This window comes from Proteus hauseri, assembly GCF_004116975.1.
In the GTDB taxonomy this organism is placed as follows: domain Bacteria; phylum Pseudomonadota; class Gammaproteobacteria; order Enterobacterales; family Enterobacteriaceae; genus Proteus; species Proteus hauseri.
Genome location: NZ_CP026364.1, coordinates 1,787,815 through 1,845,485, shown reverse-complemented (window position 1 = coordinate 1,845,485; position 57,671 = coordinate 1,787,815). Strand labels below are relative to the sequence as shown.

General features: G+C 38.8%; 51 protein-coding genes, 3 tRNA genes and 1 pseudogene (2 of these 55 only partly in view). 19 read left to right on the top strand and 36 right to left on the bottom strand.

From position 1 onward, the window contains the following. Nucleotides 1–67: the beginning of a DNA-binding protein gene (locus tag PH4a_RS08455; RefSeq protein WP_064718620.1), read on the bottom strand. Its footprint begins 350 nt before the window's first position; the window shows 67 of its 417 coding nt (coding positions 1–67); the start codon lies at nucleotides 65–67; the stop codon falls past the left edge of the window. Nucleotides 68–144: 77 nt separating this feature from the next. Continuing rightward, the gene (locus PH4a_RS08450; protein WP_129039134.1) at nucleotides 145–495 is read right to left on the bottom strand and encodes a DNA-binding protein; all 351 of its coding nucleotides are present in this window, start codon (nucleotides 493–495) and stop codon (nucleotides 145–147) included. A 186-nt stretch (nucleotides 496–681) separates the two neighbouring features. Here PH4a_RS08450 and PH4a_RS08445 point away from each other — a divergent pair, with 186 nt between their 5' ends. Next, on the top strand, nucleotides 682–948 hold the full coding sequence (locus PH4a_RS08445; protein WP_064718618.1) for a helix-turn-helix domain-containing protein: 267 nt from the start codon (nucleotides 682–684) through the stop codon (nucleotides 946–948). A gap of 101 nt (nucleotides 949–1,049) precedes the next feature. On the opposite strand, the gene mdh is transcribed toward PH4a_RS08445, so the two are convergent. Beyond that, on the bottom strand, nucleotides 1,050–1,988 hold the full coding sequence (gene mdh / locus PH4a_RS08440) for a malate dehydrogenase (RefSeq protein ID WP_129039132.1): 939 nt from the start codon (nucleotides 1,986–1,988) through the stop codon (nucleotides 1,050–1,052). Between the two features lie 447 nt (nucleotides 1,989–2,435). On the opposite strand from mdh, the gene argR reads away from it, so the two are divergent. Continuing rightward, nucleotides 2,436–2,906: a transcriptional regulator ArgR gene (gene argR, locus PH4a_RS08435; protein ID WP_064718616.1), complete on the top strand. Its 471-nt coding sequence runs from the start codon at nucleotides 2,436–2,438 to the stop codon at nucleotides 2,904–2,906. Between the two features lie 70 nt (nucleotides 2,907–2,976). On the opposite strand, the gene mpl is transcribed toward argR, so the two are convergent. Further along, entirely contained in the window at nucleotides 2,977–4,356 is a 1,380-nt protein-coding gene (gene mpl, locus PH4a_RS08430; protein WP_129039130.1) for a UDP-N-acetylmuramate:L-alanyl-gamma-D-glutamyl-meso-diaminopimelate ligase, read from the bottom strand. 164 nt (nucleotides 4,357–4,520) lie between these two features. Between mpl and fbp the strand changes: the two genes are divergently transcribed. Both fbp and ppa read left to right on the top strand, forming a co-directional pair. Beyond that, entirely contained in the window at nucleotides 4,521–5,528 is a 1,008-nt protein-coding gene (gene fbp / locus PH4a_RS08425) for a class 1 fructose-bisphosphatase (protein ID WP_129039128.1), read from the top strand. A gap of 199 nt (nucleotides 5,529–5,727) precedes the next feature. Continuing rightward, entirely contained in the window at nucleotides 5,728–6,255 is a 528-nt protein-coding gene (ppa, locus tag PH4a_RS08420; protein WP_064718613.1) for an inorganic diphosphatase, read from the top strand. Nucleotides 6,256–6,611: 356 nt separating this feature from the next. Here ppa and PH4a_RS08415 read toward each other — a convergent pair whose 3' ends face one another. The 3 genes from PH4a_RS08415 to tamA are packed head-to-tail and all read right to left on the bottom strand — an operon-like array spanning nucleotide 6,612 to nucleotide 12,527. Further along, on the bottom strand, nucleotides 6,612–6,959 hold the full coding sequence (locus PH4a_RS08415) for a gamma-glutamylcyclotransferase family protein (RefSeq protein WP_064718612.1): 348 nt from the start codon (nucleotides 6,957–6,959) through the stop codon (nucleotides 6,612–6,614). 4 nt (nucleotides 6,960–6,963) lie between these two features. Further along, the gene (gene tamB / locus PH4a_RS08410) at nucleotides 6,964–10,788 is read right to left on the bottom strand and encodes an autotransporter assembly complex protein TamB (RefSeq protein ID WP_129039125.1); all 3,825 of its coding nucleotides are present in this window, start codon (nucleotides 10,786–10,788) and stop codon (nucleotides 6,964–6,966) included. Then, complete coding sequence (tamA, locus tag PH4a_RS08405) at nucleotides 10,785–12,527, bottom strand: autotransporter assembly complex protein TamA (RefSeq protein ID WP_129039123.1); 1,743 nt, start codon at nucleotides 12,525–12,527, stop codon at nucleotides 10,785–10,787. The genes tamB and tamA overlap by 4 nt, the downstream gene beginning before the upstream one ends. Nucleotides 12,528–12,653: 126 nt before the next feature. Between tamA and msrA the strand changes: the two genes are divergently transcribed. Further along, nucleotides 12,654–13,292: a peptide-methionine (S)-S-oxide reductase MsrA gene (gene msrA, locus PH4a_RS08400; RefSeq protein WP_064718609.1), complete on the top strand. Its 639-nt coding sequence runs from the start codon at nucleotides 12,654–12,656 to the stop codon at nucleotides 13,290–13,292. A gap of 168 nt (nucleotides 13,293–13,460) precedes the next feature. Then, nucleotides 13,461–14,831 (top strand): annotated as a pseudogene (gene paeA / locus PH4a_RS08395) (polyamine export protein PaeA); the annotation flags it as partial. Nucleotides 14,832–15,012: 181 nt separating this feature from the next. On the opposite strand, the gene PH4a_RS08390 reads toward paeA, so the two are convergent. Continuing rightward, a complete protein-coding gene (locus PH4a_RS08390) occupies nucleotides 15,013–15,219 on the bottom strand; it encodes a DUF1107 domain-containing protein (RefSeq protein WP_036939412.1) in 207 nt (68 codons plus the stop codon). A 283-nt stretch (nucleotides 15,220–15,502) separates the two neighbouring features. Here PH4a_RS08390 and PH4a_RS08385 point away from each other — a divergent pair, with 283 nt between their 5' ends. Then, nucleotides 15,503–16,063 carry a YtfJ family protein gene (locus PH4a_RS08385; RefSeq protein ID WP_129039121.1) on the top strand — a complete coding sequence of 187 codons (561 nt, stop codon included), beginning with the start codon at nucleotides 15,503–15,505 and terminating at the stop codon, nucleotides 16,061–16,063. A 58-nt stretch (nucleotides 16,064–16,121) separates the two neighbouring features. On the opposite strand, the gene cysQ is transcribed toward PH4a_RS08385, so the two are convergent. Then, nucleotides 16,122–16,862 carry a 3'(2'),5'-bisphosphate nucleotidase CysQ gene (cysQ, locus tag PH4a_RS08380; RefSeq protein ID WP_129039119.1) on the bottom strand — a complete coding sequence of 247 codons (741 nt, stop codon included), beginning with the start codon at nucleotides 16,860–16,862 and terminating at the stop codon, nucleotides 16,122–16,124. Nucleotides 16,863–17,012: 150 nt separating this feature from the next. Beyond that, entirely contained in the window at nucleotides 17,013–17,633 is a 621-nt protein-coding gene (bamJ, locus tag PH4a_RS08375) for a BamJ family beta-barrel-assembly machinery protein (RefSeq protein WP_064718606.1), read from the bottom strand. Nucleotides 17,634–17,906: 273 nt separating this feature from the next. Here bamJ and PH4a_RS08370 point away from each other — a divergent pair, with 273 nt between their 5' ends. Further along, nucleotides 17,907–19,355, top strand: a complete 1,449-nt coding sequence (locus PH4a_RS08370) for an NAD-dependent succinate-semialdehyde dehydrogenase (RefSeq protein ID WP_129039117.1) — start codon at nucleotides 17,907–17,909, stop codon at nucleotides 19,353–19,355. Between the two features lie 100 nt (nucleotides 19,356–19,455). Here PH4a_RS08370 and zinT read toward each other — a convergent pair whose 3' ends face one another. The 3 genes from zinT to PH4a_RS08355 are packed head-to-tail and all read right to left on the bottom strand — an operon-like array spanning nucleotide 19,456 to nucleotide 20,499. Beyond that, nucleotides 19,456–20,103, bottom strand: coding sequence for a metal-binding protein ZinT (gene zinT / locus PH4a_RS08365; protein ID WP_129041854.1), 648 nt, complete (start codon nucleotides 20,101–20,103; stop codon nucleotides 19,456–19,458). A gap of 4 nt (nucleotides 20,104–20,107) precedes the next feature. Continuing rightward, nucleotides 20,108–20,233: a type B 50S ribosomal protein L36 gene (gene ykgO / locus PH4a_RS08360; RefSeq protein WP_064718603.1), complete on the bottom strand. Its 126-nt coding sequence runs from the start codon at nucleotides 20,231–20,233 to the stop codon at nucleotides 20,108–20,110. 17 nt (nucleotides 20,234–20,250) lie between these two features. Continuing rightward, nucleotides 20,251–20,499 carry a type B 50S ribosomal protein L31 gene (locus PH4a_RS08355; protein ID WP_129039115.1) on the bottom strand — a complete coding sequence of 83 codons (249 nt, stop codon included), beginning with the start codon at nucleotides 20,497–20,499 and terminating at the stop codon, nucleotides 20,251–20,253. A 239-nt stretch (nucleotides 20,500–20,738) separates the two neighbouring features. Between PH4a_RS08355 and PH4a_RS08350 the strand changes: the two genes are divergently transcribed. Further along, a complete protein-coding gene (locus PH4a_RS08350; RefSeq protein ID WP_129039113.1) occupies nucleotides 20,739–22,427 on the top strand; it encodes a hypothetical protein in 1,689 nt (562 codons plus the stop codon). Nucleotides 22,428–22,487: 60 nt separating this feature from the next. Further along, complete coding sequence (locus PH4a_RS08345; RefSeq protein ID WP_129039111.1) at nucleotides 22,488–23,150, top strand: LysM-like peptidoglycan-binding domain-containing protein; 663 nt, start codon at nucleotides 22,488–22,490, stop codon at nucleotides 23,148–23,150. An 87-nt stretch (nucleotides 23,151–23,237) separates the two neighbouring features. Here PH4a_RS08345 and rplI read toward each other — a convergent pair whose 3' ends face one another. The 16 genes from rplI to tsaE form a co-directional block, all read right to left on the bottom strand. Next, nucleotides 23,238–23,687 carry a 50S ribosomal protein L9 gene (rplI, locus tag PH4a_RS08340; protein ID WP_023583606.1) on the bottom strand — a complete coding sequence of 150 codons (450 nt, stop codon included), beginning with the start codon at nucleotides 23,685–23,687 and terminating at the stop codon, nucleotides 23,238–23,240. A 40-nt stretch (nucleotides 23,688–23,727) separates the two neighbouring features. Beyond that, nucleotides 23,728–23,955, bottom strand: a complete 228-nt coding sequence (gene rpsR, locus PH4a_RS08335; RefSeq protein ID WP_000135199.1) for a 30S ribosomal protein S18 — start codon at nucleotides 23,953–23,955, stop codon at nucleotides 23,728–23,730. Nucleotides 23,956–23,959: 4 nt separating this feature from the next. Beyond that, the gene (priB, locus tag PH4a_RS08330) at nucleotides 23,960–24,277 is read right to left on the bottom strand and encodes a primosomal replication protein N (protein ID WP_064718599.1); all 318 of its coding nucleotides are present in this window, start codon (nucleotides 24,275–24,277) and stop codon (nucleotides 23,960–23,962) included. 8 nt (nucleotides 24,278–24,285) lie between these two features. Further along, a complete protein-coding gene (gene rpsF, locus PH4a_RS08325) occupies nucleotides 24,286–24,681 on the bottom strand; it encodes a 30S ribosomal protein S6 (protein ID WP_064718598.1) in 396 nt (131 codons plus the stop codon). 163 nt (nucleotides 24,682–24,844) lie between these two features. Beyond that, nucleotides 24,845–25,588 (bottom strand): 23S rRNA (guanosine(2251)-2'-O)-methyltransferase RlmB, encoded by a 744-nt coding sequence (gene rlmB, locus PH4a_RS08320; RefSeq protein WP_064718597.1) that lies wholly within the window; start codon nucleotides 25,586–25,588, stop codon nucleotides 24,845–24,847. Between the two features lie 101 nt (nucleotides 25,589–25,689). Next, a complete protein-coding gene (gene rnr, locus PH4a_RS08315) occupies nucleotides 25,690–28,221 on the bottom strand; it encodes a ribonuclease R (protein WP_129041852.1) in 2,532 nt (843 codons plus the stop codon). Between the two features lie 39 nt (nucleotides 28,222–28,260). Beyond that, nucleotides 28,261–28,689: a nitric oxide-sensing transcriptional repressor NsrR gene (nsrR, locus tag PH4a_RS08310; protein WP_064718595.1), complete on the bottom strand. Its 429-nt coding sequence runs from the start codon at nucleotides 28,687–28,689 to the stop codon at nucleotides 28,261–28,263. Between the two features lie 418 nt (nucleotides 28,690–29,107). Then, nucleotides 29,108–30,406 (bottom strand): adenylosuccinate synthase, encoded by a 1,299-nt coding sequence (locus PH4a_RS08305; protein ID WP_064718750.1) that lies wholly within the window; start codon nucleotides 30,404–30,406, stop codon nucleotides 29,108–29,110. 456 nt (nucleotides 30,407–30,862) lie between these two features. Further along, nucleotides 30,863–31,870 (bottom strand): protease modulator HflC, encoded by a 1,008-nt coding sequence (gene hflC / locus PH4a_RS08300; RefSeq protein ID WP_129039109.1) that lies wholly within the window; start codon nucleotides 31,868–31,870, stop codon nucleotides 30,863–30,865. Nucleotides 31,871–31,872: 2 nt separating this feature from the next. Beyond that, complete coding sequence (gene hflK / locus PH4a_RS08295; RefSeq protein WP_064718593.1) at nucleotides 31,873–33,159, bottom strand: FtsH protease activity modulator HflK; 1,287 nt, start codon at nucleotides 33,157–33,159, stop codon at nucleotides 31,873–31,875. A 91-nt stretch (nucleotides 33,160–33,250) separates the two neighbouring features. Continuing rightward, on the bottom strand, nucleotides 33,251–34,540 hold the full coding sequence (gene hflX, locus PH4a_RS08290) for a ribosome rescue GTPase HflX (RefSeq protein WP_064718592.1): 1,290 nt from the start codon (nucleotides 34,538–34,540) through the stop codon (nucleotides 33,251–33,253). A 94-nt stretch (nucleotides 34,541–34,634) separates the two neighbouring features. Continuing rightward, the gene (gene hfq / locus PH4a_RS08285) at nucleotides 34,635–34,925 is read right to left on the bottom strand and encodes an RNA chaperone Hfq (protein WP_064718591.1); all 291 of its coding nucleotides are present in this window, start codon (nucleotides 34,923–34,925) and stop codon (nucleotides 34,635–34,637) included. Between the two features lie 109 nt (nucleotides 34,926–35,034). Further along, nucleotides 35,035–35,976 carry a tRNA (adenosine(37)-N6)-dimethylallyltransferase MiaA gene (gene miaA, locus PH4a_RS08280; protein WP_129039107.1) on the bottom strand — a complete coding sequence of 314 codons (942 nt, stop codon included), beginning with the start codon at nucleotides 35,974–35,976 and terminating at the stop codon, nucleotides 35,035–35,037. Then, nucleotides 35,945–37,969, bottom strand: a complete 2,025-nt coding sequence (gene mutL, locus PH4a_RS08275) for a DNA mismatch repair endonuclease MutL (RefSeq protein ID WP_129039105.1) — start codon at nucleotides 37,967–37,969, stop codon at nucleotides 35,945–35,947. The genes miaA and mutL overlap by 32 nt, the downstream gene beginning before the upstream one ends. A 15-nt stretch (nucleotides 37,970–37,984) precedes the next feature. Then, nucleotides 37,985–39,298, bottom strand: a complete 1,314-nt coding sequence (locus PH4a_RS08270) for an N-acetylmuramoyl-L-alanine amidase (protein WP_129039103.1) — start codon at nucleotides 39,296–39,298, stop codon at nucleotides 37,985–37,987. Nucleotides 39,299–39,311: 13 nt separating this feature from the next. After that, the gene (gene tsaE / locus PH4a_RS08265) at nucleotides 39,312–39,779 is read right to left on the bottom strand and encodes a tRNA (adenosine(37)-N6)-threonylcarbamoyltransferase complex ATPase subunit type 1 TsaE (protein WP_064718749.1); all 468 of its coding nucleotides are present in this window, start codon (nucleotides 39,777–39,779) and stop codon (nucleotides 39,312–39,314) included. 224 nt (nucleotides 39,780–40,003) lie between these two features. Here tsaE and queG point away from each other — a divergent pair, with 224 nt between their 5' ends. Next, the gene (gene queG / locus PH4a_RS08260) at nucleotides 40,004–41,158 is read left to right on the top strand and encodes a tRNA epoxyqueuosine(34) reductase QueG (RefSeq protein ID WP_064718587.1); all 1,155 of its coding nucleotides are present in this window, start codon (nucleotides 40,004–40,006) and stop codon (nucleotides 41,156–41,158) included. A 718-nt stretch (nucleotides 41,159–41,876) separates the two neighbouring features. Here the strand turns inward: queG and PH4a_RS08255 are convergent. The 4 genes from PH4a_RS08255 to orn form a co-directional block, all read right to left on the bottom strand. Then, nucleotides 41,877–41,952: transfer RNA gene (locus tag PH4a_RS08255), tRNA-Gly, on the bottom strand. A 38-nt stretch (nucleotides 41,953–41,990) separates the two neighbouring features. Then, nucleotides 41,991–42,066, bottom strand: a tRNA-Gly gene (locus tag PH4a_RS08250). Nucleotides 42,067–42,099: 33 nt separating this feature from the next. Continuing rightward, nucleotides 42,100–42,175: transfer RNA gene (locus tag PH4a_RS08245), tRNA-Gly, on the bottom strand. A gap of 166 nt (nucleotides 42,176–42,341) precedes the next feature. Beyond that, nucleotides 42,342–42,887, bottom strand: coding sequence for an oligoribonuclease (gene orn / locus PH4a_RS08240; protein ID WP_064718586.1), 546 nt, complete (start codon nucleotides 42,885–42,887; stop codon nucleotides 42,342–42,344). 114 nt (nucleotides 42,888–43,001) lie between these two features. Here orn and rsgA point away from each other — a divergent pair, with 114 nt between their 5' ends. The 8 genes from rsgA (at nucleotide 43,002) to PH4a_RS08200 (ending at nucleotide 55,589) form a co-directional block, all read left to right on the top strand. After that, nucleotides 43,002–44,060 (top strand): small ribosomal subunit biogenesis GTPase RsgA, encoded by a 1,059-nt coding sequence (gene rsgA / locus PH4a_RS08235; protein ID WP_064718585.1) that lies wholly within the window; start codon nucleotides 43,002–43,004, stop codon nucleotides 44,058–44,060. A gap of 85 nt (nucleotides 44,061–44,145) precedes the next feature. Continuing rightward, on the top strand, nucleotides 44,146–45,045 hold the full coding sequence (gene asd, locus PH4a_RS08230) for an archaetidylserine decarboxylase (protein WP_208730480.1): 900 nt from the start codon (nucleotides 44,146–44,148) through the stop codon (nucleotides 45,043–45,045). A 23-nt stretch (nucleotides 45,046–45,068) separates the two neighbouring features. After that, on the top strand, nucleotides 45,069–48,407 hold the full coding sequence (gene mscM / locus PH4a_RS08225; RefSeq protein WP_129039101.1) for a miniconductance mechanosensitive channel MscM: 3,339 nt from the start codon (nucleotides 45,069–45,071) through the stop codon (nucleotides 48,405–48,407). A 1,303-nt stretch (nucleotides 48,408–49,710) separates the two neighbouring features. Then, a complete protein-coding gene (locus PH4a_RS08220) occupies nucleotides 49,711–50,571 on the top strand; it encodes a LysR family transcriptional regulator (protein ID WP_129039099.1) in 861 nt (286 codons plus the stop codon). A gap of 217 nt (nucleotides 50,572–50,788) precedes the next feature. Further along, entirely contained in the window at nucleotides 50,789–51,310 is a 522-nt protein-coding gene (locus tag PH4a_RS08215; RefSeq protein ID WP_064718581.1) for a fimbrial protein, read from the top strand. A 61-nt stretch (nucleotides 51,311–51,371) separates the two neighbouring features. Beyond that, nucleotides 51,372–52,031: a fimbrial biogenesis chaperone gene (locus PH4a_RS08210; protein WP_129039097.1), complete on the top strand. Its 660-nt coding sequence runs from the start codon at nucleotides 51,372–51,374 to the stop codon at nucleotides 52,029–52,031. Between the two features lie 27 nt (nucleotides 52,032–52,058). Next, on the top strand, nucleotides 52,059–54,560 hold the full coding sequence (locus tag PH4a_RS08205; RefSeq protein ID WP_425273736.1) for a fimbria/pilus outer membrane usher protein: 2,502 nt from the start codon (nucleotides 52,059–52,061) through the stop codon (nucleotides 54,558–54,560). Between the two features lie 9 nt (nucleotides 54,561–54,569). Continuing rightward, nucleotides 54,570–55,589, top strand: coding sequence for a fimbrial protein (locus tag PH4a_RS08200; protein ID WP_129039093.1), 1,020 nt, complete (start codon nucleotides 54,570–54,572; stop codon nucleotides 55,587–55,589). Nucleotides 55,590–55,676: 87 nt separating this feature from the next. On the opposite strand, the gene yigL is transcribed toward PH4a_RS08200, so the two are convergent. The 3 genes in view from yigL to recQ are tightly spaced (at most 17 nt apart) and all read right to left on the bottom strand, a layout consistent with a single transcriptional unit that may run on beyond the window. Beyond that, nucleotides 55,677–56,477 (bottom strand): sugar/pyridoxal phosphate phosphatase YigL, encoded by an 801-nt coding sequence (gene yigL, locus PH4a_RS08195; RefSeq protein ID WP_129039091.1) that lies wholly within the window; start codon nucleotides 56,475–56,477, stop codon nucleotides 55,677–55,679. 12 nt (nucleotides 56,478–56,489) lie between these two features. Further along, nucleotides 56,490–57,494: a lysophospholipase L2 gene (gene pldB / locus PH4a_RS08190; protein WP_129039089.1), complete on the bottom strand. Its 1,005-nt coding sequence runs from the start codon at nucleotides 57,492–57,494 to the stop codon at nucleotides 56,490–56,492. A 17-nt stretch (nucleotides 57,495–57,511) separates the two neighbouring features. Continuing rightward, on the bottom strand, nucleotides 57,512–57,671 hold the end of the coding sequence (gene recQ / locus PH4a_RS08185) for an ATP-dependent DNA helicase RecQ (protein WP_064718575.1). Its footprint extends 1,670 nt past the window's final position; the window shows 160 of its 1,830 coding nt (coding positions 1,671–1,830); the start codon falls outside the window, past its right edge; it ends in the stop codon at nucleotides 57,512–57,514.

The window sequence follows — 57,671 nt, the reverse complement described above, 5'->3', positions numbered from 1 at the left end:
CTTGCGGTGAATTGGGTAATCCCGCAAGCCCCACTAATTCTTTTGCTGTATACCATTCTTTTTTCATGATCTCATCTCACATTCAACTAAGAGGTTAGTCAGATATCTGTTGCGGATAACGCAATAATCATTCTTTAAAATCGCTCAATCATTGGCAATTTTTTCTAAAAAACTCCTAATACCATCTCGCAATATCAGCTCTGTTAATGTTTTTTGTTCACCATCATTTAGTTGTTGGAATGCTTTCACCCAGATAACGAGTGGCTCCTCTTTATTTAGTTTGTAATGTGCTAATGGTTCATAAAGTTCCAAAGCAATTAAAGTTTTTTCTGGGAAACAAGAATAATGATATTCAACTCCACTACCTTGTTTATTATTCACTTTCTTTTGTTTCAACCAAGACTCACGTTTTGCTTTCGCATTAACACCCTGTGGCGATTTAGGTAATCCACCTATACCCGTCAATTCCATTGCCGTATACCACTCTTTTTTCATTACGTTTCTCTAAAATTGTTATCAACTTCAAAAAAGAAATTATTAAGAAAAAAATCAGAAATCTTTTTAGAAAAATAATGTTATTTTATTTTCTAAATAATCAGTTTAAATGCTTTTAGGCATTTCTAATAAACTGTTATTTATACCACTAACACAGCATTCAATTTTATAGAAAAAGGATTAAAAATGATTTCAAGGAAATCTGATTGGCATCCTGCCGATATTATTGCCGCACTCAGAAAAAGAGGAACAACACTTGCAGCCATCTCTCGCCAAGCTGGGCTAAGCTCATCAACACTGGCTAATGCTCTGTCACGACCTTGGCCAAAAGGTGAAAAAATTATTGCTGATTATTTAGGTATAGAACCTTCCGAAATTTGGCCAAGCCGTTATTTCCATCCTGAAACGGGAGAATTACTTGAACGAAAGATTCGTGATAAAACTAATAATTAACTAATAATTACATACATTATAATTAATAAAAAAAACCGCTGATATAGTACCAGCGGTTTTTATTTAATTTTGCATTATTTTTATAGCAAAAAAAGTATTTCTTATTTATTAATAAATTCTTCGCCAAGGATTATATCTTTTTTCAATACATCCAACATGCCATTAAGAGCTTGTTTTTCAAAATCGCTTAATTTACCAATAGATAAATATTCTTCTACACCATTTTTACCTAAAAGAATAGGTTGGGCAAAGAAACGGGCATATTCCCCATCACCTTCAGTGTAAGTACATTCAATAACATTTTTTTCGCCATTTAATGCACGAATTAATGAAAGACCAAAGCGTGCTGCAGCTTGTCCCATTGATAATGTCGCGGATCCGCCACCAGCTTTAGCCTCTACAACTTCAGTTCCTGCATTTTGGATACGATGTGTTAATGCTGCAATTTCATCATTGGTCAATGAGACATCAGCAATTTGTGACAACAGAGGAAGAATAGTAACACCAGAGTGTCCGCCAATAACAGGAACATTGGTTTTTTGAGGATCTTTACCTTTTAGCTCTGCAACAAAGGTATTTGCACGAATAATATCAAGAGTGGTGATACCAAATAGGCGTCGTTTATCGTAAACACCTGCTTTTTTGAGAACTTCAGCAGCAATAGCGACAGTAGTATTGACAGGATTAGTAATGATACCGATTAATGCCTTAGGACAATTTTGTGCAACTTTCTCAATCAGATTACGCACAATTCCCGCATTCACATTGAATAGATCTGAACGATCCATACCGGGTTTACGAGCAACACCTGCAGAAATCAGCACAACATCTGCGCCCTTTAGAGCCGGTGAAGGATCTTCGCCCGCAAAACCTTTTACAGTGACTTGAGTCGGGATATGACTTAAGTCTGCTGCAACACCCGGTGTGACCGGAGCGATATCATATAAAGAGAGTTCACTACCAGCTGGAAGCTGATTTTTAAGAAGAAGTGCCAGTGCCTGACCAATACCACCTGCTGCACCGAGAACTGCTACTTTCATTCTGATACTCCTTAGTTACGAGATAGTGGAACGCCTTTGATATATTCACTATTACGCAATCCGCCTTGAAAAAAACAATTATTTAACAGCAATATTGCATAATAAGGCATTTACATTAAAAAATAATACTTCGGTTATTTTAAACAAATTGCTTATCTGTTAATGAGATAGCGGACACTCTTTTGATAAATAATTCCAATAAATATAGTAAAGTGTTAAGTGTACCACTCTACTTATTCAAATCATTTAAGATTATCATTTTGTTAACAAATGTTTTACCTCATCTGAATTATCGCATTCAGCCAAAATAAATAAAACTCTTTTGTAAGGCATCACATTGTGAAAATATTTAGAGGTAAATCATCTTTCTAACACGATGTTATGTTGCATAAAAATTCACTCCTCTGCATAATGCAGGAGTTATTGATAACTCACTAAAGGTGAACTATGCGCGTTCCTTCTAAGCAAGAAGACTTGGTTAAAGCGTTTAAAGCCCTACTGAAAGAAGAAAAATTCAGTTCACAAGGCGAGATCGTGACAGCATTACAAGAAGCTGGTTTTGATAATATCAACCAATCTAAAATTTCTCGTATGCTAACAAAATTTGGGGCAGTAAGAACTCGCAATGCCAAAATGGAGATGGTTTATTGTCTTCCTACAGAAATGGGCGTTCCCACCGCAAGTAGCCCACTCAAAAACTTGGTGCTAGATATTGACCATAACCATTCTGTTGTAGTGATAAGAACCAGCCCTGGCGCCGCACAGCTTATTGCTCGCCTATTAGATTCATTAGGAAAAGCCGAAGGAATACTTGGTAGTATTGCGGGTGATGATACTATTTTTTCAACCCCTGCACCGGGTTTCTCTACGGAAGAACTTCGTGATGCAATTTTAAACCTGTTTGATCAGGAATTATAATCCTACACTAACGAAGTTGAAAATGATAAGCCACTGAAATTATATTATTTTTTTCAGTGGCTTTTTTATTTTAGTACTGATTTTCAGTCTGCTTAGGTTTAGCGAGCTCTGTTAATAATTTTTCGTGTATTCCGCCAAAACCACCATTACTCATCACCAAGATATGATCTCCAGGTTGCGCTTCTTTCACTATCATATCAACTAACGTATCTAAATCTGTACTCCAGCGAGCGGGCTGTACACAACGTTCTGCAATTTCACTCACTAACCATTGGATATTCGGTGGCTGAAATAAAAACACTTCATCCGCGCGACCTAATGCCGGTGCAATATCGTCTTTACTAATCCCCATCTTCATCGTATTTGAGCGTGGTTCTAATACCGCAATAATCCTAGCGGTTCCGCCAACTTTGCTTCGCAACGCTTCAAGTGTTGCTAAAATTGCAGTTGGATGATGCGCAAAATCGTCATATACACTGATATTGTTGACTTCACCGCGTAACTCTAAGCGACGTCGCGCATTAATAAATTTATTAAGCGCTTCACAAGCGTCTGCAGGTAATACACCTACATGATGAGCAGCCACAATGGCCATCAAGCCATTTTGCATATTATGTTCGCCAGAAAGCTCCCAACAAACTTCACCAACACACTCACCTTTGTGATAAACCTCAAAATGACTACTGTCATTGTTGCGTTTTTTGGTCTGCCAATTACCCGTTTCGCCTGTATATTCTTGCTCACTCCAACATCCCATGCCGATAGTATGTTTTAGATTCATATCATTATCAGGCATGATAATTTTGCCACTTGCTGGCACGATGCGAACTAAGTGATGGAACTGTTTTTGGATAGCAGCAAGATCTTCAAAAATATCCGCGTGATCAAACTCTAAATTATTAAGGATTAATGTGCGTGGCGAGTAGTGAACGAATTTAGAACGCTTATCAAAAAACGCACTATCGTATTCATCTGCTTCAATAACGAAGAAAGGACTTTCTCCTAATTGCGCGGATACCTGAAAGTTTCCGGGCACACCACCAATTAAAAAGCCTGGCTTATAACCACAATCTTCTAAAACCCAAGCCAACATACCTGCTGTTGTTGTTTTACCATGAGTACCTGCAACCGCTAAAACCCAGCGTTCTGGTAAAATATAATCGTGTAACCACTGAGGGCCTGAAGTGTAAGGTAATCCTTTTTCAAGCACAGCTTCAACACAAGGGTTGCCTCGTGTCATTGCATTGCCAATAATCACCATATCAGGAGCGGGTTCTAATTGTTTTGGATCATACCCCTCAATAAGTTCTATGCCTTGGTTTTCCAGCAATGTGCTCATTGGTGGATAAACGTTAGCATCCGAGCCTGTAACTTTATATCCCTGAGCTCTAGCAAGGATAGCAAGGCTTCCCATAAAGGTGCCGCAAATACCAAGAATATGAATGTGCATGAATTTCTGTCCAATAGCATGAAGTTGGTCACTATTCTAACCATCAAAAAGCAGATTAGGAACGGATTAACCTTTGAATCATCCGATTCTTTGGCTAAACTTGCCACCACTAAGGGGATTTTTCTCCTTTTTTACTTTACCCACTCACATTCAGGACCTGCGTCATGAAAACATTAGGCGAATTTATCGTCGAGAAACAACAAGATTTTCCCCATGCTACTGGCGAATTAACAGCACTGCTTTCGGCAATTAAGTTAGGGGCAAAAATTATTCATCGTGATATAAACAAAGCAGGGTTAGTCGATATCCTTGGTACCAATGGTATTTCTAATGTTCAGGGCGAAGCCCAGATGAAACTGGATCTTTACGCCAATGAGAAACTAAAAGCGGCGCTTAAGGCTCGAGGAGAAGTTGCTGGTATCGGTTCAGAAGAAGAAGATGATATTGTTATCTTTGAAGGTGACCGTGCAAATAACGCTAAGTATGTTGTGCTAATGGATCCTTTAGACGGTTCTTCGAATATTGATGTAAACGTTTCCGTCGGTACAATTTTCTCTATTTATCACAGAATTACCCCTGTTGGGCAATCTGTTACTCTTGATGACTTTTTACAACCAGGTAATCGTCAAGTTGCTGCAGGTTATGTCGTTTATGGTTCATCAACCATGTTAGTTTATACAACAGGTTGTGGTGTTCACGCCTTTACTTACGATCCCTCTTTGGGTGTTTTCTGTTTATCTCATGAAAGCGTACATTTTCCACCAACAGGAAACATGTACTCAATCAATGAAGGCAACTATATTAAATTCCCATTAGGGGTTAAAAAATATATTAAGTATTGCCAAGAACAAGATACTGCAACTAACCGTCCTTACACGACTCGTTATATTGGTTCTTTAGTTGCCGATTTCCACCGTAATTTATTAAAAGGTGGTATTTATATTTATCCAAGTACAGCAAGCCATCCAACAGGTAAATTACGTTTACTGTATGAGTGCAATCCAATGGCATTTTTAGCGGAACAAGCTGGCGGTAAAGCAAGTAACGGTAAAGATCGTATTCTTGATATTGAGCCTAAAGAACTTCATCAGCGTATGCCTTTCTTTGTTGGTACCAAATCGATGGTCGAACAAGCAGAAAGCTTTATGGCGCAATATCCAGACGAAGAATAATTCATTGATCTAGCATCAATATAGATAAACCGGGCTTGCGATTCGTCCGGTTTTTTCATCTTTTAAAATCGTCCTTCTATTTATGTGCTGCTTATTTTTACATCAGAACACAACAGCTTCGGCAAAAAACGGGTATTGTTAAAAACTTTTCGCTATACTACAGGCCACGTAAAATTAATTTTTTCATAGGAAATTTTTTATGAGCCTGAATCATGTTCCTGCTGGTAAAGAACTGCCAGAAGATATCTATGTTGTTATTGAAATCCCAGCAAATGCTGATCCAATTAAATACGAAGTTGACAAAGAAAGTGGCGCTCTGTTCGTTGACCGTTTTATGTCAACTGCAATGTTCTATCCATGTAACTACGGTTACATCAATAACACCTTATCTTTAGATGGTGACCCAGTAGACGTTCTGGTTCCAACTCCATACCCATTACAACCAGGTTCAGTTATTCGTTGCCGTCCCGTTGGCGTACTGAAAATGACTGACGAATCAGGTGAAGATGCGAAACTGGTTGCTGTTCCTCATACTAAACTGAGCAAAGAATATGATCACATTAAAGATGTGACAGACTTGCCAGAACTGTTAAAAGCACAGATCAAACACTTCTTTGAACACTACAAAGATTTAGAATCTGGTAAATGGGTGAAAGTTGACGGTTGGGAAGGCGTAGAAGCAGCTAAAGCTGAAATTCTGTCTTCTTTCGAACGCGCTAAAAAATAATTCTGAGTTAATCAGAGTTCATAAGGTAAGTTGTTTATAAACAAATAATTCACCTTAAAAATATAAGCCCTTTATCTTTATTGAAGGGCTTATATTAATAATCCAGCCTATTAACTTTAACCTACTGTTTTATCTTCTTTTTCTTTCTATCTCTCATGAATAAAATAATAAAAATAAGCAAAGCAGTAATAATACTTATCTCTATAAATAGGTAAAACAGGCTTATTATTAATAATAATAAAAATAAATCTAGAGAATAAATAAGTAAATGTTTTTATATAGCTTTATGCGTAAAAACGGCCCGATATCACTATCGAGCCGTTTTATATAACTTGCAGTAAGGAGTAACTAACCCTTTACTCTTCTTCGTGACGTTTTAGCCAATCACCGCATTTTATCTCGCGCAAACCATCAACAGACTTTTGATAAAGATAGATCCAAGCACTGCCATAAGGTGTTGAAATCAGTTGTCGCTTGTAATCTTGATCATTCTTTTTCAATTCATCAAGTTCTGTCAATATAGAAGGTGTTATTCGATAAACTTCACATTCTATTTCGCCATCACCTTCAACAACCGCAGGGTAAAACCCCAAATCATAGAGTTTATACCCAACTAATTTATGCTCACCTAATAGTTGTGCATAGGTCATCCAGTGATGGTTACCTTGGTTTTGCCGTAAACTACCATAAACAATAATTCGCATATAATTAAAACTCAAATTGATAAAGCAGATCTATTGCCTGATTCATACCAGACACGGCTTGTAAATACAACCTAGGCATCAAGCGATAACGTAGAGTTAACGTCGCTAGCGAATCAAAGATACCCACACCATATTTCACTTGTAGATCATTGGTTATCTTACCACTGACCACAACTTGTGAGTTGTCACCCACACCTTGTGTATCCAGCGCTAAATCTGAAACACCAAAGGTTTCACCAATGCGCCCGACAAGTTGACCACTTTGACCAACACCTAATCCTATCAGCATTGCTGTCATTTGTGCTGAATCTGCATCACCACTTTTATCTAATCCTTCGCCTCTTAACAAGTAAGATAATGCCTCTTGTTGAGTAAATGCAGGTTCAGAGAAAATTTCAACCTTAGGTTTATCAGCAAGCCCTGTTACTCGAACTCCAGCAATAACATTATTTGCGGTATTCTCAGGATTACGAATAGCTTCAATATTTAAGTAAGGCTGATCAACAGGCCCAGAGAATAAGATTTGCCCCTTACGTACTTGTAAATCTTGTCCATAAGCTTTGAATTCCCCTTTAGGGATATCAATTTGGCCATTCAAACCAAGCCCTTGTTTACTCTGGTCGACTTTAAGCATACCCGTCAATCTAGCTTTAAGTCCAAATGCGTCCAATGTCACATCATCACCAATATTAATCGCTAAATTGCTTTGAATTGGAATCGATGTTTCTTTTGGTGCAATAGGTTGTAAATCATCATTTAGCATGACTTCGTCTGAAGAAGCCGATACTGCAGATTCAGGTAGGTCTTGAACAACAATTCTAGCCCAAGGGATATCAATACGACCGTCTAGTTTAAGTAAATGTGGACCTGCTTCAAAAACTAAATCAGGATTCACATCAATACGTACCATAGGTGGTAGCGATACTCGTAATTTATTGCCATTAGCAGCAACAACCGCCCGCCATTCATCTAATTTACGCCAATCAGCATTACCAGTAAGGTTTAAGTAACCTTCAGGTGTTTCAATTCTACCGCCTAAATCAGAGGTTGCACCATTAAAGCTGATATCAACATTTCCTTTAGTGATATCAAATGGGATCCAGTGCCCAGCCACTTTTAATTGATTGATACCAAATTGACCAAATAATAATGGTGATTGTGCACTACCACCTAAACGTAATTGAGCGCCAATGCTTCCTTGCGCAATTTCACCTTTACCTAAGAAAGGCTTAATTAAGTCTAAAGTTAAGTTATCAATATCTACATTACCGGATAACTGACGTTTACGTTCAAGGTCTGAGACATGCACATTCCCTTTAAAATCACCATTGCCCACAATACTAATAAGCCACTGAAGTGATGCTTTACCATTATTAATGTCAGCATTAAGTGTGATTGCATCAAAATCTATTGGTAAAATAGTCCCTTCTAGATTTTGCTTTAATGCAACACCTTGCCCTTTAAGATTAACAGAGGCTTTAGGTAATCCACCTTTAGAATTCCACGTTGCCGTTGCATCTCCCGTAAACACACCTTTAAGTGATGTTTCTGGCGGTAAGAAGGGTTTTATCATGGCTAAATCAAAGCGTGTTAGCGTGATTGCAGCAGAGCCACTTTCGCCAACAGTAATCGCTTTAGGTACACACAACTGTGCATTTGGATTCACCCAGCAATGAGAACCAATGGTGACTTCTTGTTTTTCAGCTAACAAGTTAAGAGCCATTGCTTTATTTAAACGCCATTCACCTACTGGTGTATCAAATGCCGTGTTATTTAAAGTTCCTTTCCATTGCTGTTTTTCTTTATCAAATGAACCTGACAGTGTCAGCCCACCAGAAACGGGTTCACCTTCCACTTTTAGCGTTAATTTATGCTGTTTTTCAGTACCTGATGCGTTTAAAGCTAAATTTCTTATAATTAAATCAGCTTGTCTTAGCTGACGAGCTGTAATAGCAAGTTTGCCACCAATCTCTTTATCAGAGGTGACATCACCTTTTATTGTGACTGATTCAACGCTAACTTGGTCTTGCCATTTAATGCCTTGTGCATTTATGTCAGCAATAATTTTAGGTGTATTAATATCACCACGAATATTCACTTTACCTTTAATAACACCCGCTAATCCCGGAACTAAGCCATTTAAACCAGGTGCATTGATATTGGCGTCTAACGCCCATTTATCCCCTAAATGCCCTTCAATATCGAGGTTATTTTTACCTAAAATAAGTTTTAATTGGGGGATATTCCACTGACCCGAGTCATTACCATAAGCATTACCTCGAGCTTTAATTATGTTATTTTTAACACTGCCATCTAAGATAATTTCAGGAACTCGTAGTTGCCAACTTCCACCATACAGGCTTCCGGTTGTTGCTATACGACCATCGAGCTTAGCGGGAACATCTGGGTATTGTTTTGCTGTATTAATTCCTGAAATGGTTAATAACGCATTCCAGCTAATGGCTTTGCTCCAATCCGCAACCCCGGTGATATCGGCATGGCCTTGCAAGGCAGCTAAACGTAGGCGTGTTAACTCTATTTTCTCTTCATTACCTTTCGCATCCAGCGTTAATTTGGCTGGCGGTATATCTTGTCCTTGAATATCCGAACGTAATGAAAGATCGTAATTATCTGTCTGACCATTAAGACGTAGCCTTGTACCATCAAGTTGATATTGCACATCACCTGTTAATGGCCAGCGTACCTTTTCACTTTCAAGGGTAAGTTTTAATGGTAAATGAGGCTTGGCTAATTCAGCTTGAGCATCAAGCGTTGCCGTCACCGCGCCCGTTAATGAAAGAGCCAGTTTTAATTCGTCTAGAATAGCACCTTGTAAAGATAAGGTGATTTTCTGATCTTTAAAATCTTCAAGTCCAACCACATCACGAATAGCACCATTAATATCAAGATTAACAGGCCACTGCTTATCCAATGTAATACCACCAGATAAAGTGATTTCACCCTCTGGAGCATCAACCGCAAATTGAGTAAGAGATATGTGTTTATCTTGGGTCTCAGCTTGCAAAACCAACTGATTAATAGTGACTGGTGTATCACCTGTAACTTGAAGTTGTTTCCCTTCAATACCTTCAATCTTCACATCAACAGGGATAATAATTTCAGGTAATTCAGCGAGTAATGGTTTTGCAAAAATCTCTTTAATCGTATCTGCTAAGGCTTTCTCTTTCTCTTCTTGTGTCGTTGGTTCAGCTTTAGGTTCAGCTATTGCTACCTGTTTTACCTCTTGTGCTACCGCTTCTATACTGCCTTCTTCAGGCGTTTTAGGTAACGCCACCAGCAAATTGTCAATAAGGGTAGATTTTAAGGTAACTTGGCGCCCTTCCCACTGAGCTGCGGTTTTAAAATCACTCAGCGATATCGCCATATCGTCAATTTTAACGTGGGTATTTTCTAATGAAAGTGAATTTAAGAAAATCGGTAGGGGTGCATTAAGCTCCGTTAAAGGTTCCGATGGCGGCGTTTCTTCAGAAGGAGGAAATGCACTGGTATCGACATTCACCACAACATCTTTTGTGCCTAAATTATCAATACAAACCTGTTTATCAGTTAGACACGCTAAACGTAACCCAAGTGATAACTCGCCGACATTAACGTTAATGCCCGGCATTTGGTATTCAACACCCGTTAAGTGCAGATCTTTCCAACCACCATTAACATCTTGAATTTCTAAACCTGGAACCCAACGAGCTGCGCTGTTAATTGCAAAGTGTAAGCCTGACTGTGTACCTAAAATCCACGCTATAGCGCCGAAAGTAAGCAGAATAATGATAAGGAGTGTAAGCGCAATCCATTTCAACCACTTCATCATAACTCTGCCCCTAATCCGATATAAAACTGGAGTCTACGTTTATCTACATCACTAACAGGTAATGCTAAATCAAATTTAATTGGGCCAACAGGCGATGCCCAACGAACACCCGCACCCGCACCTGTTTTAAAATCGCTTCGGGTGAAATCATTAACAGCTTCACCACTATCAATAAAGACTGCACTCCACCAGTTTCCAGTGACGTTATATTGATATTCGACTGAGCCGACTAACATTCTTGATGCACCCGTTAAATTACCTTTACCATCTTCAGGTGAAATACTTTGATATTTAAAGCCACGAACGCTTCTATCCCCCCCAGCGAAGAAACGTAATTCAGGAGGAACTCGCTCAAAAGCATTGGTTTCAATCCAACCGAAATGACCTCGGACTACAAAACGATGCCCTTCCCACGGTGTGCGGATCCAAACTTGTTGTGCTTGCAATGCAGCAAATTCAACATCAGAACCCCAAATTTTATTTGAGTAATCAAGCGAATAACGTTGGCTATCCCCCCAATATGGCATCATACCACCTCGTTGACGAACCCGACTGGCATTAACACCTGGATATAACAGCATGGTGGTATTAGTAACGTCACCTTGAGTAAAGTGGCTGAGGCTCCAACGCGTATTAATGCTGTATTGCCATCCTGTAGACATATCCCAGTTACGAGAAACATTCAGCGTTGTGGTATCAGAACGAGTGTCGTTCAAATCAGTACGTTTAAAACCACCTTGAACACCATAATATTGTTCTAATGGGTTTACTTTAAGTGGGATCTTATAATTTGCACCAATAGATTGCTCAGGTTGAGACAGGCTAATATTTGATGTCAGACTATGACCGCGAGAATTCATCCACGGTTTATCCCACTGCATATTAAGTCGAGGACCAACATCAGTTGCAAAACCGCCACCAAGTTCAACATAGTTTTGAGAACGTGGTGTTACTGTGGCATTCATGGGTAAAAGGTATGAACCTTCACTCCGTGCTTTAGCGATATCTGGCGTTACCATTGCAGAATTAAACCAGCCAGTTGCAGCTAAGCGTCGATTGAACTCAGCTAATTCTTCAGAAGAGTAATAATCACCTTCTTTAAAAGGGACGATATTTTGTAAGTAGTCTTCTCGTATTTGAGATCCGGTATAGTTCACTGTGCCAAAACGATAACGTTCACCGCTATTAAAAACGAAATCCCAATAAGAGGCATGCCGACCTAAAGAGACACCTAATTGGCTTTTTTCCATTTCTGCATCGAAATAACCACGACGAATAGCAAGTCCCGTCAATGAGCCTTTTAGCTTTTCATAATCACCGTGATTTAACACACTATCTAAAGGTGGTGTATTTTCTTTAATAACTTTAGCGTATTGCTCGTCTGTTTTTGCGCCACCTTCAAGTACAATATCAACACCTTTTAGTAAAACAGGAATACCTGGATTAACCTTCGCGGTTAACACCGAGCGTGCAGGAGGTGTATTTTCTTGGTAATCGAAAGTGATAGTAGGCTGATAGTAGCCTAAAGGCCGAAGCCCTTCTTGAATTGCTTTCTCAACACGCGCACGAAAACGCCCATCTGGTGCAACTTCTTCTGTTGTTATGTTTGATAGCTGCACTCGTGCATTCTTTTCGAGTTGCCCTTCTAAACCTTCCACTTTTAAACGCAAATTTGCCCCATAGGCAACAGGTGCAGCGAAAGACAGACAGAGAACGTAGATAACGGAGTATCTCGGCACGCTTTCTCCTCAATAGTATTTAGTCGATTTGATGATTTGACGACGGTCTATTATTAGCTTTATTGTAGATTTAGTTTATAACAATATTAAACCTTTACCATACTAAAGCGTTTACAAATATAAAAAATGGAGTCTACCTTGCAACATCGAGCTTACCAACCAGAGAATGCCTTCAAAGGTAATCTGACACCATTAGACATTTCTGCTTATCATGCAGTTAATGGACATCCCATCAAGACTTCCCCTCCAAATATGGAAACCGCTTATTTTGCTATGGGCTGTTTTTGGGGGGTAGAACGTCTTTTTTGGCAACAGCCTGGAATTTATACCACTAGTGCAGGATATAGCGGCGGCGTGACCGAAAACCCAACTTATGAACAAGTTTGCCAAGGTCGTACGGGTCATGCTGAAGTGGTAAAAATCGTTTTTGATCCCAACATTATTAGCTACCAACAATTGCTCACTCTCTTTTGGGAAAATCACAATCCTGCACAAGGAATGCGTCAAGGTAATGATATTGGTAGCCAGTACCGTTCGGCAATTTATACCTGTACGGCATCTCAATATCAGCAAGCAATAGAATCAAAAAAACGTTATCAACAAGCGATGCAACAACAAGACAATCATCAAGAAATCACGACAGAAATACAACCCACAGGCCCTTTCTATTTTGCTGAGGATTACCACCAGCAATACTTATATAAGAATCCACAAGGTTATTGTGGTTTAGGGGGGATTGGTATTTGTTTACCACCTGAAAACTAAAACTAAAACTAGCAGAAAATAGCAGGGTGATGATATAATCGCGCCCTCTTATCTGTCTTTGTGTCTATTTTTATTGAATAGTCTATCACAATATATTGATTTATCTTCTATTGTTAACACTCTGGTATTGCCCTTTAAATAAAATACTCCGGGTGATGTGAGCCTTATATGCTTAATAGTTTACTCATTGTGCTTTTGCTTTGTGCCATCAGCGCCTTTTTTTCGCTGTCTGAAATCTCTCTTGCAGCTTCTCGTCGTATTAAACTCAAACAACTGGTTGATGAAGGAAATATCAACGCAGCTCGCGTATTAAAAATGCAAGAAATGCCTGGTATGTTTTTTACTGTGGTACAAATTGGCCTTAATGCCGTTGCCATTTTAGCGGGTATTGTTGGTGAATCCGCATTTTCACCATCATTAAAAAGCTTTTTCTTACAATTTTTCGAAGAACCTCTTGCCCAACAATTGGGATCAATCTTCTCGTTTATTATCGTCACTTCAATGTTTATTCTTTTGGCAGACCTTACACCAAAACGAATTGGAATGATTAAACCTGAAGTGATTGCATTAAAAATTGTTAACCCAATGCGTTTTTGTCTCGCCTTCTTTCGTCCTCTTGTTTGGCTATTTAATGGTATTGCCGATCTTATCTTCAAATTATTTAAAATCCCGATGGTGAGAAATGAAGATATTACTTCTGATGATATTTTTGCCATTGTAGAAGCCGGTGCTGTTGCGGGCGTTTTACGTAAACAAGAACATGAGTTAATTGAGAATGTATTTGAATTAGAGTCACGTACTGTTCCGTCAGCCATGACCCCTCGAGAAGACGTTGTCTATTTTGATCGTGAAGAAACAGAAGACGATATTAAGCATAAGATTGCGACTCAGCCTCACTCTAAATTTTTAGTTTGTGAAGGTGATATCGACCATATTATTGGTTATGTCGATTCTAAAGAGCTACTTAATCGCGTTATTAATGGACAAAGTTTAAACTTAAACGAAGGTGTTCATATTCGCAAAGCGCTAATTATTCCCGATACTTTAACACTCTCAGATATGCTAGAGAGCTTTAAAACCTCTGGTGAAGACTTTGCTATCATTCTTAATGAATACGCGATGGTAATGGGCGTCATTACACTAAATGATGTGATGACAACACTAATGGGCGATTTAATTGGCCCTGGGCAAGAAGAACAAATTGTCAGTCGTGATGAGCATTCATGGTTAGTTGAAGGCGGAACACCTATTGACGATGTGATGCGAGCACTGGATATCGATGATTTCCCTGATTCCAGCAATTACGAAACCATTGCCGGATTTATGATGTATCGCTTACGTAAAATTCCAAAACGTACAGACTACGTGAAATTCTCTGGTTATAAATTTGAAGTTGTCGATATTGATAATTATAAAATCGACCAATTGTTAGTAACTAGAGTAGACGATACTCCACCGGTTAAAGCTGTTTTACAAGGACAAATGCCTGTAACTCAAACAACCACAACCGAAGTTGAAATGAGAACAGATAAGAATAAAACAGAGCAAGGTGATGTAAGAGAAAACAGTATCAATAAAAACAATGCAGGTGAGAACAAAGCGGAACATTAAACGCGGATAATATAAAACTAAACTTACCAAAAAAATAACTGAAGAAATTAATAACTGAGTCTTATCAAATTCACCCAAGATAAAGACTCAGTTATCTATCAGATAAAAGTTAGCCCATCTCTGCCTTAAGCAAAATAACCTGTTGGTTAACTTCACTCATCACATTAAAATGTAGCTTATCTTTTATTTTGGGTAGCAATATTTTACCGTAGTCGAATTCAAATGCGCCCATTCCTTTGATGTAAAACCGTCCACGAAATAATGTCTTAACGTAGAGAGCAATTTTTTCTGGGTTATAGCGGTTGAAGATTTTCATCTTTCAGTTAGTCTCCCATGCTCAGTTGTGAGTTTAATCAGTCATAAAGACCTATCAATATATATCAAATCTAAAGACCTAATTATAAGTACTAGGTTCCACTTATTTAGTTTTCTTATCTATTTTTACATTTATTGACACTAAAGCAGATAAATAGAAATAACTCTGACTCTATATTACACCTTATATGTTAAAAAAATGTATCTATAATCAAGTATTATTCGACACTACCTTCTATAATTAAATAGAAAGTAAAATCGATTTAAATAATAGGACAACGGCTATGCACAAGATAACTTTAGCTGCACTCTTACTCAGTGCATCAACATGGGCGTTTGCTCATAATATTACTGAAAACACTCAGCTTCCTGCTGTTATAGTCAGTGATAAAGGTGAATTACTTTATGACACTGCAACCAATAAGTTTAGCTACCAAAACTGGAATAGTGGTCTGCTCAGTGGAAAGGTTCGTACGGTGCAGCATATTGCTGGACGCAGCAAAGCTAAAGAAATGAATGCCCCTCTGATTGATGCGATAAAACAAGCTAAATTCCCACAAGGCAGCTATCAGACCACCACCATTATTAATACTGATGATGCTATTTTTGGTACTGGCCCTTTCGTTCGTGGCAGCGTTGAAGACAGTAAAAAAGAGTTTCCTTGGTCGCAATTTATTGTGGATGCCGATGGCTCTGCATTAAAAAGCTGGGGGTTAGCAAAAGAGAACTCAGCAATTGTTGTTCTTGATAAACAAGGTAAAGTGCGTTTTGTAAAAGAAGGCGTATTAAGTGGCGCTGAAATAACAACAGCAATCAATCTTATCAATGATTTAATTAAAGAATAATCGCTATTGTCATATCAGAGCCCGAATAAATTAAGGGCTCCGATTTAATCTAATTAACTCAAAAAATAGAGACTCTAAAGCCTGGATTTATCAGTGACTCTTTCGGAGTGTAATCTAGCGTTACTCCTTTCCAATCAGTAACATGTGCACCAGCCGCGATGGCAACTGCATGTCCTGCAGCTGTATCCCAAGTGTGAGTAGGCCCAAAGCGAGGATAGAGCTGAGCTTTACCTTCAGCCACCAGACAAAATTTTAACGATGATCCTACTGCAACAGTTTGATGAGAACCCAATTGAGATAAATACTCTTTTAATTCATCATCTTGATGCGAGCGGCTAATCACAATAACAGGTGGTTCAGCACGGCTGGCATGAATAGGGAGTCGCTGTCCGCACACTTCTTTCCAAGCTTGTTTATTCGCGGCTGCATAAAGTACGTTTTGCACAGGCGCATAAACTACGCCTAAAACAGGTATGCCATTTTCAATCAATGCAATATTGACGGTAAATTCACCATTTTTACTGATAAATTCTTTTGTTCCATCAAGTGGGTCGATAAGCCAATAACGTTGCCAATGGCGTCTAATTTCCCATTCGGGTGGATCTTCTTCAGATAGCTGAGGGATCTCAGGCGCAATTATCGCAAGTCCTTGTTTAATAATCTGATGAGCAGCGAGATCAGCTTCAGTGACAGGTGAATTATCACTTTTTTCCTCTACTTTTATTGGTGCTGATTGCTGATAAATATGCATTATTGCTACACCCGCTTGACGAGCTAATTCGCTGACTTGTTCTAACATGATGCACCTCTCTTGTTTCTATAAGAGTTAAAGTCTCCCTTATAAGAATCAATCACGCTAAATCTCTATTACCATTGTTTACTACAGTATAGAGACAAAAATAGCCGGAAAAACCGGCTATTTCTATTTGTTTTATCGTGAAAGATGAAATTATAAAATTTCGAGTAATTCCACTTCAAAAACTAATGTTGCGAATGGAGGAATAGCCGCACCAGCACCGCGTTCGCCATAAGCTAATTGGTAAGGAATATATAATTCCCATTTTGAACCTACTGGCATTAAAGTTAATGCTTCAATCCAGCCAGCAATAACGCCATTTACTGGGAATTCAGCGGGTTGGCCACGTTGTACTGAACTATCGAACACTGTGCCATCAATTAAACGACCGGTGTAATGAACACGAACGTGATCAGTTTTTGCAGGAATTGCACCTTCTCCCGCGTTCAGTACTTTATACTGTAAACCTGATTCCGTTACGTTAACACCTTCGTTTTTCACATTTTCTTCTAAGAAAATTTTACCTGCATCAGCAAGTTCTGCTTGGCGTTCTTGACGAACAGCTTCAGCACGCTCATGCATAGTACGTAATGCGTTATGTAGCGTTTCAACAGGTACAGAAGGTGCATTCCCTTCTAATGCATCGGTCAAGCCAGCTAACAGCGCTGCAGGCTCTAATCCTTGAAGACCTGACTCAGTTAGTTGTTGCCCAACTTGCAGACCAATACCGTAACTTGCTTGTGATTCAATAGAATCAAATGATGGTTTTGACATGAAAAATACCTGTTTTTTATGGATGTTAATGCCAAGAATAACAGTGGTAAGGTACAGCGTAAACCGCCAGCCTAAACTTATAACGGTTATTCATCGAAAACAGGGGTATTTTCTTCGCTTTATCACGTTTTTTTAATACTTTTAGCCGAAAAATTTCACTCTTTTTTTCACAACATTAAAACACAGGCATATAATTACAAGCAGGCATAAAACTACGTAGTCCTGTTAATTCAGTGCTAAATATCAATATATAAGTGTTCAAAGAGGTATTAAGTGAAGATAACTGCAAATCCCTATTTCCGTGAACAAGGTTATATTGATGGTCTTTGGTGTGATGCCAACAATAAAGACAAGGTAAATGTTATTGACCCTGCAACAGGTGCTCTTCTTGGTACTGTGCCAAATATGGCAACAGAAGAAGCAAAAGCCGCTGTCGATGCTGCACAAAAAGCATTACCTAAATGGCGCGCATTAACCGCTCATCAACGAGCAATCTTGTTGCAAAATTGGTTTAGATTAATCAGTGAAAATAAACGCACACTAGCTGAACTAATGACTTTTGAGCAAGGTAAACCCGTTTCTGAAGCAGAAGGTGAAATCACCTATGCCGCTTCTTTTATTGAATGGTTTGCAGAACAAGGTAAAAGAACAAACGGTGAGATAATTCCATCACCTTCTGCGGATAAGCGTTTAATGGTGATAAAGCAAGGCATTGGTGTCTGTGCGGCTATCACACCGTGGAACTTCCCTGCGGCCATGATCACCAGAAAAGCAGCTCCAGCATTAGCGGCAGGTTGTACTATGGTGATAAAACCTGCCAACGAAACTCCCTATACCGCATTAGCATTAGCAGAATTAGCCTCTCAAGCAGGTATTCCTGCTGGGGTAATTAATATCGTTACAGGTGACGCCATTAAAATTGGTGAAATATTCACCTCTGATAATCGTGTTCGCAAATTAAGCTTTACAGGTTCAACTGGGGTTGGTCGCTTATTAATGCGTCAATGTTCTGATAGCGTAAAAAAAGTTTCTCTTGAATTAGGTGGCAACGCACCTTTTATCGTTTTTAACGACGCGGATATTGATAAAGCCGTTGAAGGTGCTATGGGTGCTAAATTCCGTAATGCAGGGCAAACCTGCGTTTGTGCTAATCGTTTTTATATTCATAACGATGTATATACCCAATTCAGTGAACGCCTTGTTGCGGCCGTTAAAAAGCTCAAAGTTGGTAATGGCTTTGAAGATGGCGTGACTATTGGGCCTTTAATTAACCGTAAAGCAGTTGAAAAATCACGATCTTTACTTGCTGATACTTTAAAACGTGGTGCAACATTACTTTGTGGGGGTGAAGAGCATGCTGCAGGTGAAAATTTCTTTCAACCAACGGTTGTAGGCAACGTTCCTGCAGATAGTCACATTCTTGAAGAAGAGATTTTTGGGCCTGTTGCACCCTTAGTTATTTTTGAACATGAAGATGAAGTGGTGCATTTAGCCAATAATACTATTTATGGTCTCGCTGCTTATTTTTACAGTGAAAATCCACAACGTATTTGGCGCGTAGCTGAAAATTTAGAATATGGTATGGTTGGTATAAATACCGGATTAATTTCCAATGAAGTTGCCCCTTTTGGCGGAATTAAACAATCAGGTTTAGGCCGCGAAGGCTCAGAACACGGAATTGAAGATTACATGGAAATGAAATATCTCTGCCAAGGGCTATAACTCGTTTTTACTAAAAAATCCCTCGATATTTTTATCGAGGGATTGAATATTAACCCATCCCGTTGTAAGGGCTTCACAATACTATAATCATCAGCTTTTATTAATGATGTAGCATTTCATGCACAATATCGTCCCCTTTCATTGAATAAGGGTAATAGGTTGGCCAATTAGTTAGCTCTTTAAGTAATTCATCTTGTGAGATATTCCCCATATAAAGATGAAAATGTTCTGCTTTTTCAGGCGCAATAATATGGTCGCTAAATTGAATAAACTTAGGTGCTTGGCTTTTCGAGTCATCACATCTAAAGAGATAACGCACCCCTTTTTTACCTGATGTATAATTTAAAATACGATAACCATCATAATGATATTCACAACTTGCGACATTTTCACCTCGATGAAACTCAATGATGTTATTTTCAATACCAATCATATCTACATCTGATTTATAACCTTGTGCATAATAAGCACGATACTCTTCTACAGTTTTATCCTTTTTAGCTTCGGCTTTAGCTTGTAAAACAACATCTAGTTCGCCACTACGTAGATAAGGCTCAACAGATTGCCATACACCTTCCCAGTCACTTAATTGGCGATCAAGAACATCCTTGTCCTCAAAAATTCCATTAGCAGCATCACGTTGAGCTTGAGTTTGTTGCTTTTCATGATGATGTCCATGAGCCAACACCGACATTGTTGAACCCAGTAATCCCATAATGAATACACAAGAAAGAAATGGTTTTTGCATCATCTCACCCCTGAACGGCTTTAAAACGAGGATTAGATTTACAAATGACATAAATACGACCACGGCGGCGTACTACTTTGCAATCTGGATGACGCTGCTTAGCACTTCTTAGTGAACTTAATACCTGCATGTTTTTCTCTGCTCTAATTAATTAATAAAACGACCAAAACGCTTGTTAAAGCGAGCCAAATTACCCTCTTGAGAATGTGTTTTTTGTTTTCCGGTATAAAACGGATGTGATTGAGAAGAGACATCAAGAGTAATGTAAGGGTAAGTTTGCCCTTCATATTCAATCGTTTTTTCCGTTTTAATCGTTGAGCCTACTTTAAAATAAGCGTCAGCGCTTGTGTCATGAAAGATGACAGTACGATATTGTGGATGGATACCTGATTTCATTATCAATCTCCCTTATATCTTATGTGATGTTATAATATAACAATATGGAATTGCGATAATGTAGCGTTTTTTTATTTTGATGACTAGTTTTTTTGAAGAAATTTTTATATCTCATCTCTAGGATGATCTTTTTTGATGTTATTTTTTAGCGATGATCTGCTTTTTCTGTCTTATTTTTATCCATCTTGTTTATTTTCCACTAAAGTTATATTAAGAGGACGAAATGAATAGGACATATTATGGCTAATTGGCTCGATAAAATTTTTGGTAACTCATCTGTGCCAATTGCGTTTACTCTCGATTTTCCTGAGATCTCCTCATCATTAGTTCCTTCGCTTTTCTCGCGTTTACAACCTTATGAAATAGGCGATTCACCATTGCCCGATGCGTTAAATTTATTATCAGAAGCACCAAAAAAGCCTGATAAATACAACGCTTCTGTTACTTTTAGTTGGTCGGCAGGTGCAAGAGAAGGTCTTATTTTGCATCAGCGTATTGGCCGCTCAATAGAACAGTACCCTTCTGATAAGCATTGTGAAGAATTTGCCGATCTGATTTATAACGCAATTAAACAAGCAATTGTTTTACCTGATAAAGATAATCTCTCATTTTTTTATACTATGCTTTGCCAAGATAAATTAGCACCTATCACTTATCTTCCTTTACTCATACTCAAACTAGAACAAGACAATAATATTGATAAAAACGATATTTATTATCAATTATTCTTGTGGATCTTAACTAAAAGCCCAGATCAAAATCCGGTTAAAATTGCCCTTGCATTACTAAGTCATTTTTCTGATAGCCTTTCTCAACGCCTATTAATGCTTTTTATGCTACATCCTGAATTTACGCTTTATTCCATTATCTCACTGAAAAAGCGTCTTTCTTATGAAGAATTTCACCCATTTTTATCACCTATTGGGCAACGTACAAAAGGATGGGGAAGAATTCAATATATCGAGCATTTACCTCAAACTCTTACTATTGAACATTGTTACTGGATACTAACTCAAGGCTATAAAAACAATGTGATGACAGAATATGTCGCTTATGATTGCGCAGTAAAAGGGACAATGTTAGCAATGCTCAACACACAACCTTTAAATACAGCATTACTATTAGGTTGTAGTGATATTTTGCGTGCCTTACTAAATGGTGGGCCGGCAAAAGATATTTATGATTACCAGCAAGGTGCAGAAACATGTAAAGTCTTTATTTCACAAGTCAATGCTATGCCAGCAAAAGAATTAAAACTGCTTTATTGTGTCTGTGAAATAACTGATTTTGTACAAAATAGTGGTGAAGACTGGATATTGTTAGAAACATTAGGGTGGAATGATCGTTGCCAACAACAAATTATGACATTGTCACAACAGGTTATTCAAAAGTCAGAATGGGCGAGCCTGATTATTGGCGCATTACAAAGCACTTCGCGTCATCAAAATTATCAAGCAAGTCTTGTCGCAAAATCCCTACGCCTTGATATCTGGGAGCTTCTCTTTTCATTACAAAAAGATAAACCTAATTCAGATTGGTGGTATCAATTAATGCAGACAGACTCTTCTCATAAAATAGAACGAGTAGTCAAACTTGCAGAGCAACAAATTGATTTAACAGCATTAAACAGCAGAGATGATCCATTAATAACACCTCCCCCTGAATATAAACTCCATCATGCCGTTGAATATATAATGCAAGATCTTGGTGGTTTTCCTGGTATAGGTTGGTCGTTGATAAAAAGACAGTTACGCAGTTCAACATTACGTGACAGAAATATGGCTCTTAACGCGCTTTCCTCTTGGTCTGAAGCGTTATTGCCTCGTGATTTCTATAGTGAATTGAGTAATGCATTAACCATAGAAACCAATAACGATACCTATCAGCGTATTAAGCAATTTTTAGTTCATTATCAGGATGGTAAATAATATAGTCAGTCAAAAATGGATAGATAATTCTGAAAAGAAATCAGGGAGCGAGTTAGGATCATGGTTCGTGCTAGTATGGCTACAAGAAATAAAACAGAAGTTACAACAAATAATACCAATGTGCAGTCTAGTCATGAGGTGAATATGGGCAAATTCCCTGGTTTACATCGTAAAGCAATACTTGCTATTGCTGCTATTTTGCTGGTCGTATACTTCTTACCGACAAGTGAAGATAACAATTCGACACCTCAAACACCGTCTTTAACACAGGATCTTCCTGTTCCTATTGCTCCTTCAGTGAACGATCTTAACGATCAAACCACATTACCCACAGCTCCAGATAGCTTAAATGAGGATCAAGAGTCAACCAATATTAATATTCCATCCACTAGTGATAACAACACAGCCAATGATGTGACAACTCCACCAACACAGCCATCTGAAGTGCCAACCACTGCTGAACCATGGAAAACCTATACCATTCGAGAAGGACAAACACTGGCCCAATTGTTTAGAGATAACCAACTTCCCGTAAATGATGCGTTTGCGATGGCGAAATCAGAAGATCAACAAAAATCACTTAGCCAACTACGTGCTGGTCAAACAATTCGTTTACAACGTAATCCACAGGGAGATATCAGCATGTTAGAAATAACAAATAGTGCAGGTACAGTGATTACATTTACACGTTTAAGTGATGGTAGTTATTACCGTACACCATAGATATTAATTAGTTAAGTTTACACCAAAAGAAAAACGCCAGCTTAGCTGGCGTTTTTTCTATCAACATCAAACTCAATAATCTAAAGATTATTCAGCAACGATGATGACATTCAGTTCAGCGAATACATCACTGTGAACTTGGAAGTGAACTTCGTGGTCACCAGTAGTACGCAGAACGCCATTTGGTAGGCGAACTTCGCTCTTACACATTTCAACACCAGCTGCAGTTACTGCATCAGCAATGTCACGTGTACCGATAGAACCAAACAGTTTACCTTCGTCACCCGCTTTAGAGCTGATGGTGACTGAACCCAGTGCATTGATTTTCGCTGCACGAGCTTCAGCTGCTGCTAAAGTTTCAGCTAATTTAGCTTCTAACTCAGCACGACGCGCTTCGAAAAACTCGATGTTTTTCTTAGTCGCAGAAACAGCTTTACCTTGTGGGATTAAATAGTTACGAGCATAGCCCGATTTTACGTTAACCTGATCACCCAGGCTACCCAGATTCGCTACTTTATCAAGCAGAATAATTTGCATTACCTTATCCTCTATAAGTCATTAATGGACTATATACCTATTACTGATGACGATCAGTATAAGGTAATAAAGACAGGTAGCGCGCGCGCTTGATAGCACGAGCCAGCTGACGCTGGTATTTTGCGCGAGTACCGGTGATACGGCTAGGTACAATTTTACCACTTTCAGTGATATAGTTTTTCAGCGTAGCGATGTCTTTATAATCGATCTCTTGTACGCCTTCCGCTGTGAAACGGCAGAACTTACGACGACGGAAATAACGTGCCATATGGCTAGTCTCCAGAATCTATCAATTCAATCTGTTCGGCATGAAGCACCAGTTTAAACAATCCATTTCGCGCCTGATGGCTACTAATGAATCCTGAAACGGTGATTGTGCTGCCGACCGTTATACTGTGAGTATCAGCTTGTAACGCTTTCCCGCTGGCAATTATGGGCATTCGACACCATGATTGTCTTTTTAATCCCGCCTCTTCTTGTATCGAACGATGTTCAATAACAAATTGACAATGCGGGATCCCAGCAGGGCTAACTTTTCGTATTAATGCTTTGCACACTGTGCCAGTAAGCACCAATCGATTAGCCGTCACAGCACTAATTACTCTTCAGAATCCTCTGCTACATCATCAACTTCTTCTTCATCGAGGTCATCAGCGATATCACGACGGCGTTCGTCTTTTGCTTTAACCATTGGTGAAGCTTCAGTTACTGCGTGTTTAGTACGCATAATCATGTTGCGGAGAACGGCATCGTTGAAACGGAAAGTAGTTTCCAGTTCATCAATCACTTCCTGCGGAGCTTCAACGTTCATCAGAACGTAGTGTGCTTTATGCAGTTTGTTGATTGGATAAGCCAGTTGGCGACGACCCCAGTCTTCAAGACGGTGGATCTGACCATTTGCATTAGTGATAGCGGTTTTATAACGTTCGATCATACCAGGAACTTGTTCGCTCTGGTCTGGGTGAACCATAAAAACGATTTCGTAATGACGCATTTGATATTGCTCCTTACGGATTTATCAGCCTCCTGTCAGGGTCAGTCACCACCCATGGAGGCAAGGAACTTGTTTAAGTTGTGACTGAAAAAATTGACGCGTAACTATACCCCCGCTGCTAATAAAACTCAAGGGAGTATAGTGAATAAAACGCGCTAAAAATTTATTTCACTGCAATCCGTTGGCGCATGGCTTCAAATAAGCAAACACCTGTCGCGACAGAGACGTTTAATGAAGAAACTGAACCTGCCATTGGAATACTAATTAGCTCATCACAATGCTCGCGAGTTAAACGGCGCATACCTTCACCTTCAGCACCCATCACCAATGCCAAAGGACCTGTCAGTTTACTTTGATATAAGGTGTGATCAGCTTCACCCGCAGTGCCCACAATCCACACATTCTCTTCTTGTAGAAAACGTAATGTACGTGCAAGGTTAGTCACTTTAATTAGAGGTACGCTTTCAGCTGCACCGCATGCCACTTTTTTTGCTGTGGCATTTAATTGTGCAGAACGGTCTTTAGGAACAATTACCGCATGAACACCTGCAGCATCTGCGCTACGTAAACATGCACCTAAATTATGGGGATCTGTTACGCCATCTAATATCAGTAAAAAAGGTGTTTCTACTTTTGCTAATAAATCGGGTAAGTCTTGTTCTTGATACTGACGACCTTGTTTTACTTTAGCAATAATACCTTGGTGTACAGCCCCTTCCGTTTGGCTATCAAGCCACTGACGGTTTGCGATTTGAACTAAAATACCTTGCGCTTCTAGTTCATGAATAACCGGCGTTAAACGGCGATCTTCACGCCCTTTTAATACATAAACTTCTTTGAAACGCGTAGGATCACTCTCTAATAATGCTTTTACAGCATGGATCCCATAAATAATTTCTTCGCTCATAGCGTTTTCTACTCGTAAAAAATAAAAGGCACAATAACAGATAAAAGGCGGAGTACCCGCCTTTTTTATAGATAACAACGCCACTAAATGGCTTACTAAACTTATTCTTTATCGCGTTTAGCCGCTCGTTTAGCTTTTAATTTTGCTTCAATCTTTTTGGTTTGTGATGAAGTCTTTTTGCGCTTACTGCTCGCTTTATCTTTAGCAACTTGGTCTTTTACTGCTTGATCTTTACCAACTGCTTTATCTTTGCCAGCTGTTTTTCCTCTACTGGTAGCTTTTCCTTTATTGCCTGAGGCACCTTTTTTAAATGCGCTATCAGGTTCAAAGTTTTTATCTTTGCTTGTATCACGGCGGCGTGACTTGCTACTGCTGGCATTTTTCTTGTCTTTATCCCCTTTTAACGCACGAGTTCGTGCTGTTTTTCCAGGGTTACGCGCGGTACGAGTTGTTGAAATTAACGAGAAGTCGATAGTACGTTCATCCATACTTACCGCTTCAACTTTTACTTCAACTTCGTCGCCAAGACGATAGACTTGACCTGATGATTCACCAATTAAGCGCTGACCAACATTATCATATTGATAGTAATCATTATTCAATGTTGATACATGCACAAGACCGTCAATAAACAGATCGTTTAGACGAACAAAGAAACCAAATCCCGTTACGCTGGTGATGATACCTGTAAATTGCTGGCCAATTTGATCCAACATAAAGTCGCATTTCAGCCAATCCGCTACATCGCGAGTCGCTTCATCAGCGCGGCGTTCCGTCAATGAACAATGCTCACCTAGCTGTAACATGGTATCCATATCACTATGGTAGCCACCTGTTGGTGTCCAACGTTGTGACCCATGCCCTTCTTGTTTTGCAATTTGATATTTAATTGCACGGTGTAACGCTAAATCAGGGTAACGACGAATGGGCGAGGTAAAATGTGCATAAGATTTTAGTGCCAAGCCAAAGTGACCACGATTTTCAGGATCATAAATGGCTTGTTTCATCGAACGTAAAATCATGGTTTGTAGCATTTCATGATCAGGACGCTCTTCGACTTCTTTCATAACACGCGCGTAATCAGCGGGTTCTGGCGTTAAACCACCAGGTAATGTTAAGCCTAGCTCGCTAAAGACAGAGCGTAGATTCATTACACTCTCTTCTTTTGGCTTATCATGAATACGATAAAGCGCAGGCTCTTCATTTTTTTCAACAAAACGCGCAGCCGCAATATTGGCGAGGATCATGCACTCTTCAATTAATTTATGTGCATCATTACGAACAACTGGCTCAATACGTTCAATACGACGTTCAGCATTGAAGATAAATTTCGCTTCTTCAGATTCAAAGCCTATCGCACCACGCTGTTGGCGTGCGATATCTAATGCCTGATATAACTCATACAGATGCTCAATATCTTGTACGATAGGTTTATAGTGTTCACGTAACTCTTCATCACCTTGAAGGATTTTCCACACTTTGGTGTAGGTCATGCGAGCATGCGAGCTCATCACCGCTTCATAGAATTTATAAGAAGATAAACGCCCTTGCTCAGAAATCGTCATCTCACAAACCATACAGAGACGGTCCACTTGTGGATTGAGTGAACACAGACCGTTAGAAAGAACTTCTGGCAGCATCGGGACGACTTGAGAAGGGAAATAAACAGAGTTTCCTCGGCTACGCGCTTCGGTATCTAACGCTGTTTGCGGACGAACATAATAGCTCACATCTGCAATGGCAACCCATAAACGCCAGCCGCCACCTTTTTTGCGTTCACAATAAACCGCATCATCGAAATCGCGGGCATCTTCACCATCAATAGTAATTAATGGCAACTTACGTAAATCGACACGACCTACTTTGGCCGATTCAGGTACTTCTTCTTTTAAATCAGCAATTTCTTTTGTTACGTGTGCAGGCCAAGTATACGGTATTTCATGGGTACGCAGGGCAATTTCTACCGCAATACCCGTTCCCATTGTTTCGCCTAAAATTTCAACTATACGCCCCACGGCCTGAGTGCGACGAGTTGGTCTTGTTGTAACTTCAACAACGACCACATTACCCATGCGCGCGCCCATGATATCTTCTTTAGGAATAAGAATATCAAAGCTTAAACGGCTATCATCAGGCACAACAAATCCCATACCTGACTCAATAAAATATCGACCTACAATTTGGTTGTTTCTTGGCTCAATAACACGAACTACACGACCTTCACGACGACCTTTTCTATCCATACCCAAAGGTTGAGCAAGAATAACATCACCGTGCATGGTTTTTTTCATTTCATCTTGTGAAAGATAAAGATCATCTTTTTGACCTTCGGCACGTAAAAAACCATATCCATCACGATGACCAATTACTTTGCCTTTCCAAAGATCAAGGCGCTCTGGTAAGGCGTAACATTGACGTCGAGTAAAGACTAACTGACCATCACGCTCCATTGCTCTAAGACGACGACGTAAGGCTTCAAGATCTTCTTCGCCTGAAAGTTTCAACGCCTGAGCCAAGTCATCACGACTCATTGGCGCAGTACGTTTCTTCATTTCTTCTAAAATATATTCGCGACTTGCAATTGGAGAGGCGTATTTTTCTGCTTCTCTATCCTGAAAAGGATCTTTTGACATCATGACCTCCGAGCTATCAGAATCGATGAAATAGTTGACTCAAACATCTTCTAATAACAATTTATATAGTGGGCTGTTATTTTCAACTAACTCAGCCAATGTGTGACGATCCAACTCTTTCAAAAATTGTTCAATTGCCTGATTTAATACCAATTTTAATCGACAAGCAGGGGTAATATGGCAAAACTCAGCACTACAGTTAACTAATGAAAGAGGCTCTAAAGCACGAACAACATCACCAACAATAATTTGCGATGCAGGTTTCCCTAAACGGATCCCACCATTTTTTCCACGTATCGCATCGACAAAACCAAGATGGCTCAGTTGATTGATAATTTTGACCATATGATTACGTGAGACACCATAGACCTGCGTCACTTCAGTGATGCTTGTCATTTTGCCTTCAGGCAATGAAGCCATATATATCAATGCCCTCAATCCATAATCTGTAAAACTGGTTAATTGCACAATGACCTCTGAAAAGTAGGTTTCCCTATTAAATATATTAAGGGATAAATAATTAATAATGAGAATATCATTTTATTAAGCAATATTATGTTTAATGTTTGGGCATTTAGCAAAGATATACTCAAAAGTGAGCAATTCCTCACTCTCACGAAGTTATTAATAAAATAATAGCGATATCACAGACAAAGAAAAAGCGATACTGCCGTTTTTTCAACAGATCGCTTCTCTTTATGACTTATCAAACAATAATAACGTTGTATTTTTATCTTTTGCCAAAGGCAATAAAACAGAACCGAGTGTAAACCATTTTATTGCACCTATTATTGGCATTTTTTGAACAAACTACTGACTAACAGATATGAAAAAATCGCCCCTGTCATTTTCAGGGACGATTTTCGCATCAAACCATTAATACAAATTATGCATCAAATGGATGACGGAGAATAATTGTTTCTGAACGATCTGGGCCTGTAGAAACGATATCAACAGGTACACCGGTTAACTCTTCAACACGTTTGATGTAGTTCAATGCTGCTTGTGGTAACAGTGCTCTATCTTTCACACCGAAGGTCACTTCGTTCCAACCAGGCATTGATTCATAGATAGGCTCGATACCTTCCCAATCATCAGCAGCTAAAGGTGTTGTTTCAATCACTTCACCATTCGGTAAACGGTAACCTACACACACTTTCACTTCTTTCAGACCATCTAAAACATCAAGTTTGGTCATGCAAAAGCCAGATAGTGAGTTGATTTGAACAGCGCGACGGATAGCAATAATATCTAACCAACCAGTACGACGGCTACGGCCTGTAGTAGCACCAAATTCTTGGCCTTTTTCACGTAGAAAATCACCTGTTTCGTCGAACAATTCAGTTGGGAATGGACCCGCACCAACACGTGTAGAATAAGCTTTGATGATACCCAAAACATAACCAACGTAACGAGGACCTAAGCCAGAACCTGTCGCAACACCACCTGCAGTTGTGTTAGAAGAGGTTACATATGGATAAGTACCGTGGTCGATATCTAATAAAGTGCCTTGTGCACCTTCAAACATCACCAGTTCGTTATTTTGAGTTGCTTTATAAAGTAAATCAGAAACATCAACAACCATACCGGTCAGGATATCTGCTATCGCCATGATATCGTCTAAGGTTTTTTGATAATCTACTGGCTCAACTTTGTAGTAGTTCACCAACTGGAAGTTATGGTATTCAATGATTTCTTTCAGTTTTTGTGCGAATGCTTTTTTATCGAATAGATCGCCAACGCGTAATCCACGACGAGCCACTTTATCTTCGTAAGCAGGACCAATACCACGACCTGTTGTACCGATAGCTTTCTCGCCACGTGCTTTTTCACGCGCGTTATCTAATGCGATATGATAAGGAAGAATTAGCGGACAGGCTTCAGACAGAAGTAAACGCTCGCGAACAGGAATACCACGCGCTTCAAGCTGAGTCATTTCCTTCATCAGGGCTTCTGGCGATAAAACGACACCGTTTGCTATGATACTAATCACATTTTCACGGAGAATGCCTGATGGGATTAAATGGAGAACGGTTTTTTCACCGTCTATGACTAGAGTGTGACCTGCGTTATGGCCACCTTGATAGCGAACAACATATTTAGCGCGTTCTGTTAGCAAGTCAACAATCTTGCCCTTGCCTTCGTCACCCCACTGGGTGCCCAATACGACAACGTTATTACTCATTTCAAAATACACTCGGTTGCTTAAAAAAGGATTCTACCATCTCAGTTCAAGAGTTACAGTAGATTTTATCTAATTATGCCATCACCGCTTTTAAGCAATAGAAAATCTTGCCATAGTCAATATTTTCGCCCTAAAAACCCACAATATAAGATAGTTGTGATTTTTATCGACAGTTCTGAATGTAAAACCAGAAAGCAGAGTGGCATAAAAGTGAAAATGGCTCAGAAGACGCCTCGGAATAGTCGAAGGATTATCTTGAAATGCAATTTTCGCTTTATACTATCTCAGCTAAAGACAATTTGGAAATCATTGTGAGTAATTTTTCAGCTTAATCGTCATATTTAGATTTCTTTCACCTATTTTTATGTACTATCTCCATGATAATAAACTAAAAAAAATCCTCTGTTTTTTATCACAGAGGATTTTATTATTTTTTCAGCTTAAAATAACGAATACTTAATCGTCAATCATCGCTCTCGCTTTAGTTGGTGCTTTCATATAGCGTAAGAAATCGCTATCTGGGCTTAACACCATGACGTCATTGCCGTCTTTATTAAAGCTATTTTCGTAAGCACGTAAGCTACGAATGAATGCATAGAAATCAGGATCTTGGTTGAACGCATCAGCAAACAATTTAGTTGCTTGTGCATCACCTTCACCACGAAGACGCAGAGATTCACGCTCAGATTCAGCTAAAGTTTCAGTTACTGTTTTATCCGCTGCTGCGCGGATCTTCACAGCTTGTTCCTGACCTTGTGAACGGTGACGACGAGCTACGGCTTCACGTTCTGCACGCATACGTTGGTAAATTGCTTCAGATACTTCCATTGGCAGGTTGATTTGCTTGATACGAACATCAATCACTTCAATCCCTAATGCCGCCATACTATTCATATTGATAGCTGGAGCTTGCCCTTTAGTTTCTTCTGCTACTTTTTTCGCAGCAATAGCAATTGCATCATCTGCAGCGCTTGTATCTCGAGATGGTGTACCTTCATTCAGTGCATTACGCACATCAATGGTTAAACGACCACGTGAGTCAGTAATAATTTGGTTGACACTCATACGACCAATTTCAGAACGTAAACGGTCACTGAATTTACGACGAAGCAATATTTCTGCTTGCGTTGTATTACCACCACCTGTCGCCAGATAGTAAGTACTGAAATCACTGATACGCCATTTCAAGTAAGAATCAACCAATAAGTCTTTATTCTCACCTGATAAGAAACGGTCTTGCTGAATATTCATTGTTTGAATACGCGCATCGAGTTTCTTAACATTCTCAATAAATGGTATTTTGAAGTGAAGACCTGGTTCATACACAACCGGTTTATTTTCACCATCACGAACAACTTTTGCGAAGCGTAAAATAATGCCACGCTCATATTGTTGAACGACAAATACTGAAGAGTACAGTAACGCTAAAATAATAACTGCAACAACAGCGATAACTTTACGCATGATTATTGTCCTCCTTGATTAGAGCTATAAGGCTGACCATAACCGCCATAATTATTATTGTTGCTATTATTACCATACCCACCATTACCATAACCGGTTGCAGGTTTTTGAGCAGGTGCCGTGTTTGAATTAGGCGTTGGTGCTGGCATACGAGCAGGCGCTTCCATCGTACTATTTGACGATGTTGACGACTGTGGCTGCTGGCGTAACATCTGCTCTAAAGGTAGTACTAACATACTGTTACCTTTATCATTAGCAATAACTTTACGTGTTTTCGAAAGCACTTTTTCCATGGTTTCAATGTAAAGACGCTCACGAGTAATCTCCGGTGCAGCACGATACTCAGGTAAGATTTTGGCGAAACTCGCCACCTCACCTTCTGCTCTCATTACCACACTGGTTTTATAAGCAGTTGCTTCTTCAATCATACGCTGTGCGTTACCTTTAGCTAAAGGTAAAACTTCGTTCTTGTAAGCCTCAGCTTGACGAATGGTTTTTTGCTCTTCCTCACGGGCGGCAATTACATCATCAAATGCAGCTTTTACAGCTTCTGGTGGGCGAGCAACTTGGAAGTTGACGTCCACAATAGAGATACCCATGTTATACGGTCGGATAGTCTCTTCTAATTCTTGACGCGTTTGGTCACGAATTTCTGAACGATTAGAAGTCAGAATTTTTTCCATTTCTGAACGACCAATAACACCACGAACAGCACTGTCAGTTGCCTGACCTAAACTGTTAATTGGTGTTGTTAGGTTAAATAGAAATGTTTCTGGATCTGAGACAACATACTGCACGTTTATCTCAACTTGAACCATGTTTTCATCCGACGTCAACATCATACCACCCGTGGTTAAATCACGAATAGTTTTCACGTTGACAGGCTGAACTTCATCAACAAAAGTCGGTTTCCAGTTCAAACCAGGTTCGACGATTTGATAAAATTTACCGAAACGAGTGACAACACCTTGTTCAGCTTCTTTAATGGTATAAAAACCACTGGCAGCCCAAACAACGATAACCGCACCTAATGCAAGAGAAACCAGCAGATTCCCAGCATTACTACGAGGCCCGCCATTTTGTCCTGAAGAGGAATTACCCCCTTTTTTACCGCCGAAACCGCCAAGCTTTTCACTCAGTTTACGAAACATATCATCGAGATCTGATGCCCCGCGATTCCGACCTCCTTGATTGCCGTTGGAGTTACCATCGCCGTTATTATTACCGCCGTTCCGGTTACCCCACGGGTCGCGGTCTTGTCCGTTGTTACCGGGCTGATTCCACGCCATGTTCTAGCTCCATTATTATGATTAGATTTATCAGGCTTAAGAGCCGATTTCGTCGCCAGCTCTCAGTTTATGTTCTTTATTATGGCCGTTATCAGACCACGTAATCCAATAAATTTGGTTCCTGCTTGCAAAGGCGGAGCCAGTCTACCATAGGCATACGTATGATAAGTCCGACTTTACCGTCTTTTTCAATCCACTCTCGCTCTATTGATTGCGATTGATAAAAACGGCTACGTAAGCGCCCTGCGTCTCCATCTTCTGGCGGTAAACGTAATTCAACGTGTGCGATCTCACCTGAAAGACGCTCTGTCAACGCTTGGTATAACAGAGGAATACCTTCACCTGTTTGTGCAGAAACCCAAACCCTAACAGGTAGATTATCTTCATTTCGATCAATTCTTGGAGTGAAGTCTTCAAGAAGATCAACTTTGTTCATAACATGCAGTGTCGGTATTTCTTGAGCATCAATCTCTTCTAATACACTTTCTACTGCATGAATATTATCTTCAAAACGGCTATCCGCTGCATCAATAACATGAAGAAGTAAGGTTGCTTCTCGTGTTTCTTGCAATGTCGCTTTAAACGCAGCAACAAGATCATGAGGCAAATGTCGGATAAAACCAACAGTATCCGCTAAAACAACTGTACCCACATCATCAACTTTAATACGCCTTAATGTTGGATCTAGCGTTGCAAATAACTGATCTGCAGCATACACATCTGAACAGGTAAGGTAGTTAAATAAACTCGATTTTCCTGCGTTTGTGTAGCCAACGAGAGATAATGTTGGAATATCAGCTTTACTTCGCGCTTGTCGTCCTTGTTCACGCTGACGTTCAACTTTACCCAGTCGCATAAGAATTTGACTAATTTTACCTCTGAGTAAGCGTCGGTCTGTTTCTAGCTGAGTCTCACCTGGGCCACGCAATCCAATCCCCCCTTTTTGTCTTTCTAGGTGTGTCCACCCTCGGACTAAACGAGTTGATAAATGGCGTAACTGAGCGAGTTCAACCTGTAGTTTACCTTCATGTGTTCTTGCTCGTTGAGCAAAAATATCAAGGATAACTCCCGTGCGATCTACCACACGGCATTCACAAAGTCTTTCCAGATTTCGTTCTTGTGCAGGTGTGAGTGCATGGTTAAAAAGCACAACATCAGCACCACTTGCTTTTACAGCCTCAGCAATCTCCTCAGCTTTTCCTTCACCCACATAATACTTGGGATGAGGTGCCTTACGATTCCCTGTAATAATTTGAACTGGTTTTACACCCGCAGATGTCACCAGTGATTCAAACTCTTGCAAATCATCAACGTCTTTTTCCTGAGAAAAAAAGACGTGCACTAAAACGGCTAACTCGCCACCTTCATAACGATCAAACAAAGGCGAAACCTCTTGGACTTTATAAAGACAGGAAAAAACATAGGTAAAGTCTCCCTACCTATGTTTTTATTATTTAAAGAATAATAAGTGATAATTATTCTGCAACATCATCCTGCTGAGTCGTGCTACCGCCATTATAGCCAGTACCTGTTTGGTTCGTGCCTGTGTTGCTATGATGAGAAACAGGACGAGAAGGTACCACGGTAGAGATAGCATGTTTATATACCATCTGACTTACTGTGTTTTTCAGCAAAATAACAAATTGGTCAAAAGATTCGATCTGACCTTGCAATTTAATGCCGTTTACCAAATAGATAGAAACGGGAACCCTTTCACGACGTAATGCGTTCAAGAAAGGATCTTGCAAAGATTGCCCCTTAGCCATTCTATGTTTTCCTTATTTTGTTGTTTTATACTAGAACCCAATTGGTCCGAAAAATGAACTACTCAAAAATTGCGCTTTGGCAACTATCAATTTTACACAAACCTACCATCTATGCACTAATAACCTGCAAAACAGTATTAAGAGAAAGGTCAGGATCTTCACTATCAAGCCAATGAATATCTTTCCAACCTCTTAACCAAGTGATTTGTCGCTTTGCTAATTGCCGGGTAGCGCAGATCCCTCGATAAACCATCTCATCATAATCGATTTCACCAGATAAATATGACCACATCTGGCGATAGCCGACACAACGTACAGAAGGTAAATCTTCATGCAGATCACCCCGCTCATATAATGTTTTTACTTCATCTTCAAATCCACAAGTCAGCATTTGCTTAAAACGAGTTTCAATACGTTGATGAAGTACATTTCTGTCTTTCGGAGCTATCGCAAACTGATAAACCGTATAAGGCAATGATTCGCCCGATATTTTTGTTAATTCAGTCATTGTTTTACCTGATATCAGGTAAACTTCAAGCGCACGCGATAATCGTTGAGGATCATTAGGATGGATCCGCTGTGCAGCGACAGGATCAACCAAAGATAACTCTCTATGAATCGCTTCCCAACCCTGTTCCATTGCTTTTTTTTCTATTTCAGCACGAATTTCAGGGTCTGCGCTGGGTAAAGGTGATAAGCCTTCAAGTAACGCTTTAAAATATAGCATAGTCCCGCCCACTAATAGTGGAATTCTCCCAGCAGAACTAATTTCATTCATTGCTTTTAATGCATCACGACGAAAATCAGCAGCTGAATAGGGTAATGCAGGATCTAAAATATCAATCAATCGATGTGGTGCAAGCGATTGCTCTGTAGCATCTGGTTTTGCCGTTCCAATATCCATTCCACGATAAATCAGAGCGGAATCAACACTAATAATATCAACAGGTAATTTTTGTCTTAGCGCAATCGCCAGTGCAGTTTTACCAGAAGCAGTAGGCCCCATTAGAAAAATAGCTTTAGGTTTTGTTTGCGTGTTTACTTCGCTCATTATTTAGTGCCGCTACCACAGGTTGTAATTCTATTAATTGTAATAAGTTTTCTGGTGGCTGTCTGACATATTGAGGGCAAAGCCTTTCAATATCAGCCAATAATCCAACTGCTTGAGCTTGCGACCACGGAGCCGACTCATAGATTATTTGTTTAGCAAACCAATGTCCGAGTTGCTGTTTTGTGCATGACTTTTCTGAGGAAAGATAAGTCAGCAATGTTGTCAGCAATACTGGTAAATTTTGCTTACGCAACGGCAACGATACGGCATGTATTGTCGCTTTACCGTGGGATACCTCGATAATAATCCCAAAATCACTAATTAATGCCTGAAACTGATTAAAGGTATTTATTTCTTCTTTATTCAACACCACTTTTAATGGAACCAATAGTGGCTGAGGTTTCAATGTTTCATTTTCAGGCAATAACTGAGCACATTTTAACAGAAAATCTGCTTCTTCCAACGCTAATAGCCCAAGACCTTGAGAAGATTCAATTAACGCATATTTCTGTTGATAAATTGCCAATACTCGCCCAAAAGTATAATCATTTTGCTGTTCAGATACATTGGCAGAACGAGGCACGACAGAAACACGATTTTCTATATCACTAGTAGTATGAACGCTTTCACCTAAATTCAATGGGGTACGCTCAGGAAATAGCGGTATTTTTTCTGTTTTTTCAACCGAACTAGCACTTTCTTGCATCATTTTTTGATAAAGCATGCCCTGAGTTCGCTGATAGCTATCACCAAATTGGCGATTACCACCACCTGAAGGCATCGATTTAGCAGTGTTTTCTCTCTCTTTACTCTGTTTTGACTCATCTAACGATGATAAAACATTTGAGGAAGTGTGATTATTACTTTGATGACTAACAGTGGCTTGGTAAGGCTGAGAAAATACATTTTCTCCTGCCACTTGACGATTTTCAGGAAAACTAGGTGGCGTAATGAGATCAACATCATCATAAGTTGAAAGAGATAAACTATCTTGTGTTGCTTGGCTTAAAACACTCAGTACACCTTGATAGATAAAATCATGCACTAATCGGGATTCATGAAAACGTACTTCGTGTTTCGCAGGATGTACATTCACATCAACTTGATGAGGATCAACCGTTAAATAAAGGACATATGAAGGTTGTTGTTCTCCTTGCAAATAGCCTTCATAAGCTTGGCGAATAGCGTGATTAATTAGCCTATCGCGCATCATTCTGCCATTAACATAACAATACTGAATGTCACTACTGTGTGTAGGTGAAGATGGGTGTTCAATCCAGCCTTTTATTGCTAAATCGCCGTGTTCCCATGACAACTGCATAGATTGCTCAACAAAATTATTACCACAAATAGCACTTAAGCGGCGGGTATACTGATGCTCTTCTTTGGCTGCCCGATATTGACGCATACGTTTACCGTTATGAGTTAAACTTATCGAAACATCAAAACGCGATAATGCGATACGCCGTACTACTTCATCAATATGACCAAATTCTGTTTTTTCAGTGCGCAAAAACTTACGCCTTGCAGGGGTATTATAAAATAAGTCAAGTACCTCGACGGTACTTCCCACTGGATGCGCTGCCGGTTTAACAGTCACAGCCATATCGCGCCCTTCGGCGTAAGCCTGCCAAGCTTCTTCTTGAGAAGCAGTGCGTGAAGTCAACGTAAGGCGAGAAACAGAGCTAATACTGGCTAATGCTTCACCACGAAATCCCATACTAATGATGGCTTCAAGATCATCAAGGCTTGATATTTTGCTTGTTGCATGGCGAGCAAGCGCTAACTTCAAGTCCGCTTGATTAATTCCACATCCATTATCACGGATACGAATAAGCTTAGCGCCGCCTTTATCGATATCAATATCAATCGTTGTTGCACCGGCATCTAGGCTATTTTCCAGCAACTCTTTAACGACAGATGCGGGTCTTTCAACAACCTCCCCAGCAGCTATCTGATTCGCTAACTGAGGAGGCAATAAATTTATTGCCATCACCTTGATTCCATTTTAATTATTTGGTGCATTTTGCAATGGGTGAGCCAGAAAATATTGACGCAACCCGGCATGAATTGCAGCGGCTAGTTTTTCTTGATAAGCATCAGAGGTCAATAATTGCTCTTCAGAAGCGTGGCTAATAAACCCCGTTTCAACCAAAATAGAAGGAATATCGGGTGAACGAAGTACACCTAAGCTTGCGTGTTCAGGTGTTTTTTTATGAAGTGAGCCGACTTTTCTTAATTCTGATAACACCGCAACAGCAACGTCATAGCCAACACGTTGTGAATTACCAAATTGTAAATCCAATACAGTCTGACTTAAATAAGGGTCTGCACCTTCGGCCAAAGCATCGCCAGCACCACCTAACAATTCAGATTGTTTCTCACTTTGTTCAAGCCATTTACCTAATTCACTATTTGCACGACGATTTGAAAGCACCCATACAGAAGCGCCTCTAGCACTATGATTAGGTGCAGAATCTGCATGAATAGAGACCAACATATTTGCCCCTTGTTTACGGGCAACTTCTGAACGTCCAGCGACAGAAATAAAGTAATCACCATTGCGGGTTAATACGGGTTTAAACATTGGGTCATTACGTAAACGTGCTTCTAGTTTTTTAGCCACACTTAAAGTGACATCTTTTTCACGCATCCCTTTTTGCCCGATAGCACCAGGGTCTTGCCCCCCATGCCCAGCATCAATAGCAATAATAATTTGGCGAGAACCCGCAGTAGGTTTAGAAGGTATTGAACGAGGCTCAACTTGAGCTGTTGGCGTTACAGTTTGCACTGTTGTTGGCTTGATAGGCGTCATCGGTGCCATATTCATATTTACGGCAGATGACGATAACACCACCGTGTTTACTGAAGTTTGATTACTTGAGCCTTGGCGTGAATTTAATCCTTTGAGAGTAAGTACTAACTTATAGTTACTCCCCTGAGCACTAATGCTTTCTGTTACCGCAATCGGCTGAGCAAGCTCTAAAACAATACGCTGATATTGACTATCTTGCGATTGACTCGTCCGTATTTTAGTCACTAACTGACTCGCACTTAACGACATAGGCAATCCAGTAATTTTAGAACTCTGCTTAAAATCGATAACTAAACGATCTGGCTTTTTAAGCGAAAAATATTTATAACCCGGCTTCCCATCACTAAAAGTAAATGTGAGGGTTGTTAATGATGCACTATTTTCCACTTTAACTTCTGTTACTGTTGCAGCCTGTGCTGATTGCACAAAGAAAAGCGAAATAAGAAACAACAAAAAGCCAACGAAATAACGCTGACTTTGGCTCACCATAGTGACAAGATTTGACATAATCAATATTCCTTTATACAGACTGAATACGGGATAAAACTGTATTCCCTCTTTGAGAAAGGGCAACAAAACGAGCCGTTCTACCTTCATTTTCATAACTTAAATGAAGTTCTAAATCTGCACTTGGTAAAAAACCTTCGCCTTGAGAAGGCCATTCAATTAAACACAGTGCATCTTGTTCAAAATAGTCACGTATTCCCATAAATTCTAGTTCTTCAGCAGATGCTAGGCGATATAAATCAAAATGATAAACAGGATTTGGTGACAGCATATATGGCTCAACTAGCGTATATGTTGGGCTTTTAACATGTCCTTGGTGACCAAGAGCTTGCAAAAAGCCTCGACTAAAGGTTGTTTTTCCAGCGCCAAGATCACCGTATAAATAGATGATCAACCCAGCATGATCAGCGGCAATAGCAACAGAACGCCCCAGTTCTACTGTTGCAGCTTCATCTTTTAATGTAACAACCCATTCTTTCATATTCATATAATCTACTATTAGGTAATAACGGCTAAAAAAAGCCAGATCTTTGGTTAAAATCAAATACCAAGCTTTTTGTATTCTCTTAAGGTAAATAGCTATCTAAATCAGTGATCAAATAACCATACCATAAATCTATTTATCACGAGGATTTTTCCTAATGCCTCTCTATGATACACTGCGCGCTCTTAGGACTCACCTCTTACCTATTTATTTGGTTTATCATGCCATTACTTGACCTCAATCTCCTCGCTCACAACATCAAATTATGGGGCACTGAACTCGGTTTTCAACAAACGGGAATATGTGATACCGACTTATCTTTAGAAGAACCTCGCTTACAAGCATGGTTAGATAAGCAATATCATGGAGAAATGGCATGGATGGCAAAATATGGAATGACTCGCGCCAGACCTCATGAACTCGTCCCCGGCACTTTGCGCGTAATTAGTGTCAGAATGAATTATCTTCCTACTGATGCCGCTTTTGCACGAACACTTAATAATCCTGAGCAAGGCTATATCAGCCGTTATGCGCTTGGCAGAGATTATCATAAAGTTTTAAGACAACGTCTTAAAAAATTAGGGGAAAAAATTACACAATACTGCCAAGAATATGAATATCAAGATATCGTCAATTTTCGTCCATTTGTTGACTCAGCACCGATTATGGAACGTCCTTTAGCCGTAAAAGCTGGACTCGGTTGGGTTGGTAAACACTCACTAGTGCTCAACAATAAAGCGGGTTCTTGGTTTTTTTTAGGTGAGTTGTTAATTGATTTACCATTGCCTGTCGATTCACCCGTTGAAGAACAATGCGGCAAATGTGTTGCTTGTATGACAACCTGCCCAACAGGTGCCATTGTTGAACCTTATACGATTGATGCTCGCCGCTGTATTTCTTATCTCACTATAGAGCTTGATGGTGCGATCCCTGAAGAGTTTCGCCCTTTAATGGGTAATCGTATTTATGGGTGTGATGATTGCCAACTTATTTGTCCTTGGAATCGTTTTTCATCATTAACTGATGAAGATGATTTTTCTCCTAGGCGAGCACTTCACACGCCTGAATTACTGGATCTTTTCCATTGGACAGAAGAGAAATTTCTTCGTATTACGGAAGGTTCACCCATTCGCAGAATAGGCTATTTACGTTGGCTTAGGAATATTAGTGTGGCGTTAGGAAATGCGCCTTATCAAGATAAAATCATACTTGCTCTACAAGAACGCTTTGGTTTGAGTGAGGTTTTAGATGAACATTTACATTGGGCGATATCACAGCAGACAGCCAAACGTAACGAAAAAGAGATAAAAATACAGACTTCGCAGCAAAAGCGTCTAGTAAGAGCTATAACTAAAGGCTTACCTAGAGATGCTTAATTTTTAATAGATTAAACCAATCTGCAACTATAGATAGTTTCGTCTGTGAATAAAATAAAAACCCCTTGCCTATCAACATGAAGAAAAAATTCAAGCGAACCAAGACACAATTTTTAAAAAAAATAAAATAGAGTTAAATATCAAATAGATATAAACGAACGCAATTTGAGAGTAAAAGCGAATAATATTATCGTTTTATGATAATGCCCTGTGGATAACTCTGTGCAGTAAAAAAATGAAAATGACTTAGAAGCGGTGATTACCAGAATCTGACTGTGGATAATTCAATTTGGGAATATATTAAGAATAGTAGAATATATATCACATTTTTTTAAAGAAAAGCCCTAAAAACACTTTCCTTTGCTCAAAACGTTATTCAACCTGTTCTTAACAGAATAAAGACCTAAAATATAAAAATGTAACTAACAACGAACACTTCCCTGAACAAGGAAAGGCGCACATTCTAGTGCTGTAAAAATAGAAAAGCAAGGAAAGATCGAAGATAGATCACAAAAAAATAGCTTGATCTTACTGAGAGTTACAATATTGATCCTTTCATACCAAAATAGCTAATCCTCTTTTCTAAAACACTAAGTAAAATCCACTAAACAAACACCATACACAGTGTAGTCGATATTTTAAAAAGCGAGAGAAAAAAGAGATTTTTTGATGAATATTTTAAGAATTGAAATTTGATAAAAGTAGAAGAGGAAAAATTTGGAGCGGGAAACGAGACTCGAACTCGCGACCCCAACCTTGGCAAGGTTGTGCTCTACCAACTGAGCTATTCCCGCATATTTGGTAAGGCTTAGATAATTATCAAAGAAAAATTTGGAGCGGGAAACGAGACTCGAACTCGCGACCCCAACCTTGGCAAGGTTGTGCTCTACCAACTGAGCTATTCCCGCGTCGCATAATACTGATAACTATCAAAGAAAGATTGGAGCGGGAAACGAGACTCGAACTCGCGACCCCAACCTTGGCAAGGTTGTGCTCTACCAACTGAGCTATTCCCGCATCTTTCTTACACCCGTACTAACGAAATTCTTCATCGGTACGGGAAGCGCATTATACGAGAAAAATGATTAACCGCAAGCCCTTATCACCAAAAAAATACGTTTTTTTGATTACATGCTGATAAAATCAGCATAATGCTGCAAGAACAATCATCAATGCTTATTTTTTATTCTTTAATAAAAGTTTTACGATAATACGCAAGTTCAGCAATGGATTCACGAATATCATCTAAAGCTTGATGCGTATTTTTCTTAGTAAAACCCGCTAAAACTTCTGGTTTCCAGCGACGAGCCAATTCTTTTAACGTACTCACATCAAGATAACGATAATGGAAGTATTGCTCTAACTCTGGCATATAACGGAAAAGAAAGCGCCGGTCTTGCCCCACACTATTACCACAAATAGGTGATACCCCTTGCGGTACCCACTTTTCTAAAAATTCGATAGTGGCTTTTTGTGCGGCTGCATCATCATATTCACTCGCTTTTACACGCTCAACTAAACCGCTACCTGTATGAGTACGTGTATTCCAATCATCCATTAATTCCAACTGTTCATTTGATTGATGTACAGCAATAACAGGGCCTTCTGCTAAAATATTAAGTTGAGGATCTGTCACGATAGTGGCAATTTCAATAATACGATCACGTTCAGGATCAAGCCCAGTCATTTCCAGATCTATCCAGATAAGATTGTTCTCGCTTTTTGACATAATATTTCCTAGCTGTTTCTAAGAGTGAGACATGATATTTTAACGCTATCATAACGCGTTTACTCAATAAGCACGACTGAAGAACATCTAACCGAATAACACAAGTGAGGATCGGTGACAAAACGTAAATTATCTAAGGGCCAGCAACGCCGAGTACAAGAAAATCATAAAAAGCGTTTGCACAGCAAAGAGAAAAAAAACCACGTTGAATTAGACGATACACAATTAGGTGAAGCCACTGAAGGCCTAGTTATCAGCCGTTTTGGTCAACATGCGGATATCGAAGCTGCAGACGGCACAATAACGCGATGCAATATTCGACGAACTATCTCATCATTAGTGACTGGCGATAAAGTTGTCTGGCGCCCTGCATTACAAACTCAAGAAGGTGTACGTGTTAATGGGATTGTAGAAGCAGTACATGAACGAACCTCTGTACTGACTCGCCCTGACTATTATGATGGCATAAAACCTATTGCCGCTAATATTGATCAAATCATTGTTGTTTCAGCTATTTTGCCTGAACTCTCACTCAATATTATCGACCGTTATCTTGTGGCATGTGAAACATTAGATGTCGAGCCATTAATTGTGCTCAATAAAATTGATATGTTAGATGCTGACAGTAGAAAAACAGTAAGTGAGTGGATGCAAACTTACAAAAATATTGGTTATCGTGTTATTGAAGTATCGAGTCACTCGAAAGAGGGCTTAGATGATCTGACAAAAGAGCTTATTGGCAGGATCTCTATTTTTGCGGGTCAATCGGGTGTGGGCAAATCAAGCTTACTCAATGCGCTACTGCCACCAACTGAAGAGAGTATTGTTGTCAACCAAGTTTCTGATAACTCTGGTTTAGGCCAACATACAACGACAGCATCACGCCTATATCACTTTCCTCAAGGCGGTGATGTTATTGATTCTCCCGGCGTTCGTGAGTTTGGCTTATGGCATTTAACGCCCGATCAAGTTACTAAAGGTTTTATTGAATTTAGGCCTTATCTGGGTGGTTGTAAGTTCCGAGATTGCAAACATTTAGATGATCCGGGTTGCCTGATTAACGAAGCCGTTGAAAAAGGCGAAATCGATGAAACTCGTTTTGAAAATTATCATCGAATTCTAGAAAGTATGAGTCAGGTGAAAGTTCGTAAAAACTTTAATTCAGACTCTTAATAACAGATTCACTGACAACCCTATCAAGGGTAGGTACAATAGACCCCTTTTGTCTATTTTTTATCGTTCAATCCTAGAGGTTGCCATGTTGGACAAGCTAAAAATTAAACTACAGTATTTATTGCCTAAATTATGGCTAACACAGCTTGCAGGTTGGTTTGCAAATAAGAAAGCCGGTAGCATTACTCAATTTGTTATCAAGACTTTTGCCAAAACGTATAAAGTTGATATGAATGAAGCTAAAGACAGCCAATTTCAGGCTTACGCTACATTCAATGACTTTTTTATTCGTGCCCTAAAAGAGGGTGCTCGCCCTATCGTTGAAGGTGACAACCAGCTTGCTTTACCTGCCGATGGTGCAGTAAGCCAATTAGGTCTAATAAAAGATGATCAAATTTTACAGGCAAAAGGACATCACTACACATTAGAAGCGCTGCTAGCAGGTAATTTTATGCTGGCAGATATGTTCCGTAATGGTCAATTTATTACAACATATCTTTCTCCACGTGATTACCACCGAGTGCATATGCCATGCAGCGGTTTACTAAAAGAGATGATCTATGTACCTGGCGATCTTTTTTCTGTAAATCCATTAACCGCAGCTAATGTGCCTAACTTATTTGCTCGCAATGAACGCATTATTTGCGTTTTTGAAACTGCATTTGGCCCGATGGTACAAATTCTAGTTGGTGCAACAATAGTGGGTAGTATTGAAACTGTTTGGTGTGGCATGGTTACACCACCTCGCGAAGGTATTATTAAACGCTGGACGTATCCTCAAGCGGATAAGGCAGGCGCAATCTTCTTGAAAAAAGGCGAGGAAATGGGGCGCTTTAAACTTGGCTCAACAGTGATCAATCTTTTCCCTGAAAACAGTGTTCAACTAAATAAAGATTTAGTAAATGGCTCCGTTACATTAATGGGGGAACAATTAGGTTCCATTATTAATGTCGTTGACAATGAAAATTCCACTATCAACAAATAACATGTAATTCGGAGTATACCTTTGTGCGCCTGATAATCAGTCTGCTCTTCACGCTTTTTCTGACTGTTTCAATGACGACATCAGCATTATCCGCTGATGTAGAGAAATTACGTCAAGACATTAAACAACTTGAAGGAAGTACTAATCCTCAAGATATCGAGACGGTTCAGGCGCTACAAGGGACTATAAATTGGATTAATGATGGTGAAAAAGCACAAGCAAGTGCTGATAATTACCAAAAAGCAATTGATGATTACCCTCAAATGACACAAGAGCTTAGAACTAAGCTACTTGAAGAGAGTAATTCACTGCCTTCTATTCCTGAAAAAATCAGCATCCCTGATCTTGAACAAAAAATTATTCAAGTCAGTAGTCAGTTAATGGAGCAAGCAAGGCTCCAACAACAAGAACAAGATAAAAGTAGAGAAATAAGCGAATCATTAAACTTACTTCCTCAGCAATTATCTGAAGCGCGTCGCCTACTTAGCGATGCAACGGCGCGACTTGCCTCAGCCAGCACATCAGCCACCTCACTTGCAGAGGCTCAAAACAAGTTGACGCAAGCTGAAGTGAATGCGCGCAAAGCAATGGTAAATGAACTAGAAATTGCTCAACTTTCGGCGAATAACCGTCAAGAAATTGTTCGACTTCGCCTTGAGCTATTTAAAAAACGCTACCAACGACTTGATGTACAATTACAACAACTGCGCAGTTTATTGAATATTAAACGTCAAGAAGTCGCTGATCTCGCCTTAGAAAAAACAGAAATGTTAGCAGTACAAGGCGGTGAATTACCTGAATTTTTACGTAAACAGATTCAAACTAACCGTGAGTTATCTCAAATCCTCAATAAGCAAACGCAGGAAATGAGCCAACTGGCAGAAAAACAACGTATTACCAACCAGCAAACTCAACAAGTTCGCCAAACACTGACTACGATTAGAGAACAAGCACAGTGGTTGAGTGGTTCAACAGCCTTAGGTGAAGCATTGCGAACGCAACTTGCACGCTTACCTGAAATGCCTCGTTCACAAGAATTAGATAGGGATATCATTCAATTACGTGTTGAGCGCCTTGGCTACGAAGATATGCTGGAAAACCTCAATAAAGTCCAACCACCAGAACAAGCGACCAATGGTGCAAAACTACCAGAAGCTCAGCAATATATTTTTGATTCTTTAATTCAAGCACGACATGAGTTACTTAACTCACTGCTATCAGGTTACGATACACAAATCCTTGAATTAACAAAACTTAAGGTCGCCACAACTCAGCTATCAGACGCATTAAGAGAAACTAAAGACGCAACAAATCGGTATATGTTCTGGGTTGCAGATGTAAGCCCGATAAAATTTAATTACCCTGTTCTATTAATTAAAGATATCACTCGCTTACTTTCATTAGATACTTTCTCACAGCTTGGTCATGCAGCAATTAACATGCTCAAAAATCAAGATACCTTCTTATACCTATTTGTGACGTTATCTATTGTTGGCTTTAGTATTCGGACAAGAAAACACTACAACGCCTTTCTTGAAAGAGTCAGTAACCGCATTGGCAAAGTGACTCAAGACCATTTTTCACTTACTGTTCGCACCGTTTTCTGGTCCATTTTAATCGCGCTTCCCTTACCACTTTTATGGTCAGCAGTGGGTTATGGTTTACAAAGTGTTGAGTGGCGTTACCCGATGGCGGGTGCTATTGGTTATGGCGTAACCGCAGCCGCACCAGTGCTATGGCTATTTATGATCAGTGCGACATTTGCTCGTCCTAATGGCCTATTTATTTCACAATTTAAATGGAAAGAGAACCGTGTTAAAAAAGCGATGCGCTTTTATCAGCTCTCTATTTTTGTCATCGTCCCATTGATGATGTCACTTATCACTTTTGAATATTATAGTGATCGAGAATTTGCGCCTACAGTCGGACGTTTTTGCTTTTTATTACTCTGTATTGCGCTAAGTTTTATTACCTCAAGTCTGAAAAAAGCGCATGTTCCTCTCTATTTAGATAGACATGGCTCTGGCGACAACCTCATTAACAGCATTTTATGGTGGTTCTTGCTTATGGCCCCCGTTATCGCGGGATTAGCTGCCGTTTTAGGTTATCTCTCTACGTCTATTATTTTACTTGGTCGATTAGAGATGTCCGTGGCAATTTGGTTTGCCTTGCTAATTATCTACCATATTATTCAGCGTTGGATGCTTATTCAGCGCCGTAAACTGGCCTTCGAAAGGGCAAAACAAAAACGTGCTGAAATTTTAGCTCAGCGAGCAAAAGGCGAAGACGAAAATACGATAGTAAGTAGTAGTGGTGAAGGCTTAGCAGGATTAGAAATCGAAGATCAAGCTATCGACCTTGATGCAATCAGTGCACAGTCTATCGACTTAGTTCGTTCAATACTCACGATGCTCGCATTAGTTTCAATGATATTACTGTGGTCTGAATTAAATACTGCATTCTCATTCGTTGGCAATATTCGACTGTGGGATGTCACCTCTTCGATTAATGGTGTAAACACCATTCAACCGATCACTATGGGTTCTATTCTGGTTGCAGTACTTGTCATTATTATTACCGCACAGTTAGTCAGAAACCTACCTGCGCTGCTTGAATTAGCTATTTTACAGCACCTCGACCTGACACCAGGTACAGGTTATGCCATCACCACAATGACCAAATACAGCATCACTCTAATAGGTAGCATTGTTGGTTTCTCTTTATTAGGTATTGAGTGGTCGAAATTACAGTGGCTAGTGGCGGCTATGGGGGTTGGACTTGGTTTTGGTTTACAAGAAATTTTTGCCAACATCATTTCAGGGCTAATGATACTCTTTGAAAAACCAATTCGTATTGGTGATACCGTGACAATTCGTAATCTCACAGGAAAAATTAGTAAAATTAATACCCGAGCAACGACATTATCTGACTGGGATAGAAAAGAGATCATTGTTCCTAACAAAGCATTTATTACAGAGCAGTTTATCAACTGGTCATTGTCAGATTCAATAACTCGTATTGTAATGACAATACCCGCACCAGCGGAATGCAACAGCGAACAAGTCACTAACGTGCTATTAGAAGCGGCTCAGCGTTCTACGCTTATTTTAGATAACCCAGCAGCAGAGGTTTACCTTGTCGATCTACAACAGGGTATTCAGATATTTGAATTACGAGTATATGCCGCAGAAATGGGGCATAGAATGCCAGCTCGTCATGAGATACACCAAAACATTCTTGCTGCATTTGCTGAGCATGGTATTGCACTGCCATTCCCACCATTCCAAGCTAGAGTTGATATGATGGGAAATACTATTCGTAGTACAACTCGAAACTCTCAACGAGAAGTGGGTGGTTTATAAACTATCCTCATCGATTGTTCTGATAAAAAGCCACTATTACTTTTTAGAAAAATAAAGTTAAATAGTGGCTTTTTCTTTCATATTTCATTTTTATGCTCTCAATTTAATCTTCATATCAGCCTACCCACTTTATCATTACCTATATCTAACTGATCTAGCCTGTACAATTTAAGTACAAATTGTTTGCAAATCACTCAGATGATTATAATCAGATACACGCTTTTTTCTTTTTTTTGTTAAACAAAACTAATAGATAGTAACACGTGAAACTATTTAACTTATGTAAAAATAAGATAGTAATAAAGAGAGCATCATAAATAAATAGTTCTTATTTTGCATTTTTCCTATCAATATCTCTTTACTCAATTTATTTCACTAATAAAACGTCAATCCAAAGAAAATGAATATTGATTTACTAATGTGATTATTTCTGTTTATTGCGTTGAGTCTAGTTATAGCATCGAGATTCCACTTCCTCTTTTATTTCGCTTTAATTGACTCTCATATAAAAATCACTCTATTTATTGATCGAGATCATTACTGTTACGTTTTTGTACTTATCATTAACTCATAAAATGAGTGACGATATGCTATTTTTAGAACTTAATTTTATAAATTAGAATTAAAATCACATTTAAAAACTCCTAAGCCAAATACATTAAAACCTAAACTAAATATATTTAGCCCTTCCCTAACAGTCACCAACATAGCTTTACATAGCAAATTAATTCTACAAGACGAGATATAACACCTAAAATATTCTAAATTAGACTTGTTTTTTACTCTTTTACTGTTTTTATTTTTTGTCATCACCACAGTGATCATTTATAAAAATAATATAACAGCAAATTTCAATACTATTTTTATTTAAATCTATTTATTTTATTTTTATATAGTATTAATGAAAAATAAAAAAACAAATAATAACAATAAAAATAGAAAATAATTCATAATAACTTTAAACGTCAATTAAAAATAAATAAAAATCTAATAAAGATAAAAAATATAAAAATAGAAAATAAAAAAATTGTCTTGTTTTTTTATAAAAAAACAAAAAACATTAATTAAAATAAAAGATGAACACTATTTAAAATTAATAAAATATTATAAAAAAACAAAAAAGAAAAAATAAACATTAAATAAAGAAAAAGAACATAATTAAAAAGTAGTAACACTTCTTATAATGTTAATATTTATTAAACTCAATATAAAAACCAGTATTACTACCTATTAACAATGCTAAGATATATTGCTAGCTTCATTTGTAGCGAGTAATTAATAAACAATAATAAAAGGCTCCATTATGGAAAAATCACGTACAACACTCGACCAATGGATTACCTTACAAGCCGTCGTTGATTACGGCGGATTTGCTCAAGCTGCTGAAATACTGCATAGAACCCAGTCATCAGTGAGCTATACTATTAATAAATTAGAGCAAATACTGGAAATTGAAATCCTCTCATTAGAAAAAAGGCGGGCCGTGTTAACTCATGAAGGTGAGTTATTGCTTGAGCTATCAAGAGAAATCACTGAAAAAGCAATATCTCTAGAAAAAAGAGCTAAAAAAATAAAACAAAACAATAAGTTAAAAATAAACCTACTTATCGATCCATTATATACATCTGACTATCTTTTAAACAAAATATCTATTTTTATTCGAGATAATAGACACTATGATGTGAATATTAATAAGGTTTCACTTAATAAATCAGATATTTTTTCTCAAAAAGAAAATGATATTATTATTACTCATCATTATATTAAATCACTGCAACCTATTGTATTAGAAAGAATTAAAACTGTATTAGTCACACATCCAGAGCATCCATTACAACAGTATGTGGGTGATGAAATTTCTCAACAATTACAAAAGCATACCTTTATTTCACTCTTACCTGACACTTCAGAAAATAGTAATAGTATACAAAACGTTAGCGTTGGCTCTGTGGAAACAGCGCTTAATTTAATTCAGCATAGTATTGGTTATTCACGTTTACCGTTATCACTTATTCAAGATGAACTGAATAAAAAAACAATAAAACAATTAAATATGCAACAAGAAGAAAAAGAATATAAATTCTATCTCTATATGAATAAAAATTCATTTCCAACGGAGGATATTAAAATTTTATTATCAACAATAGGTAATAAAAACGCATAGTTAATTATTAAATAGCATCAAAATATATTTAATTAAATAAACGAACATTAAACAAATCGATAGTAAAACAAAAAAACTCATGTAAATGTTTATTAACTTAACAAATGAGCAATGTTATATTTTATTCGCATATCTTCTATGCAAATAAATCTATTCTTATAAATTAATTATTAAAGACTAAAAAGTAAATTTCTTTACTTTTTATATAGGACCGACCATGAGCAAATTAAATAAATCTCTCTATTTATTAGGGATGAGTCTCTCTCTGCTTTCTGCTCCTGCTGCATTTGCTTCAGGCACAATTAACTTTACCGGAGAAATAACCGATCAAGCTTGTACTGTTGATAGTACATCTAAAAATCTAACCGTAGATTTAGGAAAAGTTTCATCAAAAAGCTTAGCAACTAAAGGGGAAGTTGCTGGACTTAAAGATTTCACCATTAAACTTGTCGATTGCCCAGTAGATACAACTGTTGCAGTGCGTTTTGGTGGTACTCGCGATGCAATTGATAGCGATATTTTAGCCATTGATACTGTTGCTGGCGGCGCATCTAACGTTGGTATCGCACTGTTTGAAAAAGACGCTGTTTCTCAAATCAACCTGTATGCTGACTCAAAAGAAGTCATCATTCCTGGCACTGAAATCAATTTAGATTATGTTGCTCGTTATAAAGCAACCGCAAAAGCCACACCAGGCCCAGCTAACAGCTCTGCTGTATATAGCATCCAATACAAATAATAAAAATGGAGGGTAATCGTTATTACCCTCTTCCCCCATTTTCTCAACCTTATGGCCTCTTATGAAAAAGCATATTTTCTTAATTCTATTTTTGTTTTTTTCTCTCATAACGGTAAGCCATGCTGCTGGAATAAGTGTGGGAGGAACGCGTTTTGTTTATAACGATAGCAAACGTGAAATTAGTATTCCTATTATGAATACCGATAAAGAAAAGCCTTATTTAATTCAGAGCTGGGTTTCAGCGTATCAAGGCACAGAAAAATCGCCTTTTATTGCAACTCCGCCTCTGTTTCGTATTGAACCTGATAGCACAGGTACTGCACGAATTTCTTATACGGGAGAGCCTTTAGGCTCAAACCAAGAAGTCGTTTATTGGTTAAATATTAAATCAATTCCACCTGTTGAAAAAAGTCCTGAGAATCAACTGCAATTAGTTATTAATTCTCAGTTCAAACTTTTCTTACGTTCAAATGATATTGAACCTATGGATTTTAATAACGTTAAATTATCACAAAAATCCCAAGGTCTTGTTATCAACAACGACACGCCTTATCACCTGACGATTAAGCATATTTTAATTGGTGATAAACGCTATCCATTTGATGATTTTATTAATCCTCACCAAGAAATTGTATTGCTTAAAGAAAGCAATATTCACCAGAAAGTGACCGTGCAATTTATTAATGATTACGGCGCAACTGTAGATAAAGTATTAAATTAAGAGCGCATCGCTATGTCTTCATCAATAATGACTTTATCAAAAAAACAGTCTATTCCTGCGACTGAACATTACCGCTACTGCATGATTGCTATGGCTATTAGTGCAGTATTATTTCCTTATACAACAGCAGCACAAACCTTTAACCCAGAAGCACTCAATTTAGGTGTCGAAAATCAGGTTGCGGATATTAATAATCTTGACTATTTCTCTTATGCCGGTGGTCAACTTCCAGGTGTCTACTCTGTTGATATTTATTTAAATGAAAAATTAATCGATAACCGCCAAATTAGTTTTATCTTTGATGATGATAAAAAGGCTTTAGTTCCTGAAATCACGAAGCAAGATTTACTTAATTGGGGCGTTAAAGAAACGACAACGCCAACACTAAACCAACTCAATAGCGCTGCAACAATTACCGATATTGCGAGTGTTATTCCTAATGCCACGCATAAATATGATTTCTCACGAGCGCGTTTATCGTTTTCTATTCCTCAAATTGCTTTATACAATTATGGACAGGGTTATATTTCCCCTACAGAGTGGAACGATGGTATTAACGCCGCCTTTGTTAACTACACTTATCGCCAAAATAAATATTGGTATCAAGAGCAAAAAGATAGCAATAGTATCTTCTTGGGGCTTCGTAGTGGCGTCAATGTCGGTGCATGGCGGTTACGTAACCATAGTACTTACAATAAAAATAGCGATAATGCGTCGGAATGGAATAACCTACAAACCTACGTTGAACGTGATATTCGTAGCTTAAAAAGCCGTTTAACTATTGGGGAAACCGCATCTGATGACGGCATTCTTGAAAGTACACCTTATCGTGGTATTAAATTAGCCTCTGATGAAAGTATGCTGCCCCAAAGCCAGCGCGGTTTTGCCCCAGTAGTCAGAGGTATTGCACAAAGCAATGCCGTTGTAACCGTTCGCCAAAATAACAGCGTGATTTATCAAACATCTGTTCCTCCAGGAGAATTTGCTATATCAGACCTTTATCCCACCTCTTATAGCGGTGATTTACAGGTCACAATAGAAGAAGCAGATGGCACAACCAGAACTTTTTCTCAGCCTTTTTCTGCAGTTCCCATGATGCAACGAGCGGGTAGCTTAAAATACAGTTTCGATATTGGTAAATATAACGCTGATAATGCAGCAAGAAAGCCTACTTTTTTACAAACCACGGCTATTTATGGCCTGCCTTATAATCTCTCTATTTATGGTGGTACGCTATTATCAAGCGATTACCAAGCTTATGTATTAGGTACTGGTATAAATTTAGGTTATATAGGCGCGGTATCAACAGATATCACTTATGCTCGCACTACGTTACTTGATGATACTGATGCTCAAGGGCAATCTTATCGCATACAATATTCAAAATATCTGCCAGAGACAAAAACCGGCTTTTCATTAGCATCTTATCGTTATTCAACCAAAGATTACTATGATTTTTCATCGACTAACGAACAGCTTTCACATCTAAACCATAAGAAAAAACAATTTCAGGTTTCTATTTCTCAATCATTAGGTGACATCGGTTATCTTTCGTTAAATGGTTATCAACAATATTATTGGGATAGAGACAGAGTTGATCGCAATGCGACATTAAGTTTTAACTCAAATTATCGTTCTCTCAGCTATAGCGTTTCTTATGCGTACAATAAACGCCAAGATAATGAATTAACAGATCAAATTCTATCGATAAACTTCAGCCTTCCTTTTGATATTACTAATAATAACAATTGGTTAAGCTATCGCTATAATACCAGTAAGCAAGGTGATTCCATTAGCTCAGTTAGCTTAAGTGGAACCCAATTAGAAGATAACAATCTTCAATATGATATCTCACAAAACTATAATCACACCCGCCAAGAATATAGTGGTTCAGTCAACAGCAACTATACCGCTTCTGGTGGTGAATTAAGCGCAGGTTATAGCTATGACAAACGCTATCAATCAGTTAATTGGAGCGCAACAGGAGCATTATTAGTCCACCAAGGTGGTGTTACACCTTCTCGTACTATTTATGATTCTGCCATTTTAATTAAAGCCGAAGATGTTGATCATTTAAAAGTCAGCAGTACGCAGAGTTTATATACCAACTCTCAAGGTTATGCCGTGATCCCAAATGTTTCACGCTACGAGCGCAATAAAGTAACTGTAGATCCGGCATCTTTAACAGGTAATAACGATGTTGAATTAACATCAACAACAGTTATACCAACCAAAGGTGCCATTGTTTTAGCCGATTTCAAAGCAAGAAAAGGTGCCAGAGTGCTCGTCAGTTTGCATTATAACGGCGCAGTATTGCCATTTGGTACTCAAGTCGAGATTTACCAAGATGACCGCGTAATTTCTAGTGGGATCATCGCCAATGAGGGTGAAGTTTTCCTTAATGGCGTACCTGAACAGAGCCTATTACGTGCTAAATGGGGTAATAGCCAAACTGAGCAGTGCCAAGCCACATTAAAAGCGGATCTTTCATTAGAAAAAATTCAATTTTTACAACTGGATTGCAGATAGGTGATAAATATGAATAAGTATATAACGCTAGGTTGTCTGTCTGCTCTTTTGTATACATCAACCGGCTTGGCAGAATATCGAGCTGATATGAAAACAAAAACAGTGACTTACTCGACACCTATTTATGTATCCAGAACCGCACCAATATTAACTGAACTTGCGACGATAGACTTAGGCTCGATGAATGCATGGACATGGTGGAATACCACCGGCACTGTTAGACCTGGGATATATTTACCAGGCAGTTTATCAGCCTCTAGCCCCAAAGTCGGTGGGGCTTATGTTAAAGAGCTTGGTTCTAGCGGTGTCGGTTATACATTATATGGGTCAATCAGTGGTGGTTGCAGTGGAGCCGCTTATGTTGATGGTCTGCAGAATGTTGATGGTAACTATAGTAACCGTCTTATTTGTTCGACAGCCTCAAGCAGCAGTAATTATGCAGTATCATTAAAAATGACTCTGTACAAACTACGCAACGATGTTAAATCACAGACAATACCGACTACATGGGTCGCAATGTTGATTTTGTATAATAACGGCTTTATCACAAGTGATACTTATGGAAAGGTTGAACCTAAAATTAATCTCGCGCCATTAACTATTATTTCAAGTGGTTGTGATGTCGTGAATAATAATATTAATGTGCCGATGGGATCCGTCGCGAAGTCCAGCTTTAATGGTGTTGGCTCCGTTAGCCCTGATAGTATTAATGATTTTAATATTGATTTAAGTTGTGACCCAGTATCACCAATTAAAATTAAATTTGATGGCGTTGCGGATAGTAGCCAAACCGCAGGAACAATAACCTTAAATAATGCCAACGACACCAACACGGCGAAAGGCTATGGCATACAAGTTAAGTATCAAAATCAGCCGATAAAACTGGGTCAATTAATGACGATTAGTGAAAAAAATAACGGCGCTGGTAATTATTCTATTCCGTTAGAGGCCGGTTATATTCAGATTTCGGATACAACAACAGCAGGAAAAGCCGACGGTACATTACAATTTACGATGCAATATCACTAAGTTAATTAAGTACAGCGGTCACTATCAAAAAAGGCAGAACATGAGTTCTGCCTTTTAACGTTATAACGGGAAAACATAATTGTGTGCTTAAACCTGATATAACTTACGTAAATAATGAGGAACTGCATCATCGACATTAGAACCAATGACTTCCATATGAGGTAACAGATCTTTTAGCATTTGATGCGCATTTTGCATAATGCAGCCCTTACCTGCCATTTTCAGCATCTCTTTATCATTCATACCATCGCCAAACGCGATAGCATCATGAATTGTGTGTTGCATCAGCTCTGCTACTTTTTCAAGAGCTTCACCTTTTGATACTCCACCAGCCATTACTTCTAAGCAACTACGTAGTGAAAAACTCACATTAACCTTATTGCCCCAACGTTGGTTAATTTCACTTTCTAGTTTTAATAGCAATTCATGATTTTCTGAAGTAAAGAAGACCTTACAAACATCTGTTGTCGGAAATCCTGTTTTACCAAATAATTTATAATTAAACTCAGACTCTTGAAAAAACTCACAAAATTCAGGTGTTTCTTTGTTGATATACCAGTAATCACCACAGTAGATGTTGGTTTCAACTTCAGGATGTTCAAATACCATTAATGAAAGATCGTAAGCTATCTCAGGCTCAAGATCTTGACTAAAAATCAGGTCACCATGAGTATTGTGAACTCTTGCCCCATTGGACGTTATCATATAAGCGTTAATGCCTAATCCATCACGGATTTGCGCAACATCAATATGATGACGCCCTGTTGCAAAAACAAAGTGAATGCCTTTATTAATAAGTAAATGCAAAGTTTCTTGAGTATAGGGAGTTAATAAATGATCGGGTGATAGCAGCGTGCCATCAAGATCTGAAGCGACTATCGAATACATACACGTTCCTGATTAAAATAAATGCTTATCATAAAACTCACAAATTTTACTTAATGCTTGTGAGCGTAGCTTATCTATTTCGAACAAGATTTCGTGATGTGCCCCTTCAATCACCAAGGGCAGTTTTTGCTTTTTTTCTCTTGTTCTGGACTGACTATATTGTTCACAGAAAGCCCTTAACTCCCGATTATCCACCACTTTATCTTGTTCAGCCTCTAACACCAATAAAGGGGTATCAATCTCTCCCGCATGTTCTATCAACCAATTTCCTGCTTGTAAGCTTTCCCCCATCCAATGATAGGTGGGTCCACCTAATCGCAATTCAGGAAAATCAGCGTAATAACGTAAATAACGACGGTATCGTTCATGACTGTGGGTTAGCACATTAAGAATAAATGGCAATGGAAACCACTTACCTGTTGATGCCGCATAGTTATTTCTATCTGATAAATTTTGCTCTGCTCGGCTAACTAAAAAATTAGCAACCCATCGAGGTATAGGTAAATTAATACCAAACATCGGAGCGCAGAGTGCTGCTGCTTTAAAGATATGGGGTTGTCGTAGAAGATATCCTGCTAATATTGCGCCTCCCATTGAGTGCGCTAAAGCAAAGTGATATTGATACTGATAGGGTAATACTACGCTATCAATAAAAGTTGAAAAATCATCAATATAATCACTAAATTTTTCTACGTGTCCTTTTTGTGGATCATCAAGCATACGACCCGAAAGTCCTTGTCCTCGATGATCAAGGAGAAAAATATCATACCCCATATGGAAAAAATCAAAGGCAACTTCTGGATACTTTACATAACTTTCGCTACGACCCGAAGCAATAACTAAGGCTTTATTGTGCGAAGGTGAACGCCAGTACACATAGCGGATCATAATGCCATCGACACCAATAAATTCCCCTTCTTGCCGCTGATTCCAAAAATCTAATAAGGTGCCATTCGTAAAAGCGGCAAATTGCTTTTCACGAGATAACCACATGTATTTTAAAAGAGTGGTTGTCATTGGCTCTCCTTACTTCGTTATTCAAAGCCCTCGATATGATCGCGGATCAGCGTCATAAAAGCGGGACCAAAACGTTCAAGCTTTCGTTGCCCTACACCATTAATTAATAACAGTTCATTGGGATAAACTGGGCACTGTTGTGCCATTTCAATCAACGTGACGTCATTAAACACAACA

What these genes read in the sequence shown, in the direction of transcription:
- hfq (WP_064718591.1), bottom strand. Translation starts at nt 34,925, where the DNA reads ATGGCTAAGGGGCAATCTTTGCAAGATCCTTTCTTGAACGCATTACGT.
- mdh (WP_129039132.1), bottom strand. Translation starts at nt 1,988, where the DNA reads ATGAAAGTAGCAGTTCTCGGTGCAGCAGGTGGTATTGGTCAGGCACTG.
- PH4a_RS08270 (WP_129039103.1), bottom strand. Translation starts at nt 39,298, where the DNA reads ATGTCAAATCTTGTCACTATGGTGAGCCAAAGTCAGCGTTATTTCGTT.
- ppa (WP_064718613.1), top strand. Translation starts at nt 5,728, where the DNA reads ATGAGCCTGAATCATGTTCCTGCTGGTAAAGAACTGCCAGAAGATATC.
- PH4a_RS08205 (WP_425273736.1), top strand. Translation starts at nt 52,059, where the DNA reads ATGACTTTATCAAAAAAACAGTCTATTCCTGCGACTGAACATTACCGC.
- PH4a_RS08445 (WP_064718618.1), top strand. Translation starts at nt 682, where the DNA reads ATGATTTCAAGGAAATCTGATTGGCATCCTGCCGATATTATTGCCGCA.
- PH4a_RS08390 (WP_036939412.1), bottom strand. Translation starts at nt 15,219, where the DNA reads ATGAAAATCTTCAACCGCTATAACCCAGAAAAAATTGCTCTCTACGTT.
- PH4a_RS08450 (WP_129039134.1), bottom strand. Translation starts at nt 495, where the DNA reads ATGAAAAAAGAGTGGTATACGGCAATGGAATTGACGGGTATAGGTGGA.
- bamJ (WP_064718606.1), bottom strand. Translation starts at nt 17,633, where the DNA reads ATGTCAAAACCATCATTTGATTCTATTGAATCACAAGCAAGTTACGGT.
- orn (WP_064718586.1), bottom strand. Translation starts at nt 42,887, where the DNA reads ATGTCAAAAAGCGAGAACAATCTTATCTGGATAGATCTGGAAATGACT.
- zinT (WP_129041854.1), bottom strand. Translation starts at nt 20,103, where the DNA reads ATGCAAAAACCATTTCTTTCTTGTGTATTCATTATGGGATTACTGGGT.
- hflK (WP_064718593.1), bottom strand. Translation starts at nt 33,159, where the DNA reads ATGGCGTGGAATCAGCCCGGTAACAACGGACAAGACCGCGACCCGTGG.
- pldB (WP_129039089.1), bottom strand. Translation starts at nt 57,494, where the DNA reads ATGACAACCACTCTTTTAAAATACATGTGGTTATCTCGTGAAAAGCAA.
- PH4a_RS08350 (WP_129039113.1), top strand. Translation starts at nt 20,739, where the DNA reads ATGGCTAATTGGCTCGATAAAATTTTTGGTAACTCATCTGTGCCAATT.
- queG (WP_064718587.1), top strand. Translation starts at nt 40,004, where the DNA reads ATGCCATTACTTGACCTCAATCTCCTCGCTCACAACATCAAATTATGG.
- rlmB (WP_064718597.1), bottom strand. Translation starts at nt 25,588, where the DNA reads ATGAGCGAAGAAATTATTTATGGGATCCATGCTGTAAAAGCATTATTA.
- PH4a_RS08385 (WP_129039121.1), top strand. Translation starts at nt 15,503, where the DNA reads ATGCACAAGATAACTTTAGCTGCACTCTTACTCAGTGCATCAACATGG.
- PH4a_RS08215 (WP_064718581.1), top strand. Translation starts at nt 50,789, where the DNA reads ATGAGCAAATTAAATAAATCTCTCTATTTATTAGGGATGAGTCTCTCT.
- mutL (WP_129039105.1), bottom strand. Translation starts at nt 37,969, where the DNA reads ATGGCAATAAATTTATTGCCTCCTCAGTTAGCGAATCAGATAGCTGCT.
- rnr (WP_129041852.1), bottom strand. Translation starts at nt 28,221, where the DNA reads ATGTCAAAAGATCCTTTTCAGGATAGAGAAGCAGAAAAATACGCCTCT.
- PH4a_RS08345 (WP_129039111.1), top strand. Translation starts at nt 22,488, where the DNA reads ATGGTTCGTGCTAGTATGGCTACAAGAAATAAAACAGAAGTTACAACA.
- argR (WP_064718616.1), top strand. Translation starts at nt 2,436, where the DNA reads ATGCGCGTTCCTTCTAAGCAAGAAGACTTGGTTAAAGCGTTTAAAGCC.
- PH4a_RS08210 (WP_129039097.1), top strand. Translation starts at nt 51,372, where the DNA reads ATGAAAAAGCATATTTTCTTAATTCTATTTTTGTTTTTTTCTCTCATA.
- msrA (WP_064718609.1), top strand. Translation starts at nt 12,654, where the DNA reads ATGGAGTCTACCTTGCAACATCGAGCTTACCAACCAGAGAATGCCTTC.
- rpsR (WP_000135199.1), bottom strand. Translation starts at nt 23,955, where the DNA reads ATGGCACGTTATTTCCGTCGTCGTAAGTTCTGCCGTTTCACAGCGGAA.
- asd (WP_208730480.1), top strand. Translation starts at nt 44,146, where the DNA reads ATGTTGGACAAGCTAAAAATTAAACTACAGTATTTATTGCCTAAATTA.
- PH4a_RS08415 (WP_064718612.1), bottom strand. Translation starts at nt 6,959, where the DNA reads ATGCGAATTATTGTTTATGGTAGTTTACGGCAAAACCAAGGTAACCAT.
- yigL (WP_129039091.1), bottom strand. Translation starts at nt 56,477, where the DNA reads ATGTATTCGATAGTCGCTTCAGATCTTGATGGCACGCTGCTATCACCC.
- PH4a_RS08200 (WP_129039093.1), top strand. Translation starts at nt 54,570, where the DNA reads ATGAATAAGTATATAACGCTAGGTTGTCTGTCTGCTCTTTTGTATACA.
- fbp (WP_129039128.1), top strand. Translation starts at nt 4,521, where the DNA reads ATGAAAACATTAGGCGAATTTATCGTCGAGAAACAACAAGATTTTCCC.
- rpsF (WP_064718598.1), bottom strand. Translation starts at nt 24,681, where the DNA reads ATGCGTCATTACGAAATCGTTTTTATGGTTCACCCAGACCAGAGCGAA.
- hflC (WP_129039109.1), bottom strand. Translation starts at nt 31,870, where the DNA reads ATGCGTAAAGTTATCGCTGTTGTTGCAGTTATTATTTTAGCGTTACTG.
- miaA (WP_129039107.1), bottom strand. Translation starts at nt 35,976, where the DNA reads ATGAGCGAAGTAAACACGCAAACAAAACCTAAAGCTATTTTTCTAATG.
- rplI (WP_023583606.1), bottom strand. Translation starts at nt 23,687, where the DNA reads ATGCAAATTATTCTGCTTGATAAAGTAGCGAATCTGGGTAGCCTGGGT.
- ykgO (WP_064718603.1), bottom strand. Translation starts at nt 20,233, where the DNA reads ATGCAGGTATTAAGTTCACTAAGAAGTGCTAAGCAGCGTCATCCAGAT.
- tsaE (WP_064718749.1), bottom strand. Translation starts at nt 39,779, where the DNA reads ATGAAAGAATGGGTTGTTACATTAAAAGATGAAGCTGCAACAGTAGAA.
- PH4a_RS08220 (WP_129039099.1), top strand. Translation starts at nt 49,711, where the DNA reads ATGGAAAAATCACGTACAACACTCGACCAATGGATTACCTTACAAGCC.
- PH4a_RS08305 (WP_064718750.1), bottom strand. Translation starts at nt 30,406, where the DNA reads ATGAGTAATAACGTTGTCGTATTGGGCACCCAGTGGGGTGACGAAGGC.
- mpl (WP_129039130.1), bottom strand. Translation starts at nt 4,356, where the DNA reads ATGCACATTCATATTCTTGGTATTTGCGGCACCTTTATGGGAAGCCTT.
- cysQ (WP_129039119.1), bottom strand. Translation starts at nt 16,862, where the DNA reads ATGTTAGAACAAGTCAGCGAATTAGCTCGTCAAGCGGGTGTAGCAATA.
- PH4a_RS08355 (WP_129039115.1), bottom strand. Translation starts at nt 20,499, where the DNA reads ATGAAATCAGGTATCCATCCACAATATCGTACTGTCATCTTTCATGAC.
- tamB (WP_129039125.1), bottom strand. Translation starts at nt 10,788, where the DNA reads ATGATGAAGTGGTTGAAATGGATTGCGCTTACACTCCTTATCATTATT.